52 protein-coding genes and 12 tRNA genes (2 of these 64 cut by a window edge) are annotated in these 57,241 nt (G+C 50.9%); 33 read left to right on the top strand and 31 right to left on the bottom strand.

Features of this window, described 5'->3' with window-relative positions:
- The 3 genes in view from M0220_RS02445 to M0220_RS02435 are tightly spaced (at most 3 nt apart) and all read right to left on the bottom strand, a layout consistent with a single transcriptional unit that may run on beyond the window.
- Positions 1-386 carry the 5' portion of a TRAP transporter large permease gene (locus tag M0220_RS02445; protein WP_264018581.1) on the bottom strand. The gene continues 940 nt to the left of window position 1, outside the view, so only the first 386 of its 1,326 coding nucleotides appear in the window; its start codon is at positions 384-386; the stop codon falls past the left edge of the window.
- A 3-nt stretch (positions 387-389) separates the two neighbouring features.
- A complete protein-coding gene (locus tag M0220_RS02440; RefSeq protein WP_030070193.1) occupies positions 390-899 on the bottom strand; it encodes a TRAP transporter small permease subunit in 510 nt (169 codons plus the stop codon).
- A 1-nt stretch (position 900) separates the two neighbouring features.
- A complete protein-coding gene (locus M0220_RS02435; protein WP_264018580.1) occupies positions 901-2,004 on the bottom strand; it encodes a TRAP transporter substrate-binding protein in 1,104 nt (367 codons plus the stop codon).
- Between the two features lie 364 nt (positions 2,005-2,368).
- On the opposite strand from M0220_RS02435, the gene M0220_RS02430 reads away from it, so the two are divergent.
- From M0220_RS02430 to M0220_RS02360, 15 genes are all read left to right on the top strand, one after another.
- Positions 2,369-2,444 (top strand) — tRNA-Glu (locus M0220_RS02430).
- A gap of 40 nt (positions 2,445-2,484) precedes the next feature.
- Positions 2,485-2,559: transfer RNA gene (locus M0220_RS02425), tRNA-Gly, on the top strand.
- A gap of 21 nt (positions 2,560-2,580) precedes the next feature.
- Positions 2,581-2,656 (top strand) — tRNA-Glu (locus M0220_RS02420).
- A gap of 27 nt (positions 2,657-2,683) precedes the next feature.
- Positions 2,684-2,758, top strand: a tRNA-Gly gene (locus M0220_RS02415).
- Positions 2,759-2,779: 21 nt separating this feature from the next.
- Positions 2,780-2,855: transfer RNA gene (locus tag M0220_RS02410), tRNA-Glu, on the top strand.
- A gap of 47 nt (positions 2,856-2,902) precedes the next feature.
- Positions 2,903-2,977, top strand: a tRNA-Gly gene (locus M0220_RS02405).
- Positions 2,978-3,148: 171 nt separating this feature from the next.
- Positions 3,149-4,111 carry an ABC transporter ATP-binding protein gene (locus tag M0220_RS02400; RefSeq protein WP_264018579.1) on the top strand — a complete coding sequence of 321 codons (963 nt, stop codon included), beginning with the start codon at positions 3,149-3,151 and terminating at the stop codon, positions 4,109-4,111.
- On the top strand, positions 4,108-4,881 hold the full coding sequence (locus tag M0220_RS02395) for an ABC transporter permease (RefSeq protein WP_264018578.1): 774 nt from the start codon (positions 4,108-4,110) through the stop codon (positions 4,879-4,881). The genes M0220_RS02400 and M0220_RS02395 overlap by 4 nt, the downstream gene beginning before the upstream one ends.
- Positions 4,882-4,945: 64 nt before the next feature.
- Positions 4,946-5,779 carry an NADPH-dependent 7-cyano-7-deazaguanine reductase QueF gene (gene queF / locus M0220_RS02390; protein WP_264018577.1) on the top strand — a complete coding sequence of 278 codons (834 nt, stop codon included), beginning with the start codon at positions 4,946-4,948 and terminating at the stop codon, positions 5,777-5,779.
- A 48-nt stretch (positions 5,780-5,827) separates the two neighbouring features.
- Positions 5,828-6,388, top strand: coding sequence for a nitroreductase family protein (locus M0220_RS02385; RefSeq protein WP_264018576.1), 561 nt, complete (start codon positions 5,828-5,830; stop codon positions 6,386-6,388).
- A gap of 13 nt (positions 6,389-6,401) precedes the next feature.
- Positions 6,402-6,920 (top strand): thioesterase domain-containing protein, encoded by a 519-nt coding sequence (locus M0220_RS02380; RefSeq protein ID WP_264018575.1) that lies wholly within the window; start codon positions 6,402-6,404, stop codon positions 6,918-6,920.
- A 112-nt stretch (positions 6,921-7,032) separates the two neighbouring features.
- Positions 7,033-7,120 (top strand) — tRNA-Ser (locus tag M0220_RS02375).
- Positions 7,121-8,038: 918 nt separating this feature from the next.
- A complete protein-coding gene (gene drt3a, locus M0220_RS02370) occupies positions 8,039-9,391 on the top strand; it encodes an antiviral reverse transcriptase Drt3a (protein ID WP_264018574.1) in 1,353 nt (450 codons plus the stop codon).
- On the top strand, positions 9,388-11,445 hold the full coding sequence (gene drt3b, locus M0220_RS02365; RefSeq protein WP_264018573.1) for an antiviral reverse transcriptase Drt3b: 2,058 nt from the start codon (positions 9,388-9,390) through the stop codon (positions 11,443-11,445). Before drt3a ends, drt3b begins: the two co-directional genes overlap by 4 nt.
- An 882-nt stretch (positions 11,446-12,327) precedes the next feature.
- A complete protein-coding gene (locus M0220_RS02360) occupies positions 12,328-12,900 on the top strand; it encodes a hypothetical protein (RefSeq protein WP_264018572.1) in 573 nt (190 codons plus the stop codon).
- A 471-nt stretch (positions 12,901-13,371) separates the two neighbouring features.
- Here M0220_RS02360 and M0220_RS02355 read toward each other — a convergent pair whose 3' ends face one another.
- The 3 genes from M0220_RS02355 to M0220_RS02345 form a co-directional block, all read right to left on the bottom strand.
- Complete coding sequence (locus M0220_RS02355; protein ID WP_264018571.1) at positions 13,372-14,055, bottom strand: DUF3047 domain-containing protein; 684 nt, start codon at positions 14,053-14,055, stop codon at positions 13,372-13,374.
- Positions 14,042-14,227 (bottom strand): zf-HC2 domain-containing protein, encoded by a 186-nt coding sequence (locus tag M0220_RS02350; protein WP_264019191.1) that lies wholly within the window; start codon positions 14,225-14,227, stop codon positions 14,042-14,044. Before M0220_RS02350 ends, M0220_RS02355 begins: the two co-directional genes overlap by 14 nt.
- 202 nt (positions 14,228-14,429) lie before the next feature.
- Positions 14,430-14,996: a sigma-70 family RNA polymerase sigma factor gene (locus M0220_RS02345; protein ID WP_264018570.1), complete on the bottom strand. Its 567-nt coding sequence runs from the start codon at positions 14,994-14,996 to the stop codon at positions 14,430-14,432.
- 232 nt (positions 14,997-15,228) lie between these two features.
- Between M0220_RS02345 and M0220_RS02340 the strand changes: the two genes are divergently transcribed.
- Together M0220_RS02340 and M0220_RS02335 are read left to right on the top strand one after the other, a co-directional pair.
- Positions 15,229-15,444, top strand: a complete 216-nt coding sequence (locus tag M0220_RS02340) for a hypothetical protein (RefSeq protein WP_264018569.1) — start codon at positions 15,229-15,231, stop codon at positions 15,442-15,444.
- Positions 15,445-15,763: 319 nt separating this feature from the next.
- Positions 15,764-16,561 (top strand): MipA/OmpV family protein, encoded by a 798-nt coding sequence (locus M0220_RS02335; RefSeq protein WP_198023688.1) that lies wholly within the window; start codon positions 15,764-15,766, stop codon positions 16,559-16,561.
- A gap of 79 nt (positions 16,562-16,640) precedes the next feature.
- Here the strand turns inward: M0220_RS02335 and M0220_RS02330 are convergent, their stop codons facing one another.
- Positions 16,641-17,327: a type 1 glutamine amidotransferase domain-containing protein gene (locus M0220_RS02330; RefSeq protein WP_264018568.1), complete on the bottom strand. Its 687-nt coding sequence runs from the start codon at positions 17,325-17,327 to the stop codon at positions 16,641-16,643.
- Between the two features lie 124 nt (positions 17,328-17,451).
- Positions 17,452-18,189, bottom strand: a complete 738-nt coding sequence (locus tag M0220_RS02325; RefSeq protein WP_264018567.1) for a glutaredoxin — start codon at positions 18,187-18,189, stop codon at positions 17,452-17,454.
- A gap of 169 nt (positions 18,190-18,358) precedes the next feature.
- Here M0220_RS02325 and M0220_RS02320 point away from each other — a divergent pair, with 169 nt between their 5' ends.
- A complete protein-coding gene (locus tag M0220_RS02320) occupies positions 18,359-19,144 on the top strand; it encodes a CLCA_X family protein (RefSeq protein ID WP_264018566.1) in 786 nt (261 codons plus the stop codon).
- Between the two features lie 430 nt (positions 19,145-19,574).
- On the opposite strand, the gene M0220_RS02315 is transcribed toward M0220_RS02320, so the two are convergent.
- Positions 19,575-20,876 carry a M20/M25/M40 family metallo-hydrolase gene (locus M0220_RS02315; RefSeq protein WP_030070207.1) on the bottom strand — a complete coding sequence of 434 codons (1,302 nt, stop codon included), beginning with the start codon at positions 20,874-20,876 and terminating at the stop codon, positions 19,575-19,577.
- 189 nt (positions 20,877-21,065) lie between these two features.
- Between M0220_RS02315 and M0220_RS02310 the strand changes: the two genes are divergently transcribed.
- Together M0220_RS02310 and M0220_RS02305 are read left to right on the top strand one after the other, a co-directional pair.
- Complete coding sequence (locus tag M0220_RS02310; RefSeq protein WP_030070208.1) at positions 21,066-22,289, top strand: YbfB/YjiJ family MFS transporter; 1,224 nt, start codon at positions 21,066-21,068, stop codon at positions 22,287-22,289.
- 85 nt (positions 22,290-22,374) lie between these two features.
- Positions 22,375-23,838, top strand: a complete 1,464-nt coding sequence (locus tag M0220_RS02305; RefSeq protein ID WP_264018565.1) for a sodium-dependent transporter — start codon at positions 22,375-22,377, stop codon at positions 23,836-23,838.
- On the opposite strand, the gene M0220_RS02300 is transcribed toward M0220_RS02305, so the two are convergent.
- Together M0220_RS02300 and M0220_RS02295 are read right to left on the bottom strand one after the other, a co-directional pair.
- Entirely contained in the window at positions 23,800-25,146 is a 1,347-nt protein-coding gene (locus M0220_RS02300; RefSeq protein WP_264018564.1) for a Y-family DNA polymerase, read from the bottom strand. The two genes, M0220_RS02305 and M0220_RS02300, sit on opposite strands and share 39 nt — an antisense overlap.
- A complete protein-coding gene (locus M0220_RS02295) occupies positions 25,143-25,601 on the bottom strand; it encodes a LexA family protein (RefSeq protein ID WP_030070211.1) in 459 nt (152 codons plus the stop codon). The genes M0220_RS02300 and M0220_RS02295 overlap by 4 nt, the downstream gene beginning before the upstream one ends.
- A 398-nt stretch (positions 25,602-25,999) precedes the next feature.
- Here M0220_RS02295 and M0220_RS02290 point away from each other — a divergent pair, with 398 nt between their 5' ends.
- Complete coding sequence (locus tag M0220_RS02290; RefSeq protein ID WP_030070212.1) at positions 26,000-26,878, top strand: alpha/beta fold hydrolase; 879 nt, start codon at positions 26,000-26,002, stop codon at positions 26,876-26,878.
- Between the two features lie 34 nt (positions 26,879-26,912).
- On the top strand, positions 26,913-27,953 hold the full coding sequence (locus tag M0220_RS02285; RefSeq protein WP_051690108.1) for a patatin-like phospholipase family protein: 1,041 nt from the start codon (positions 26,913-26,915) through the stop codon (positions 27,951-27,953).
- A gap of 18 nt (positions 27,954-27,971) precedes the next feature.
- Here the strand turns inward: M0220_RS02285 and M0220_RS02280 are convergent, their stop codons facing one another.
- Positions 27,972-28,535 (bottom strand): Smr/MutS family protein, encoded by a 564-nt coding sequence (locus tag M0220_RS02280; protein WP_030070214.1) that lies wholly within the window; start codon positions 28,533-28,535, stop codon positions 27,972-27,974.
- Positions 28,536-28,717: 182 nt separating this feature from the next.
- Here M0220_RS02280 and prmB point away from each other — a divergent pair, with 182 nt between their 5' ends.
- From prmB to phaC, 5 genes are all read left to right on the top strand, one after another.
- A complete protein-coding gene (gene prmB, locus M0220_RS02275) occupies positions 28,718-29,677 on the top strand; it encodes a 50S ribosomal protein L3 N(5)-glutamine methyltransferase (RefSeq protein ID WP_264018563.1) in 960 nt (319 codons plus the stop codon).
- Between the two features lie 13 nt (positions 29,678-29,690).
- Positions 29,691-30,782, top strand: a complete 1,092-nt coding sequence (gene aroC / locus M0220_RS02270; protein ID WP_030070216.1) for a chorismate synthase — start codon at positions 29,691-29,693, stop codon at positions 30,780-30,782.
- A 60-nt stretch (positions 30,783-30,842) separates the two neighbouring features.
- On the top strand, positions 30,843-31,250 hold the full coding sequence (locus M0220_RS02265) for a hypothetical protein (RefSeq protein ID WP_264018562.1): 408 nt from the start codon (positions 30,843-30,845) through the stop codon (positions 31,248-31,250).
- 154 nt (positions 31,251-31,404) lie between these two features.
- Entirely contained in the window at positions 31,405-31,815 is a 411-nt protein-coding gene (locus tag M0220_RS02260) for a phasin family protein (RefSeq protein ID WP_030070218.1), read from the top strand.
- A 93-nt stretch (positions 31,816-31,908) separates the two neighbouring features.
- Complete coding sequence (gene phaC, locus M0220_RS02255) at positions 31,909-33,762, top strand: class I poly(R)-hydroxyalkanoic acid synthase (protein ID WP_264018561.1); 1,854 nt, start codon at positions 31,909-31,911, stop codon at positions 33,760-33,762.
- 159 nt (positions 33,763-33,921) lie between these two features.
- Here phaC and M0220_RS02250 read toward each other — a convergent pair whose 3' ends face one another.
- The 4 genes from M0220_RS02250 to M0220_RS02235 are packed head-to-tail and all read right to left on the bottom strand — an operon-like array spanning position 33,922 to position 38,654.
- Complete coding sequence (locus M0220_RS02250; RefSeq protein ID WP_030070220.1) at positions 33,922-35,076, bottom strand: ABC transporter permease; 1,155 nt, start codon at positions 35,074-35,076, stop codon at positions 33,922-33,924.
- Positions 35,073-36,221 carry an ABC transporter permease gene (locus tag M0220_RS02245; protein ID WP_264018560.1) on the bottom strand — a complete coding sequence of 383 codons (1,149 nt, stop codon included), beginning with the start codon at positions 36,219-36,221 and terminating at the stop codon, positions 35,073-35,075. Before M0220_RS02245 ends, M0220_RS02250 begins: the two co-directional genes overlap by 4 nt.
- Positions 36,208-37,221 carry an HlyD family secretion protein gene (locus tag M0220_RS02240; RefSeq protein WP_030070222.1) on the bottom strand — a complete coding sequence of 338 codons (1,014 nt, stop codon included), beginning with the start codon at positions 37,219-37,221 and terminating at the stop codon, positions 36,208-36,210. Before M0220_RS02240 ends, M0220_RS02245 begins: the two co-directional genes overlap by 14 nt.
- Entirely contained in the window at positions 37,218-38,654 is a 1,437-nt protein-coding gene (locus M0220_RS02235) for a TolC family protein (protein ID WP_264018559.1), read from the bottom strand. The genes M0220_RS02240 and M0220_RS02235 overlap by 4 nt, the downstream gene beginning before the upstream one ends.
- 421 nt (positions 38,655-39,075) lie before the next feature.
- Here M0220_RS02235 and M0220_RS02230 point away from each other — a divergent pair, with 421 nt between their 5' ends.
- Positions 39,076-40,440 carry a metal-dependent hydrolase family protein gene (locus M0220_RS02230; protein WP_156963041.1) on the top strand — a complete coding sequence of 455 codons (1,365 nt, stop codon included), beginning with the start codon at positions 39,076-39,078 and terminating at the stop codon, positions 40,438-40,440.
- A 307-nt stretch (positions 40,441-40,747) separates the two neighbouring features.
- Here the strand turns inward: M0220_RS02230 and lnt are convergent, their stop codons facing one another.
- The 5 genes from lnt to miaB all read right to left on the bottom strand — a co-directional run bounded on the left by lnt (position 40,748) and on the right by miaB (position 46,288).
- The gene (lnt, locus tag M0220_RS02225) at positions 40,748-42,205 is read right to left on the bottom strand and encodes an apolipoprotein N-acyltransferase (RefSeq protein WP_030070225.1); all 1,458 of its coding nucleotides are present in this window, start codon (positions 42,203-42,205) and stop codon (positions 40,748-40,750) included.
- Positions 42,206-42,242: 37 nt separating this feature from the next.
- Positions 42,243-43,139 (bottom strand): HlyC/CorC family transporter, encoded by an 897-nt coding sequence (locus tag M0220_RS02220; protein ID WP_030070226.1) that lies wholly within the window; start codon positions 43,137-43,139, stop codon positions 42,243-42,245.
- A 181-nt stretch (positions 43,140-43,320) separates the two neighbouring features.
- Positions 43,321-43,782 (bottom strand): rRNA maturation RNase YbeY, encoded by a 462-nt coding sequence (gene ybeY / locus M0220_RS02215; RefSeq protein ID WP_030070227.1) that lies wholly within the window; start codon positions 43,780-43,782, stop codon positions 43,321-43,323.
- Positions 43,779-44,858, bottom strand: a complete 1,080-nt coding sequence (locus M0220_RS02210) for a PhoH family protein (RefSeq protein WP_030070228.1) — start codon at positions 44,856-44,858, stop codon at positions 43,779-43,781. The genes ybeY and M0220_RS02210 overlap by 4 nt, the downstream gene beginning before the upstream one ends.
- An 86-nt stretch (positions 44,859-44,944) precedes the next feature.
- Positions 44,945-46,288 (bottom strand): tRNA (N6-isopentenyl adenosine(37)-C2)-methylthiotransferase MiaB, encoded by a 1,344-nt coding sequence (gene miaB / locus M0220_RS02205; protein WP_030070229.1) that lies wholly within the window; start codon positions 46,286-46,288, stop codon positions 44,945-44,947.
- Positions 46,289-46,482: 194 nt separating this feature from the next.
- Between miaB and M0220_RS02200 the strand changes: the two genes are divergently transcribed.
- The 4 genes from M0220_RS02200 to M0220_RS02185 all read left to right on the top strand — a co-directional run bounded on the left by M0220_RS02200 (position 46,483) and on the right by M0220_RS02185 (position 47,430).
- Positions 46,483-46,558: transfer RNA gene (locus M0220_RS02200), tRNA-Asn, on the top strand.
- 68 nt (positions 46,559-46,626) lie between these two features.
- A tRNA-Asn gene (locus tag M0220_RS02195) sits at positions 46,627-46,702 on the top strand.
- 39 nt (positions 46,703-46,741) lie between these two features.
- Positions 46,742-46,817 (top strand) — tRNA-Asn (locus M0220_RS02190).
- Between the two features lie 250 nt (positions 46,818-47,067).
- Positions 47,068-47,430, top strand: a complete 363-nt coding sequence (locus tag M0220_RS02185; protein ID WP_030070230.1) for a metalloregulator ArsR/SmtB family transcription factor — start codon at positions 47,068-47,070, stop codon at positions 47,428-47,430.
- A 113-nt stretch (positions 47,431-47,543) separates the two neighbouring features.
- Here M0220_RS02185 and M0220_RS02180 read toward each other — a convergent pair whose 3' ends face one another.
- Positions 47,544-49,643: a carboxy terminal-processing peptidase gene (locus M0220_RS02180; RefSeq protein ID WP_030070231.1), complete on the bottom strand. Its 2,100-nt coding sequence runs from the start codon at positions 49,641-49,643 to the stop codon at positions 47,544-47,546.
- A gap of 138 nt (positions 49,644-49,781) precedes the next feature.
- On the opposite strand from M0220_RS02180, the gene M0220_RS02175 reads away from it, so the two are divergent.
- The gene (locus tag M0220_RS02175) at positions 49,782-51,086 is read left to right on the top strand and encodes a M18 family aminopeptidase (protein ID WP_264018558.1); all 1,305 of its coding nucleotides are present in this window, start codon (positions 49,782-49,784) and stop codon (positions 51,084-51,086) included.
- Positions 51,087-51,165: 79 nt separating this feature from the next.
- Here the strand turns inward: M0220_RS02175 and M0220_RS02170 are convergent.
- From M0220_RS02170 to M0220_RS02130, 9 genes are all read right to left on the bottom strand, one after another.
- Positions 51,166-51,242, bottom strand: a tRNA-Met gene (locus M0220_RS02170).
- 78 nt (positions 51,243-51,320) lie between these two features.
- Positions 51,321-52,412, bottom strand: a complete 1,092-nt coding sequence (gene ychF / locus M0220_RS02165) for a redox-regulated ATPase YchF (protein ID WP_030070233.1) — start codon at positions 52,410-52,412, stop codon at positions 51,321-51,323.
- A gap of 107 nt (positions 52,413-52,519) precedes the next feature.
- Complete coding sequence (gene pth / locus M0220_RS02160) at positions 52,520-53,101, bottom strand: aminoacyl-tRNA hydrolase (protein WP_264018557.1); 582 nt, start codon at positions 53,099-53,101, stop codon at positions 52,520-52,522.
- A 160-nt stretch (positions 53,102-53,261) separates the two neighbouring features.
- Positions 53,262-53,903, bottom strand: coding sequence for a 50S ribosomal protein L25/general stress protein Ctc (locus M0220_RS02155; protein ID WP_030070235.1), 642 nt, complete (start codon positions 53,901-53,903; stop codon positions 53,262-53,264).
- Between the two features lie 96 nt (positions 53,904-53,999).
- The gene (locus tag M0220_RS02150; RefSeq protein ID WP_009722639.1) at positions 54,000-54,941 is read right to left on the bottom strand and encodes a ribose-phosphate pyrophosphokinase; all 942 of its coding nucleotides are present in this window, start codon (positions 54,939-54,941) and stop codon (positions 54,000-54,002) included.
- A 58-nt stretch (positions 54,942-54,999) separates the two neighbouring features.
- Positions 55,000-55,074: transfer RNA gene (locus tag M0220_RS02145), tRNA-Gln, on the bottom strand.
- 31 nt (positions 55,075-55,105) lie between these two features.
- Positions 55,106-55,966 carry a 4-(cytidine 5'-diphospho)-2-C-methyl-D-erythritol kinase gene (gene ispE, locus M0220_RS02140; protein ID WP_030070236.1) on the bottom strand — a complete coding sequence of 287 codons (861 nt, stop codon included), beginning with the start codon at positions 55,964-55,966 and terminating at the stop codon, positions 55,106-55,108.
- A gap of 17 nt (positions 55,967-55,983) precedes the next feature.
- Positions 55,984-56,637, bottom strand: a complete 654-nt coding sequence (gene lolB, locus M0220_RS02135) for a lipoprotein insertase outer membrane protein LolB (protein WP_030070237.1) — start codon at positions 56,635-56,637, stop codon at positions 55,984-55,986.
- 53 nt (positions 56,638-56,690) lie between these two features.
- Positions 56,691-57,241, bottom strand: partial view of a tetratricopeptide repeat protein gene (locus tag M0220_RS02130; RefSeq protein WP_264018556.1) — the end only. 1,243 nt of this gene lie beyond the right edge of the window; the window shows 551 of its 1,794 coding nt (coding positions 1,244-1,794); its start codon lies off the right edge, out of view; its stop codon occupies positions 56,691-56,693.

Here is a 57,241-nt window from a genome sequence, read left to right as displayed (position 1 = left end):
AGCGTGAGCAGGCCAAGCGTTACAATGGTTGCTCCAACAATGCCGGTTGCGGCTCCCAGTAGTACGCCGACAAAAATAATCGCCACACCCATGCCGCCAGAAAGTCCTCCAAACAGATGGCCGATCACATCAATCAACTCTTCAGCAAGCTTCGACTTTTCAAGCATCACTCCCATAAACACAAACAGCGGTATCGCCATAAAGGTGTAGTTGGTTACCACGCCGTAGATTCGTGAAGGCAGTAGGTTAAACAGCATCGGGCCAAAGCCTATATAGCCAAATATAAAGGCGGTGACGGCAATGCTGATAGCGACGGGAATACCGATTAAGAGCAGTACAAAAAAGGCAGCGATCATGCCGATCGCAAGCCATTCGTTAGGAGACATGTATTATTCACCTCGGCTAGGAAGGGCAAACCCTTGTCGTAGCGCATGGGCTAGGCCTTGTAGCGCAAGCAAAAGAAAACCAAACGGGATAAGGGCTTTAAGCAGCCAGCGTAGTGGCAGGCCGCCAGGGTTGGGCGAGGCTTCGCCGCGTAAGAAAGATTGCTCTACCCAGGGCAGCGTTAACCAAGCAATATAAAGCCCCATCATGAGCAGCAACAGGCCGCCAATCACTTCAATGACTCGCTGCAAAATGATAGGGAAGCGCTCGTAAAAGACATCCACACGTACTTGTTCACCAACAAACAGCAGATATGACATACCAAACAGCGCAATGGGCGAAATTAAATGCCACTGAAGTTCTTGCAGCCATACTGCGCCAACGCTGAACAAATAGCGCATCACCACATCGCCAGCCACTAACGCAACCAGCACCACGCAGAGCCAGGCAGCGATCCCGCCAAATAGCCGGACCACCGCCTCGATCCCGTGGACAATACGTTCCACGGTTTGCATATCAGACTCCAATGATGTCGTTTAACCAAGCGCGCTCACTAGCACCTGCCCAGCGATCATGGTTCGCTTTGAATGCCATGTAGCTATCGTGCACTTTGCGCACCATTGGGTCGGCATTAGCCTCGCTAGCTAACGTATCCATGGTGGCTTCCCGCAGCGCGTTGACGACTGGCTCAGGCAGCATGCTGGCCGTTACCCCATGGTTATCAACCAAGTCGGTCATGGCTTCGCCGTTAACGGCTTCTGACCACGTCACGCTCTCTAAACACGCAGCCATGCAGGCGCTTTTTACAATTATCTTCAGGTCGTCTGGCAGGGTGTCCCAGTGCTGTTTGGAGATTAGCAACTCACCGGTAGTGGAAGGTTCGTGCCAGCCAGTGGTGTGGTAGAACTTGGCCGCATTTTGTAACCCCATGCGTCGGTCTTGGTAAGGGCCAACAAATTCAGCGGCATCGATAACTCCACGCTCTAACGCAGGGAAAATCTCGCCACCGGGTAGTACCCGTGCATCCACGCCAAGAGCCGAGTACACCTTGCCAGCTAGCCCCGGCACGCGCATGCGAAGACCGTTGAGCTGGCCAATATCTTCAATAGGTTCTCTAAACCAGCCGGTCATTTGCACACCGGTATTGTTTAGGGGAAGGGCGATCATGCCGTAAGGCTCGTAGACTTCTTCCCATAGCTCTAAGCCACCGCCGTGATACAGCCATGCCATATGGCCCATAAAGCTCATGCCAAATGGCACTGTAGTGAAGTATTGCGCAGCAAAGGTGGTGCCAGACCAGAAATAGCTGTTGGCAGCGTTCATCTGAATAGTGCCGCTCTGTACGGCTTCAAAGCCTTCCAGTGCGGGAATCAGCTCGCCCGCAGAGAAGTGCTGAATCGTTAAGCGTCCGCCGGACATGGCATTAATTTTGGCGATGACATCGGTGGGGCTGCCAGGGCCTTCCACATAAAACGGCGAGCCTGGGCTGTAAGCATTCGTCATACGCCAGTTAAAACGCTCTGCGGGCTGTGCCTTAGCGATAGCAGGCGCACCCAGCACCAAGCCAGCAGTGGAAGAGAGGGCGGCGGTGGTAAGAAACTTTCGACGGGTAAAGGACATATAACACCTCATAGCTAGGGGAAGAGACTAGGAGAAAGAAACCGTGAGATCAGTTATGAGGTAGCAAAGGGTATGCCAGAAAATCGATTTTATAGTAAATAAAAGATTTTTAGACGGTTTGTCGGTCTCCGTAATGGCAGAACAACTACTCACACCGCATTAGTAAGCCGTGAAGTATGTATTTATATGCACCTAAAAGAGGCGTATTGCACAAACGAAGCACTCTCTTTGAGCGTTTTTTGAGCGTGCAAAGGGTGTTAAGAAAGTGCTGTTGATGGCAGGTAAAAACGTTTCGATTTCAGAGTGCTTGACAGCACATTAAGGGCTGAGTAATATACGCGCCACCTCGACGAGGCAATGAAACGTCCCATTCGTCTAGTGGTCTAGGACACCGCCCTTTCACGGCGGTAACAGGGGTTCGAACCCCCTATGGGACGCCATTTGTTTTTTTAGATAGAAAGTCGTTAAGGTATCGGAATTGCGGGAATAGCTCAGTGGTAGAGCATCGCCTTGCCAAGGCGAGGGTCGAGAGTTCGAATCTCTTTTCCCGCTCCAAGCATTCAATATGCTTACAGCGTCCCATTCGTCTAGTGGTCTAGGACACCGCCCTTTCACGGCGGTAACAGGGGTTCGAACCCCCTATGGGACGCCAATCCGATTTGCGAGTAACACAGGTTAAGCGGGAATAGCTCAGTGGTAGAGCATCGCCTTGCCAAGGCGAGGGTCGAGAGTTCGAATCTCTTTTCCCGCTCCAAGCATTCAATATGCTTACAGCGTCCCATTCGTCTAGTGGTCTAGGACACCGCCCTTTCACGGCGGTAACAGGGGTTCGAACCCCCTATGGGACGCCATCTCGCATTTTTGTAGTATGGTTCGTTAATAGTACTGTTTGTTATAAGCGGGAATAGCTCAGTGGTAGAGCATCGCCTTGCCAAGGCGAGGGTCGAGAGTTCGAATCTCTTTTCCCGCTCCAAACAAACATCTTGCTCATCCCTCCCTTACTGTTTAAACACCGCATCGCACCTTAAGTGGCGGTATTTCTGCGTGTCTGTCGTTCAAGCGGCTTGAAAAAATATACGATTGCCCCGATATCTTCCTATCTAGCTCGTTTCTCATGCTTCCCATTTGCTGACAGGACATATTCATGGCCGAACCGGCACTGTCTATCCGTGGCCTTACAAAAGTGTATGGCAACGGCTTTCAAGCGTTAAAAGGTATTGATTTAGACGTCCAGCAGGGCGATTTTTTTGCCTTGTTAGGACCCAACGGTGCGGGTAAGTCGACCACCCTGGGGGTGGTCTGCTCGCTAGTGCAGAAGTCGGCGGGTAAGGTGTCGATTTTTGGCATCGATATTGATAAAGACTTCGCCAAAGCCAAGTACCAGCTTGGCGTGGTGCCCCAGGAGTTCAATTTCAATCAGTTTGAAAAGGTCATTGATATCATTCTGGCCCAGGCGGGCTACTACGGAATGACCCGCAAAGAAGCCTTGCCCCGTGCTAAACAACTGCTCACTGACCTTGGGTTATGGGACAAGCGCAACGGCAGTGCGCGTATGCTTTCTGGCGGTATGAAGCGTCGTTTGATGATCGCCCGCGCGCTAATGCACCGCCCAAAACTACTGATTCTTGATGAGCCCACGGCAGGCGTGGATATCGAACTGCGCCGCAGTATGTGGGAATACATGCGGCGTATTAATCGCGATGAAGGCACCACCATTATTCTCACGACGCACTACCTCGAAGAAGCTGAGAGCCTGTGCCGCAATATTGCCATCATTAATCACGGCGAAATTGTGCGCAACACCAGCGTGCGCAAGCTGCTGGCAGAGCTAAATACTGAAACCTTCTTGCTCGACCTTGCCGCGCCGGTTGCGCAAGCTCCCGTTATTGAAGGGTTTGAAATTCAGCAGATCGAGCCTTCCCAGCTGGCGTTAGTGATTCATCGTGGTCAGCAGCTTAATGATGTGTTCAGTGCCTTAAGTGAGCAGGGACTAACCGTGGTTTCCATGCGCAACCGCGCCAACCGCTTAGAGGAGATGTTTGTTTCCATGGTGGAAAGCAGTCAGCAAGCCATTGACCAGCGCGAGCGGCAGGAGGCGCGGGCATGAATGCAACGCAAACCCTCATCGCGCTGTGGACCCTAGTACTTAAAGAGATTAAGCGCTTTACGCGGATTTGGCCGCAAACCTTGCTACCGCCGTCAATCACCATGGCGATGTATTTCATCATCTTCGGTAACTTAATTGGTTCGCGCATTGGCGATATGGACGGCTTCAGCTACATGGACTTCATCGTGCCAGGGCTGATTATGATGTCTGTGATCACCAACAGCTATTCCAACGTGGCGTCGAGCTTCTTTTCGAACAAGTTTCAGCGCTCTATTGAAGAGATGATGGTCTCACCCATGCCCAACTGGGTAATCTTATCCGGCTTTATTTTGGGTGGTATGGCCCGAGGCTTGGGCGTGGGGTTAATTGTCACGCTGGTATCGCTGTTCTTTACCCGTTTAACAGTTGAACATCCGCTACTCACGGTGTTGGTGGTAGTGCTTACTTCGGCGCTGTTTTCCATTGGCGGTTTTATTAATGCGTTATTTGCTAATAAATTCGATGATATTTCCATTGTGCCAACGTTTATTCTGACGCCACTAACGTATTTAGGCGGGGTGTTTTACTCGATTTCAATGCTGCCCGATTTCTGGCAGGGCGTCTCTATGCTTAACCCGATACTGTATATGGTGAACGTTTTCCGCTACGGCTTTTTGGGCGTTTCCGATATTCCAGTAGGCTGGGCACTGGCCGCCATTGTTGCCTTTATTACTGCTTTGTTTATGGTGGCGCTCGCTATGCTAGAGCGCGGCAAAGGCATACGCAGCTAATGATATAACGGCGCCTATTAAAAGGGCGCTGAGTAGACGCTATTAATCAAGAGAGCAACACGTCATGGCACATCGCCCCGATACCTTAGAACACGCGCCCCTGGGGCGCGATTCCGCTTACCCAGAGCAGTATGACGCCGGGCTGTTGTATCCTATTCCCCGTGCGGCGAACCGTGCACCATTGGGCATTGAGGACAATAATCTGCCGTTTGTAGGGGAAGATGAGTGGCACGCGTTTGAGGTTTCTTGGCTGAACAGCCGTGGTAAACCCATTGTGGCGGTTGCCCGCTTTCGCCTGCCTGCTGATTCACCCAATCTGATTGAGTCCAAATCCTGGAAGCTGTATCTCAACAGCCTTAACCAAACGCGCTTTGAAAGCCAAGAAGAGGTGCAAAGCACGCTTGTTCGCGACTTAGCTGCCGCAGCGGGTGCCGCGGTGAGCGTAGAACTATTGGCAGTCGATGACGCCGAACTTGCCCCCCAACGCCTACCGGGCGAATGTCTGGATGACTTGGATATCGACATCAGCGACTACACCCCCAGCGCCGCGCATTTGGTGGTAGGCGAAGAGATCGTCGAAGAGACGCTGTATTCCCATCTGCTTAAATCTAACTGCCCGGTGACCGGCCAGCCCGACTGGGGCAGTGTTCTCGTTCGCTATAAAGGCCCTAAAATCGACCGTGAAGGGCTACTGCGCTATCTCATCGGTTATCGTCAGCACCAAGACTTTCACGAGCACTGCGTCGAGCATATTTTTACCGACCTGATGCAGCTGGCCAAGCCTGAAGAGCTGCTGGTGCTAGCCCGCTATGTGCGCCGTGGAGGGCTGGATATCAGCCCATGGCGAGCAACGCCTGGGTTAACGCCGCCCAGCCCCTTGCGCCTAGCAAGGCAGTAAACCACTGCGCTACAGTAGTGCCCAACGATCAATAAAAGGGGAGTCATCATGGACGCACTAACGCTGCTTCACGAACGCAGTTCCATGGGCAAGCTCGCCGAGCCTGCACCCAGTGCCGAACAGCTCAGCGCTATCTACCAAGCCGCGCTGCGAGCGCCAGACCATAAAGAGCTGCGCCCCTGGCGGTTTATTGAATTTGTCGGTGAAGGGCGCGAGCGCCTGGGTGAGCTGTTCGCGGAAGCGGAGTTCCAAGAAGACCCCAGCGCCAGTGACAATACGCTAAATGCCGCGCGTAAAAAGCCGCTGCGTGCACCGATGATCGTTGCTGTGATTGCCAAAGTAACGCCGGATGTTCCCAGCGTGCCGAAAATGGAGCAGGTGATTTCCGCCGGATGCGCCGCCCACGGCATTCTGCTGGCCGCCCACGCGCTAGGGTTAGGTGCCATGTGGCGCAGCGGTAAGTACGCCTTTGACCCCGTGGTGCGTAAAGGCCTATCGCTAAATGAAGATGACGAAGTGGTCGCGTTTATCTATCTGGGTAGCCTGGCAGGCCGCCACAAGCCACTAGCACAGCATAATCAAGCTGACTTTGTAGAGCGTTGGGATTAACGAGGAGCAGGTGATGAGCCAGCCACGCCAACCGGGAGTGCCTTATCCCCGTTTGCCACTCCCTGAGACCCAGGAAGACCTTGTCGCCTTTCAGCAGTGGCTAGGGGAGGCGATTCCCATGGTGGGCGCACTGGGTATTCAGAGTATGTTCCAAAGTACCGCCCAAGAGGGCGGGGCACTGACGTGGCAACTGGCGCTTAGCCCGAACCTAAACGACAAGGGCACAGGCTTTGGCGGTGCGCTAACGGCACAAACCACGCTGCAGGGCTGGTGTTGGGTAACGCTATGGTTGCGTGCCCAGGGGCGGGCACAAGATGTGGTGGTAGCCGAAGCCAGCCAGCGCTTCCTTGCGCCAGTCACTAGTGACTACCGCATCATTTGCACCCCCAGTGACCCCCAAGGCCCAGAACAGCTAGCAGAAAAGTTGCACGCGCGGGGGAAGGGCAGCATTGCACTCACTCAGCAGCTCTACTGTGGCGACACGCTCTGCTTGGAAGCCAGCGGGCGCTACGCCGTGCTACCTGTTGCTTAAATCTTTACCTGGTTCTTAAATCTTTAAAAGGCTTGCTATTTTAGGCCTTAGACCATAGAATATGCGCCGTTCTGTTGGGAAAGGCAACGCCTTCACAACCGAGCAAAAAAGTGGAGAGGTGTCCGAGTGGTCGAAGGAGCACGCCTGGAAAGTGTGTAAGTCGAAAGGCTTCGAGGGTTCGAATCCCTCCCTCTCCGCCACAGAATATAGAAAAAGCCCGCTGAGCAATCAGCGGGCTTTTTTGTGTCTGCATGTTTCTGCCCCACATTCTAACCCGCACTTGTGTTTTGGCGCTCACTGAGCGTGATTAAACCTTTCTGGACGCTGAGTCTCTTCCCTGTCTTCTGAGCACATTTCATTAAAAGATTTAAGTGTGCACGCCCGTGAGAAGTGACAGCCACTCTTCATTCAGATACTGTAATCTTAAGAATTATGAGTATTAGCTATTGGCTGGTAGCGACCCAAAGCGGACTTTAGAGTCAGCGAAATACCTTACACGTTACAGAAATTCTCGCGCCCCAGCGTGCCGTCTGGGTACACCCTCAGCGTCACCAAAGGCAGCATTTCCTATGCTGCGCTGAGGCGCTAGACTAGTGCTTGATGTTGGATTTTGTTACTGGGCAAGCTATAGTGAATAAATAAAATTAGGGATACGCTGAGATGACTCGCTCTATGTGTGAAGTCTTTGATGATCAAATTAGCTATAGGGGTTACCCTTTACTGGTCATCCATTAGTGTTTGGATTGCTTTAAATATAATACGCGAAGTCAATGTTGGTAAAAGCGAAATATGATTAAGATCCCTTCAGCGAGGCACGAGCTATCGTTGTAAAGCAGCTTCTAGGCTTAATTTTACCCCTGTATCAGGAAAGCCTCTTTTGCCGCCAAGGCTTTTGATAATGATTCTTTATATATTTAAGCAATGCGATTATAGAGCCCTAAGCCAGAAAAGTAAGCTGAAGAAAGCGGCTTCCAACGACGATTATCGAACGTAGTCTTTTAATGGCTTTAAATTCGTCAAAGTATGCTCTCGCCATGCCTAAATTACTTGAATAAAACGAAAATGGTACACGTTGGAACCGACTTTCAAAGCATGGATAAATAATTTAAAGGAGTATTATGTTTGACCAATCATTTTCACACCAAAATTTTTTCAAAATCTACTCTTACGAAAATAAGAGAGGAAATAACCTTGCTAGCCGCTTCTTTACTGACGTAAGCGAAGAGTACGCGAAAATCAAACGAGCGAGAAAGCTGATCAGAAAAATTTACTCTCGTCGACGCTACTATTCTAAGGAAAACTTTGACAAAAGAGTGCTTGTTTTATATAAATTACTCCGAGAAATAAAAAATAGAAAAAATGAATTGGTAAGGAACCACTTAAAGGGCGTCTCTAATAATGTTTCGGAAAGAAAATTTAAATTCACCTTAACTAAGTCAGAAAAAAAAGTTAAAGGGAAAGATGTCTTTCAGACTGGTCGCTCCGTCGAATCGTTTTTCGCCGAGAAACAAATACAGAAAAACATAAAGTATACCTATGGGGTAAAGCAAGCAGATCGAGACTTGATTGTGCCCCAACTTCGTTCAGTTTTGGATAATAAATTCCCTAAGGTTATCTTAAAAACTGATATCAAGTCTTTCTATGAGACGATCAACAGACGGCTTCTGCTCGAAAAGCTAAACGAGAGCCCCATTTTAAGTCTTACTACTAGAAAATTAATTGCGCGAATACTCAAATCATATGAGGAAGAGTCCGGTGAAGCTCTTGGCATACCTAGAGGGGTTGGTGTCAGTGCATACTTATCAGAGCTATACATGCAAGATTTTGATTCCGAAATAGAGAGCTTACCAAATATGATTTATTATGCTCGGTATGTTGATGATATCATTATTGTTCTTTCACCTGAGCCTGGGAAAAGTTCACAAGACTATCTCAGCCTTATCGAGAATATTTTGGAGAAAGAGAAGTTAAGCTTGAATTTTCTCGACCAAAAGACCAAAAATTTTGATTTTAGCTCAGCAGACATTAACTTTGAGTTTGATTACCTTGGTTATAAGTTCAAGTGTTATGGTGGGGCCGTAAGCCTGGAGCTAGCCAATAAGAAAAAGTCAAATTACAACAGAAGGATAGCTGACGTTATTAATGCTTATAAGAAAAACTCTATAAAACAACCTAGTAAGGCAAGAAAAGAGCTTCTCTTGCGGCTTAAGTTCCTCACTTACAACACAAAGCTATCAAATAACAAAGGAAATGCTGTGGTTGGAATCTACAACTCTAACAAATGGATTACGAACTCAAATTGTCTACAAAGTCTTGATGATCGGCTAAATGGTTTAGCAGGATCTATAAATAACCAAAGTTTAAGGGATCGAATTTCTAAGTTCTCTTTTAAAAAAGGTTTTGATAAGAGATTATTTGCAAACTTCAGCGCCCAGGATTTTTCTTCAATAACCAGAGCGTGGTCAAAGTGAAAAAATTATTAAGAATAAAGTTAAAAAAGGAAAGAGTTATTCTTTCTGACACCTTGCCATATGAAACTCCAATAACTTTTTCTAATAGATTCTTCTATGAATTTATCATCGAGAATTCACTTAGCGTTGGAAATGGAAAAATCACGTGGAATAGCATAAGCGAAGCAAATGATACAGTGATTAGTTTGCTCTTTGGTGTGGATAGAAATGATATCGAAAAAGATGGCAGTCATAGAACAGTTCAAGAGAAACTAGGAACATTTATAACCGTACCTTTTCAATATGGTGTAAGCCACAAAGAAGACAGCTACCGAAGACTCTCTATACCACATCCAAGGAATCAACTTCAAATAACCAACTTTTACGATAAGTATAAAGAATTGATACTTTATTACTCGCAGAGATCAAGCTTTAGTCTTCGATATCCACATAGAATAGCCGACACAAGATTTTTTGATGATGAACGAAAAAGTGCATCGGTTGTGATTGCGAATCAGTTTGAAAATAAATCTTCTTATCGAGATAAACATGTAAAGTCTTTTTTTGGATATCAAAAAATAAGAAATATACATGAATTTTTTGAGTCTAAGGAATACCATCAATGTGAAAAAAAATACAATACAATGGCACAGCTTGATATATCAAAGTGTTTTGATTCAATCTATACACATTCAATCGCTTGGGCAGTGCTGGGCAAGGGTGCAGTGAAAAATGAACTGGCAAGAAATGGGAACAAAACTTTACTTGGCTGTTTTGCAGATGAATTTGACTCTTTAATGCAGAAGCAAAATTACAATGAGACTAACGGAATATTGATAGGGCCAGAGTTATCTCGTATATTTTCTGAACTTATCCTTCAGAAAGTTGATTGTAATCTTGAGTCGGAACTACGAAAGTTATCGATTTACAGTGATGTGCATTACTCAATTTTTAGGTATGTTGATGATTATTTTGTATTTTTCAATGATGAAATAATTTACAAGAATATTGTAGATACCCTTCTAGACTGCCTATCTGTCTACAAGTTAGGCCTTAATACAGCAAAAGAACTTATTTATAAAAAGCCTATTATTACCGAGATAACAATTGCTAAGAGGAAGATATCTGAATTACTTAGTGAGAAGATAAAAATCGATATAAAAAATGACGAAGAAAAGGTGAGCGAAAATGATTTACCACTCAAGCATGGCCAAATTTATATTCATGCCAAGACATTAATTACTTCATTTAAGTCTATTCTTTCCGAGAGTGGTGTCGAATATAAAAGTGTCATCAATTACACGTTGACCATACTGGAATCGAAGTTAAAGACCATCTTTAAAAAATATTTGGAAATACAGTATGACTACAAGACTCACCGTGATCTACTTTCTTCTATAGACGCTTGTATCGAATTTTCATTTTTCATTTATAACGTTGCGCCTAGAGCGAATACAACTATAAAGCTAAGTAGGGTTCTCAAAGATATCATAGAATTCTGTAAGAAAAAACCAATTGAAATTGATGAGATGCATCATGTCTTTAAAAGTATTTCAGACAACGTCTCTTTCGTTATAGAAAAATATGAAACAAAAAATTACACTCAAGTTGAGACCCTGTATTTGTTGACCGTTATATCAGAGCTTGGAAAAGATTATTGGTTACCAGAGTCCTCTCTTGTTAAGTATTTTGGTGGTGTTTACAAAAGTGAGCGTACTATTATGTTCGACACCACTCTTAATTATTTTTCAATTACAGTTATTCTATTCTATATGAAAGACAAAAAGCGATACACCAGAGCAAAAAAGGCTGTTAAGAAGGTAATTAAAGAGAAGCTTAAGGAGCCAGATGTATCACTTAAAAAGGATACAGAGCTGTTCTTGCTTTTAATCGACTGTACTAGCTGTCCGTTCCTTGAGGTCAACTTTAAACGCGAGCTTCTAAAACACTTTGGTATTAGTAAAAAGAAGCTCCAGGACGAACTGATTAATTTACGAGAGAATTGGTTCACGAAGTGGGTCGACTTCAGCTTTTCTGATGAGCTTGACTCCAAACAAAGTGACGAAGTATATTAATTGCACTTCGCATCGCACCACCGCTAATGACTGTAGGCAGTCCCACACACCCGCGAAGCGCAGTACTCGGTCCTATGCATGGACGGTATTGTTAAAGCAGTCCGGTGTCGAGCTGCTTCCCTTTCTTCTTACAAGGCAACAAACGCACGAGATGTAGTGGTCAAGTGATTTTGACTACATGATCGTAAATACGCCACGAACCACATCATCTCAACCTGAGTTTTGACGATCACACTAAGGCTTCCCCTCTGTCAGCCTAGTCGTCTAGTTGGCCATATCGCCTAAATATCATCCAGAGGGAGCGGCCATGATCCGGCCCATCTCCGTTGCCGCGAACCGGTGGATATTGGCAAGCAAATTTTGCTGGTGAGCATTCTTGGTTGTGGAGCCTTATCATACTCAATGGAGACTACGGTAAGACGGCTTTGGGTACGCTCAATATTATCCAGTTTTCTTTTCAACTTATAGCAGCGTCATTGGTTGTGGCTGCGCTTAATATTTCCGAAAAAGATTGATAGCTACAACAAAGTATTGCACCAGACAAGCTGGTGAATGCGTCTTTATACTAGCAAGACCTAAAAGACCGCTTTTGGCCGATAACTGAACGAAGATGATTCGGTCGTTTTCTATCCATATATAGAAAAATTTACGCGATATCTTTACGCTCGCCAACTACCTCTTAAGGGCCTCCTGAGGGAGTGGTTGATGAGCTTAAAGAAAACGACCGTATGTTTAGCTCTTTGCAGCTGACCTAATCGATGGAATAGCTCATAGTATCTAAATTCTATCGATAGAATTTATTTTCTAACGATAGAATTTGCTTGATTAATACACAATGATGGCTATTCTATCGCTAAAGATACGCAAACATACGGAGTTTCTATGTCGGATCAGAACGTGGTACTCACCTTTACCGGACAAGGGCTAACGACCATGGCGCGTCATAGTGGTTCAGGCCATTGGACGGCAGACCGACACCGGCTACAAAAAGCGTCATACCTTGTGTGTGTACGAAACCGGCGCCGCGACTATGAAGACTGGGCAGCCAAAGACTTATCGCATGGCGCTGCCTTCCTTATCGCCAAGGTCACAGGGGTAAAAGAATCCCCCCGCGAGCCAGACCAAAAGCCCCGTTACATTGTCACCTTCGAAGAATATGTCGAAATTGAAGTGCCTGGGGCTTGGAAGATGTGCACCGACGGTCAGCGCTTTCCTGTCGCTTACATGAGCCGTGACAAGGCTGAGACGGTTCTTGGCATCGACTTCAACAGCACTGACCTTGATTGGAAACGGCTATCCGATATACGCCCTCAGAAAGCTACTCCGACCGACGCAATATCGGACATCGATTCCTCATCATCTGCACGGTCCCTTACCATCGATGAGGCCAAGCGTGGTCTGTCTGTTCATCTAGGCGTTAGTCCTGAGCAGATCGATATCAACGTGAGATACTGAGTGAGGGTGTAGTGGTCAAGCAACACTGGCCACCGCTTTATAGTTAGCCCAGTACTTTTCCTCTGCCTGTTTCGGACTCATGCCCCCGTTATGCTGGTAAGGCCTAACCTGGCTGTAATACCTGATTAAATAGTTCACGATATGGCCCCTGCAGGAATGAGCGATAGCCATACGTTGGCGACGCTTAACTGCTACAAATAGCTTCACACACCCACCGCGCGCTCTCAATCACCCCTTACTCGGCGATGAGGTGGCTGGTGTCAGTTCCCTTTAAAAGGGGAATATGCCGCTGAAACCTATCCCAGCGACGGCGACGATCACAACAATGATAACGACAATGGTAGTAGTCGATGGCATTGTTCTCTTCCTTTGAGAAATGAGTGTTATTGAAGCGTGGCTGTCATTGACGTGTTTCGCACATCGGGCATTTTACGAACGGGCTTTTACCGAATGTTAGGCTCATCACTACCGTTACTGCGGGCAGGAGGGGGCTTCGTTAGTGCTTGAGAAGCCTAAATGGGTAAACCAGGCGGTTGCATTCATGCCTGCATTATCGCCATCGCTCATTAACGCAAGGCCATCAATATGACGAGGGGCGCTGCCGAACAGGGCAGTAAAGTCTGCCCGTACATCGCGCACCTCTGCGACCCAGTCTCCCACACGCTCTTTACCACTTTGTAGCGCCATCAGCTGTGCCCGCTGTGTAAAGGCATTTGGCCATGTGGCACCTTTGGGTTGGGTAGAGGCCCATACATAGTTCACAGACTCTACTTGCCAAGGCAGCAGCCCAGTTTTATGGGCGACATACACGCGAGCGGGGTAGTCATCGCCTGACTTGGTGGTTTCGTTAAGACCAGGATAGGTGTTGCTTACTTGCCAGCACCAGTGCAGGTAGGGGGTTTCAGTCAGGTCAATTTCACGTTCCAGGTAGCGCGCTGATGCTTGTCCTTGAGATTCCGCTTCTAGCACCCGACGCCCGGACTTTTCAACAACCGCATAGCGGGTGTCGCCTTCAAAGCTGCGAGTCGCCCAGGTCATGATTTGATTGGGGGTGAAATGTATTTCCTGACCCAATGCTGTGCCCACTAATAGTGGCGCGCTGCATAGACTAATGACGATCGCTGATACCGCCTTGAAACGGTTAATGCGAACCATGATGGTCACCCTTTTCAGTCGCGTCGTTTGGTAAGGAGGGGTGGTGACTAGCAATTTTGTGTAAAAGGTCGAATTGGCGCATGCAGGCGCGACAGGCACCGCACATTGAAAGATGAAACCGTAGGGCGGTGTTTTCACGAAAGGTGAGCGTTCTATCTTGCTTGAGTGACATTAAGCGTGTTGCTTCGCGGCACATAATCATAGGGTGGCCCTTTCACAGCGATGGATAGGCGTTCAGTCTATTGATGGGTGAAATATCCATAGAGGCTATATCGCCTTAATCATTGGTGCTGTTTACCTTCATTTCCTTACAAACGGCGTGAAGACGATGTGCGATATCGATGGTTGGCTAACCATAGTGCGTGGTTGGTTCACTACGTCAGCCAGCCTTTTTCAATACAGGCACGAAGTCGCAAGCGCGCGCGGTGTAAGATTACCCAGCAGTTGGCTTCGCTAAGGGTAAGCGCTTCGCAAATTTCTTGGGTGTTTAGCCCCATAAATTCACGCATTGTGAAGACCCGTGCAATGTTATCGGGTAGCACGAGTAAACAGGTGTCGAGCACACGCCAAAACGCGGCATTTTCGAGTATTTGGCCGGGGTCGCCCCAGTGTGCCGGTTTACTCGCCGCTTGCCATCGGCCGTTCTCTTGAAACAGTTTTTCAAACGAATCTTCATCGCTTAACTCATCTTCCTGCCAAGAGAAGTAGCGCCGCTCATGGCGGAATCGCTCAAGTATTTTATTTTTTAAAATGCCAAACACCCACGTTTCAAACGCCGAGCGCCCCGAGAAGGTTGGGTGCTTCTCTAGGGCGATGACCAGCGTATCTTGCACCGTGTCTTCAGCGGCAGCGCTATCACGCAATTGTAAGCGCGCGAAGGCGATAAGCTTGGGCCGCAGTGAAGCGATATGCTGTTCAGTTGAATGCGTAGCGTCCGTCACGGCAGCGTCCTTATGGGCAACATTAAGTAGCCATCATATCCATTCATTGGTGTTAAACGAACAACGCAGGCTTCAAGTGGCGCATATCCTGCGTGGTTTTACGCTAAGCCTGATAATAAATGGCAGACTGGCTATTTGCTGTTTATACTTTTTAACGCATCGTCACGGATGCAGATCTACACGGACGTTACCACGACTGAACCCATTAACTCCCTTGTGGTAGGAGGTCAGCGTGCGACATATCATGATCAGCCCGACAGTGCGTGGTGTGGATATTATCTGCCGACATTGTGGTAATGCAGAGTCCTCGACAACACCCTACTTAAAACGGTTTCGCCTGGAAGGCACTGGAAAAGATAGCGCTATGCTGCGTTGCTTGACTTGTCAAACGGCGGTATCTACCCCGATGAGCAAGCTCAGCGCACTGTTTTATCATCACGCTTGTTAGAAAGACGTGGCAGTTGTCCATAAAAAAACCCCGTCCATCTCTGGTCGGGGTTTTATCAGGTCCTCCTTAATCCTACTTCACGAACATCCTGTTCATGCGTCCTTGTGCACCACAAGCACTCCTTGCCTGCACTTCCTTGTAACGCTTTCCCTGCGCTATGTGCACACAGTGCGCCCTATAGCCGCTGAGTTATCTAACCTGGGATATGAAACAGAAAAAAGTTTCGTGCAATGGGGCACAGTGGCTCCTTATTCGCTTGCAGTGGCTTGATTCAAAAACATACAATCACGCACGTTTGCTATATAAAAGGATGCCTTCTGTGACAATACTCCCTGCTCGTGCTACTTCACGTTTTTCTACCCGCAAGCGCCTTACCCCATTGTTGGGGGCTGCTTTCTGCATCGTATTAACCACACCAGCCTTGGCAGACAGTTGGGAAGGTAGCATAGGTGCAGGCGTCACCTACTCGCCTGATTACTTAGGCAGCGACGACTACGATACACAAGCGTGGCCGGTTGTTAACTTGACCTACGGCGACCAGCTCTCGATCAACGTCCGCAACGGTATTGAGTGGCACGCTATCCGCAATGGTAATTGGACCGCTTCTCCATTTATTGGTTATACCTTTGGGCGAGATAATGAAGGTGATATCAGCCAATTTGAAAAAGTAGATGGTGGGGCAACGTTAGGTCTGCGGGTTAGCTATCAGCAAGGCTTCTGGCGTTACAGCGTCGCAGGTAGCACGCCGGTGAGCGGCGATGTAGAAGGCGCAAAATTTTCGGCTAACGCTGCCTTGCGCATGCCGATTAGCGAACGCACGCTCTTCACGCTAACGCCCAGTGTTACCTATTCAAATGAAAAGTGGACCGAATCGCTGTTTGGTGTTTCAGTGCAGGACAGTGCGCAAAGTGGTGTGGCTGCCTACACACCCGATGGTGGTTATTGGCGAATGGGGGTGAATGCCAGCCTTAGTTACTCCTTAACGCCTGAATGGACAGCCACCGGTTTCGTGGGCACAACGCACCTAACGGGCAGTGCTGCCGATAGCCCAATTGTTGATGAGCTAGGTAGCGACTGGCAAACGCTCACAGGCGTTTCGCTAAGCTATCGTTTTTGATTAAAAAAACGGCGGGCAATATGCCCGCCGCGTTGATTTTTTAAGTCAAATGATGCCTTAAATTATAAAAACGTTCTGCTTAACGCGCCAGCCACGTCATCAGCGCTTCAGCGGTGGCCGCTGAGGAGGGTGGGTTTTGGCCGGTAATTAACTGACCATCCTCACGCACGTACGGCGTAAAGTCGTCTGCTTTGCTATAAATACCACCACACTGTTGCAGTGCATCTTCTACTAAATGCGGCACAATACCTGTCAGCCCAACTGCGTCTTCTTCACCATTGGTAAAACCTGTCACTTGACGCCCTTTTACCAGTGGTTCACCACTGCTGTTTTTTGCGTTAATCAACACGATCGGCGCATGGCACACTGACGCTACTGGCTTACCTTGGGCAATAAAGTTTTCAATCAGTTGGATAGAGTCTTTATCGTCGACTAAGTCCCATAGTGGGCCATGGCCACCGGGATAGAACACCGCATCGAAATCATCAGCACTCATATCGCTAAGGCGATGTGTTGCTGCTAGCGCTGCATTCGCTTCATCGTCTTGCTTAAAGCGCCGCGTTTCGTCGGTTTGGCTGTCGTCTGCGTCACTTTTTGGGTCAAGCGGTGGCTGGCCACCGTTTGGCGAGGCAAGCGTGACCTCAGCACCCGCATCTTTAAAAACATAATACGGCGCGGCTAGCTCTTCTAACCAAAAACCGGTTTTTTCGCCGGTATCTCCTAGCTGATCGTGTGATGTCAGCACAACCAAAATACGCTTGCTCATCTTCTTACTCCTAATCGTGAAGAGTGCGATAGCTTCTTGCGTTACTTACTTTACCTTGGGGCGTGCTTTTCGGGTTACAAGGCGCGCTTGTATTTCTATCTGTCTGCATTGATATCCTTTCGCGTTATAGCAAACTCTTCAGCGGCATCCATAGCCCCATGGCGACCATTACAAGGTTTTCTGTCAGCGAGATAAAGCCCAGTGGCACATTGCTATTACCACCTGCACAGGCGCATTTAAGTTCGCGCTTATCGATATAAACCGCTTTAATCACCGATACGGCCCCTACCGTACCAATGAACAGCGCCAGCGGTGCTGCTAGCCAAATCAACGCACCTGCCAGCATCAAGATCCCTGCCAGGGTTTCCGCATAGGGGTAAACATACCCATACGGTACATAGCGTTTAGCCAGTAGGTCGTAGTTGAGAAACATGGTGCTGAAGCTCTCTACGTCTTGAAGCTTCTGCAACCCAAGCAACACCATGGCGGTTGCCACTGCATATTCAGGCAAGCGTGTGGCGAATAATGTGCCATGAGCTAGCCAACTAACTGCTAAGCCTATTAATAACGCGGTGATAAAAATGGCAATAACCGGCCGATAAGACGTTTCTTTAGCGCTAGGCACGCTTAAGCCTAAATGTTCGCGTACCTCTTCATAGCCACCGATACGCTCATCGTCAATATAGGTTTGCGGCGTTGTATCAACCTGTTCTTTCGCTTTAAAGGCATCGGTTTCTTCGCGGGACGTTAACGGGTGATCGTGTACTTCGTAGCCCTTACGCTGCAGCAATGAAACGGTTTTCAACCCAAAGGGACACTGGTGTGCCTCCGTTTTCATACGATAAACATGTGCCGTCGCCATATTTCCTCCCTGTTGTGTAACCGGTGTGCAATAAAGTACAACTGAACTTTTACTGCTTATGTATCAGGGTAGACACCTTAGACAAACTTGCCGAATAGCCTTTGGCGCTTGTTCTTCGCCTTCGATAAAATAGTGCGGTGAACTTCATTTTTAGGTTAGCGAGCACGCCGTGAGCATTGACGCACGAGAGTTTTACCGCCAAGGGCCAATGCATCGCCGCGAGGGTGCGAGCAGCTTTGCACTGATTCGCCGCCAGTTCGATTTTCGTTCAATTGAAATAGGCCGCTGGGTGACCCGCTCCGAACGCGACCGTGCCGCAGAGCTTTTTCACGATGCGCTGTGCGATTTAATGCTGATATTGCACGGCAATGAAGCGTTGATTTCGCTGCGTGGCTCGTTAGCACTACAGTACGGCAGCGGCGGCAGGCCTGGCGTTTCTGCGCATTACGATCCCAGTCAGCGCAGCTTTTCGCTCGCCAAGAATGCCGGGCCCGGTAGTATTGCTCATGAATGGTTTCACGCGTTTGATCACTATATTGCCCAGAAGTGTTTTAACAATGTGTCTGCTAGTACCTTTGCCTCGGTGGCATGGCTAGCGAATGCAGCGCCGCTTAATCACCCACTTAATCAACGTCTACTCGCCTGTGTCCACGCTATTCTGCTACATCCCGACGGTCAGCAGCCTAGCGCGCTTTTCAATGATTCAGCAGCCATGGATAAAGCGCATGGCCAGCTTTATTACAGCAAGCCAGAAGAGCTATGCGCTCGGGCGTTTGAAGCCTTCGTGCAAGACGCCAGCATAAAAAACCATTTTCTAGTCAAAGGCACCAAAGCCTCACCGGAGGCAGCACGCGGTCTGTATCCGCAAGGCGAACAGCGCGAACGCATTAATGCGCGATTCAGTGACTATTTTGCCAGTTTAGGGAAAGCGCTCAGTAAAGAGGGCCCATTATAAATGTTGGATGTGCGAAATACGCCAATGACGACTACGCTTTAACGACACTCAATTCTCAAAGGAAGAGAAAATGCCATCGACTACTACTATTGTTGTTATCGTTGTTGTGATTGTTGCCGTCGCAGGAATAGGCTTCAGTGGCGTATTCCCTTTTTAATTATCGTGTTTACTAAACGATTAGTTTCTCTGTACTGGCGAGTAAAAAATTAACAAAATATGGCTTTTTTATCCTAGGTTAATGATTCTGTCATATATAAAGTTCATGGTAAGCGATAACACAAGGAAAGGTGTAAGGAGCAGGAGTAAGCAAGGAAGGCTTTTAATACCAGGGATGCACAAACAAGGAGGTTTGTGGAGAAGGATTACGGAGGAAATACTGCTACCCCGGCCATTATTGGCCGGGGTTTTTTTTATATTACTTTTCTTGAACCTACTTCTTCTTGGTCTTTTTTGACTTCGCGTGTTTTTTGTCTTCGCTGCTTTCAGGCTTGTCGCTTTCAGGCTTGTCACTGCCTTGGTGGCTAAGCGGGTTAGCTTGGTCAAGCCGTGGGTGGTTGTCCAGGAATTCGCGCTCCAGATCAGGTAGGGCATCCAGCGCTTTGAGCGTGTGGGTCAAAGCATGGATCGCAGCGAGCACATCCTGGGTGTTGCCGGTTTCGGAAATGGTATGCATGTTGCGAATCGGAAAGCCAATCGAGGTCGCTGCGCTATCAATAGAGGCCAGCACGCCCGCCATGCCGTCAGTGCCGGTATCAACGCCGACGATATCCCGCTGTAGGGGAATATCCTGCTCTTTGGCGGCACTGGCAATAATGCGATTGAGCTGTTCGCTGGCAATAGAGCCGACCGCCATGGTGAAGCCTTTGCCCATTTCCAACGGCTGCATACGCTTGTCGCCAATGCCTGGGGCGGCCACGTAGTCGTGGTTAACGTCTACGCCAATCAGTGCGTCTGGCTTGAGTTCGCCTGCTAATACGCGGCTGCCGAAACGGCCAATCTCTTCGTAGCTAGCAATGGCAAAGAGCACGCGTACTTTTTTGGTGCCGCCCATTTCTGCGATTAACTTCGCCACTTCTGCGGTGACAAAACAGCCTAAGCCATTATCCAGGTAAGCGCCGTAGAACGTGTTGGGGCTAAAGCCAGGGCGAATAGGGCGGTCGAAAATAATCGAATCGCCGGGGCGAACGCCAAGGTTTAATACCTGCTGCTTTTTATTTTCGCCATGAATCTGCAAGTCTAAGTAGATCTGCTCTTTTTTGATGCCTTTACTGCCATCGCGCTGGGCGGGGTCAGAAAAGTGAATAGCGCCCAGGGCTTCTACCGTGCCGCCCTGGATACAGCGGTAGCTGCCGGGGGCGTTGGGGTCTTCGCTAAACAGCTTCACTTCATGGCCGATAAGTACAGTAGGCAAGAAGGAGTCGGTGTTGATCCAGATCTTGCCGTCGTCGCCAATCGAGCGAACTTGCATGCGGATTTTATCTGCATGGCCGATGATCATGACTTTGAACATGTCATCGCGGCCAGGATGTGTGTCCAGCACCACGCCAGCATTGCCTTTAAATTGATGAAGATGCCAGTCACTTGGCGCGAAGCTTTCAAAGTAAGGCTTTAGAACGCCGTAAGTCATTGCGCCTTCCAGGCCTACTGGGCTAGGAGCGGCAAGAATGTCACGCATAATATTGAACTGCGCGTCGGGCATTGGCTGCGTCCAGGGTTTGGCGCTGTTACTCATGTTAAGCACTCTCCGTTGGGTGGTGTTTACCGCTTACTAGTCTGCCAGATTCTTGAAGCAGATGCGCTGCTTGGGCATGCCACGTTTGGGCGATGGTGCCATGGACGTTTCGGCGTATGATTGATTCATTAAAAATGAATATAACAACGACGACGATAAAAACGAAAGTACCTTGACGGGGGAGTGTTCATGAGTACCGCTAGCCTTAAATCGCAGCGCTTTAAAGTGCTGTTGGCGGGCATTTTTAGCCAAATTTTATGTATTGGTATTGCGCGCTTTGCCTATACCCCACTACTGCCGGTAATGCAGCAGCAGAGCTGGATTAACGACGCCGACGGTGGTTGGCTGGCTGCGCTTAATTATGCGGGCTACATGTTAGGCGCGGTGCTGGCAGCATCAATTCGCTCGGTGTATCTCAAAGACACGCTGTTTCGAATTGGTCTGGTGCTTGCGGTGTTAACCACTGCCGGTATGGCGCTGACCGATCACTTCTGGCTATGGGCGGGGCTTCGCTTTCTTGCGGGGCTATCGAGTAGCGGTTCTATGCTGCTGGCTTCGGGATTGATTTTGCACTGGCTGATTCAGCACCGACAGCGGGGTGAATTAGGCATTCATTTTGCTGGGGTGGGTATTGGTATTGTGGTGGCGGCGCTGGCGGTTGAGCTAATGCTCGCACTGTCGCTTAACTGGCAGGCCCAGTGGTGGGGGTTTAGTGGTTTAGCCGCAGTGCTGTTAGTGCCTGCTTGGCGATGGCTGCCACGGCCTGTTAAGCCGGTACTTGGTAGCGCGGCTCATCATGATGCACCGGCCAAGCCACCCAGTCGTACCTTTATGCGGCTTATGTTACCGGCCTATTTCTGTGCTGGTTATGGCTATGTGATTAGTGCGACGTTTATTGTGACGATTGTCGAGCGTGAACCGCTACTGGCTGGCGCAGGAAACTGGACATTTGCCCTGGTAGGGTTGGCCGCGGCTCCTGCGGTGATGCTATGGGACCTAGTGGCGCGACGTATTGGTTATTTAGGCGCACTCATTGTGGCCATGCTGGTTCAGGTGGTGGGCATTGTATTGCCTGCGATGACATCAAGCTTAATAGGTGTGCTGTTAAGTGCAGTGCTTTATGGAGGTACCTTCTTGGGCTGTGTCAGTTTGGTGCTCACCATGGCGGGTAGGCTATACCCATCAAGCCCTGCCCGATTAATGGGGCAGATGACACTGGCTTATGGTGCCGCCCAAATTGTTGCCCCTGCGCTGACCGGCATGTTGGCGGAGTCTTTTGGCAATTACTACTTGGGCTTATGGCTGGCGGGCGGCTTTGTCACGTTAGGGGCGCTGCTTTTAGTTTGGCTACGTCAGGTAGACCAAACCGCCCAGCGGCTAGATGCCCAGGCCAAAGCGCTATCGGTGGCGTAATAGTTGGTTGATGGCTGCAAGAGTTTTGGGCTTTGTCGACAAAATCCTCTAGGATAGGCGCTTTTTTCTGACAAGGTGGAAGGTCATGGCGTCTTCTGGGCAACCTCGCATTCAGTGGCTGGGCCGCTGGGGCTTTATGCTGGCAGCCACCGGTTCGGCGGTGGGGCTGGGCAATATTTGGAAATTTCCCTATATCACCGGGGAGTATGGCGGCGGAGCTTTTGTGCTGGTGTATCTGGCGTGCATTCTAGCCGTCGGCGTACCGGTGATGATGACCGAGATTGCCTTTGGTCGCCGTGGGCGCGGCAGCCCTATCGATGCGATACGGCGTGTCGTCAATGAGTCTGGTCGCTCTTCTGTTTGGTCGCTGATTGGTTGGATGGCGATGCTTTGCGGCTTTATGATTCTGTCGTTTTATGTCGTGGTCGCAGGTTGGTCGTTCTCCTATTTATGGAAAATGCTCACCGGCGGACTGGCTGGCAGCAGCGTTGACGATATGGCCGCCGTATTTAGCGCGAATAACGCCAACCCGTTCATCCTGGGTGGTTGGAGTACCCTGGTGGCAGTATTGACCATGGTAATTGTGGGCAAAGGCGTTCAGGAAGGTATCGAGAAAAGTGTCAGCTGGATGATGCCCGGGCTAGTGCTCATGCTCGTTCTACTGATTATCTTCGGGGTGTTTTCTGGTGGGTTTGGCGAGGCCGTGAGCTTCTTGTTCTCGTTTAACGCAGGAAGTCTCTCGAGTGAAGGGATGCTCGCGGCGTTGGGCCATGCCTTTTTCACACTGTCGTTGGCATCCGGTGCGATTCTTACCTACGGTAGCTACTTGCCCAAAGGTGCTTCGATTGGGCGTACCACGGTAAGCGTGGCCATTGCTGACACCGTGGTTGCACTCATGGCGGGGTTGGCAATCTTCCCGGTCATTTTTGCTAACGGTATGAATCCTGGTGAAGGGCCTGGGCTTATTTTTATGAGCTTGCCGCTGGCTTTCCAGGCGATGCCAATGGGCACGCTATTTGGCATTCTGTTTTTCTTAATGCTCTCAATGGCAGCGCTGACCTCGTCTATTTCGATGGTGGAAGCTACGGTGTCGTGGTTATGCGATAACAAAGGCATGACCCGTAAGTCGGCCTCTTGGGCGACGGGCATCGTGCTATGGCTGATCAGCACGCTGGCGATGCTGTCGTTTAACCTGGGCGCTGATTGGACGCTCGCGGGTAAACACTTCTTTGACTGGCTGGATTATTTGACCTCGCGCTGGATGATGCCGCTGGGAGGTTTGGGCATGGTGCTGCTGGCGGGGTTTGTGCTGAAAAGTGAAACCTTCCGCGACGAGCTGGGCCTTGCGCCGTTGCCTTATGCACTGTGGCTAGCCATGGTGCGTTACGTGAGTCCGCTGGGTATCTTGGTCATTTTTGTCGATGCGCTGGGCCTTTACCCAGTGTCGTTTGCTGTTCACTGGCCGATACTGCTGGCGATCTTAGTGATATTTGCGCTGATCGGAGAGGCATTAAGCCCGCGGCTGCGCCAAGCGCTGCGCTCGCGCTAGCTGCTGTTGTTCACGCTTCACCCTGGCGGCCGCAATGGCGCCAGGGTGAGTGCCTGCCTCCATGAGTTCGTCCCAGCAGGTGGTGTAACGGTTGGAGCGGTGCGCACAGCGCAACTGCCACGGTGCTTCCGCCTCTGTCATTCCAAAACGAATGGTGCCTTGCCCCATACGCTGATTAATGGCGTCAACGGTGTTCATCAAGTGCGGGTGCGCCTTGGGTGAGGGCTGTAACAGTGAAAGTTGATACTGCTGCGCATCCACTAAGTCCAATAACATGACGCCGGCTTTCATAAACTGAAAACCTGGCCGGTACATCTGTTCAAGCCCTTCGCGTACGGCTTCTAAAATGACGCGGGTATCGTCGCTTGGTGACGTTAGGGGAATCATCGCGCTAGGCGAAAGTTGAGGCTGGTCTTTACGATGGCGGTTGGTGTTCAGAAACAGCAGCACGGCGCGGGTAAGGCTTTTCTGCTGGCGCAGTTTTTCGGCACTACGCTGGGCATGGCGGCGCAGTGCTGCGTGTAATTCCGCTTTTACGCCGGTTGCTTGACCAAAAGAGCGCGACGTCATAATACGCTGACGCGGCTGCTCGACTGCGTTCATTTCCAAGCAGGAGATACCACGTAGCTCTAGTGCTGTACGCGCAAGCACCACTGAAAATCGTTTGCGAAGTTGCTTTGGATCGCACTCCCGCAGTTGCCACGCCGTGCGAATACCACCCACCGCAAGCCGTTCTGCTAGGCGTCTACCGATGCCCCATACGTCATTCACCGGCAGCTGTTTAAGCAGCGCAGCCGTGGTTGGGCTATTGGCGGTGAGCAGGCAGATGCCCTGGTAGTGAGGCTGCTTTTTGGCAACGTGATTAGCGAGCTTGGCTAGCGTATGGGTAGGTGCTAGCCCTACACAGACAGGCAGCCCTAAATAGCGGCGAATGCGGCGGCGTAAGACTTCCCCGAGCGTTTGGCATTGAGCGTCGCTGAAACCATCCAGGTAAATAAACATTTCATCAATAGAGTAAGGCGCGACGTCGGGGCAGGCATCCCGCAGTAGCTGGGCGAGTCGTGCGGACATGTCGCCATACAGCTCGTAGTTAGAGGACAGCAGGTGAATTACGCCCCGCCGGCGCAAACCTTCTAGTTGGAAAGAGGGTGTGCCCATGGGGATGTTCAGCGCTTTCATTTCGGCCGAACGGGCAATCACACAGCCATCGTTATTCGACATCACGCCAACGGGCTTGCCTTCAAGCGCAGGATTAAACACCCGCTCGCATGACACGTAGAAGTTGTTGGCATCAACAAGGCCAATCATGGCAAATACTCATGCACCACAGCGCGTACCACGCCCCATAGCTGGCAGTCCGTCTCTGCTAGGGGGAGTGGTGGGTAGTGAGGATGTGCCGAACAAAGATGTGGCGTGCCTTGATAGAGCGCATAACGCTTTATCAGTACTTCCTCTTCAAACATGGCGACCAGGATATGCCCTAAACGGGGCGGTATGCTGCGATCTACCACCAGCAAATCACCTTCGAATATCCCCCAGCCTTCCATGCTGTCGCCTGTGGCGGTGAGGTAGAACGTGTGGTTGGGGTGTTTAATCAACCGCTCATTGAGATCTAGTGTGCGTGGCTCGTAATCCTGGGCAGGTGAAGGGAAGCCGCTAAACCCAGCGCGGCCGTAGAGCATTGGAAAGGGCAGCGGTTGAGAGGTTAACGGCAGGGCTGTCGCAACCATGGTTGTTGCACAATAAGTGGGTTGAGACGGCATCGACGGCATCCTCATGAATAAATAGTGTTTTTATATACAGTATATAGGCAGTATTTATTCATGGGGAAAAAATTGCAAGCGACGCTCAGCGCAGGGTACCAGGGGAATATTGGTTTGCGGGTGCTATTGGCTTAGCGAGCGAGCCACATGCCAACCACCAGTGCACTTATCACGGTAATTAAGAACACAAGATTGCGAGCACGGGTATCACGACGTGGTTTCATAGCCATTTTCCTGTTGGTCATCGTTATTCAACACATTACGAAGTAGTAGCAAGCAGCGAACTCCCCATAAAAGCGGCAGATGCGCTGCGCTTAGCATGGTAACGTTTACGCCTTAGAGCGTCATCTGACGAATATGACATTGCTTGGTTATCCGGCTTTAAAGAGATCCTGTTTATGAATGAATCGACTCATGTCGGTACCGCTGCGCAGCCGCTTTCCCTGGCGAATGGGCGGCTGGCAGCACTTAGCTGGGGGCGTAGCACTGCGCCTACTTGGGTGGCACTGCACGGTTGGTTAGACAACGCTGCAAGCTTTACACGGTTAGCGCCGCTGTTAGTAAAAGCATTGGATATTCGTATTGTTGCGATCGACTTTCGTGGTCACGGGCATTCGGCCCATGCACCTGTAGGAAGCGACTATGCACTATGGGACTACACTCACGATGTGCTGGATACCTTGGAAGCATTAGCGCTCGAAAAGACAACGCTACTTGCTCACTCGATGGGGGCAGCCGTGGCTTGCCTCATATCCGCAGCGTTCCCCGAGCGGGTGAATAAGCTTATTTTGCTAGATGGTTTAGGTGCGTTAAACACACCGGCTGAAGAGACAGCCAGCCAACTGCGTAAAGGGTTGATAGCCTATCGGCGGCCGCTTTCCCGGCCCCCTCGTTATCCGGATATTGAGAGCGCAGTCGCTGCGCGGGTAGCCGGAGGCGTCACGCCGCTGGACAGCATCACCGCTACGCCACTTGTCGAACGTAACACGCAAGCTACCGCCGATGGGCATGTGCAAATGCGCACTGATAGCCGTTTGTTAAAGCCTTCTTTGGTGCGCTTTACACCCCAGCAGGTGTTGGCACTACTGGCGGAGATTCAAGCCTCGGTGCTATTGATAGAAGGGGAGCGGGGTATTTTAGGCGAGCGGGACTGGGCGGAAAAAGCACGCCAAGCGGTGCCCCAGTTAACGCGCCATGTACTAGCGGGTGGCCATCATCTGCACCTTGAACCCCAGGCGGTTGAGCACGTGGCTGAGATAATCCGGCAACAAGTGTAACGGTTATCTGTTGTTCAGCATTAGGAAGATGACAATGAAAAAAGTGACGCAAACTGCTGATACACCTTTGGGAAACCTTCCTTTAAATAATGGCAATAAGGTTGCGTTGGTATTGGGGAGTGGAGGAGCTAGGGGCTACGCCCATATCGGTGTTATCGAAGCATTAGAAGCACGTGGCTTCGAGATTATCTCGATTGCGGGTTGTTCCATGGGCGCGCTTATTGGCGGTATCTATGCGGCTGGAAAACTGCCTGAGTACCGCGAGTGGGTGTGTACGCTGGATTATTTAGACGTGCTAAAGCTGGTCGATGTGACCTGGAGTCCGATGGGGGCCATGCGGGCTAATAAGGTCATGAACAAGTTAGAAGAGCTGGTTGGCGAAAGATTGATTGAAGAGCTGCCTATTCCGGTAACGACCGTCGCGACGGATCTGGTTCGTCAGCGTGAAGTGTGGTTTCAAAACGGCTCCTTGCTTCAGGCAATTCGAGCCTCTATTGCCGTGCCTGGCGTTATTACCCCAGTGCATGTGGGGGACCAGGTGCTCGTTGATGGCGGCTTACTGAACCCACTGCCGATGATGCCGATATTAGCCGCCCATGAAGCGGACTTTGTTGTAGCGGTTAACGTGACGGCGCACAGTCCGCAACCCATCACGTTAGAGGAGCTGTTACCCCACGAAGATAAGAGCGATAGCCGCACCGCGTTAGAACGCGATCGCGATGCTAATATTGGCGGTTGGATGGATGACGTTCGTGCCACCACACGGCGGCTGTGGGACGGGCTGGGGGGTAGCAATGGTGAAGAGAGTGACGTTGATGAAACCGTTGACCTGCGTGGTAAGCGTGAATGGGGCAAGCTCGATATGATTTTAGAGTCGTTTGATATCACCCAGGCGGCGCTCGCGAAGTATAAAATCGCAGGCTATCCGCCAGATGTATTGATTGAAATTCCCAAAACTGTTTGCAGCACTTATGAGTTTCACCGAGCCAACGAATTAATTCGGCTGGGTCGGCATCTTGCCGATGAAGCACTGGAGCGACGGATGCCTGGTATTGCCTCTGATGCCACCGAGTAAGCGTAGTGAAATAGCTGCTTACTGCCCGCGCTTGCGCAGCAGAATATACACCGCCCCTGTGCCGCCATCGATATCGATGGCGGAGCAGAACGCCAAGACGCCGGGCCACTCTCTTAACCATGCGTTGGTATGGCTTTTAAGTACCGGAAAGTCCGATGTGGTACCCCAGGCCTTACCGTGAACTACCAGAACGCAGCGCATGCCTTGTGCAGCAGCGTCGCGTAAAAAACTTTCAAGCTCAATCCGAGCTTCTTCTAGGGTATAGCCGTGTAAATCCAGCCCAGCCTGCCAAGCGGTTTGGCCGCGCTTTAGCTGGCTAAAGGTGCGCCAGGGCAGGTCCGGAACGCTAAATTCCAGATACTCTGAAGGGCGTACTGCCTCTACTCGGCCGTCAGATGTGCGACCGCTGGTTTGTAGCGTGTTGCTTTCTACCGCAGCTCGCCGGCGTGCCTGTTGGGCATCATCGTTACGTTTGGGCTTGCCTGGGTTGGCTTGGTTGCTGGCAATACGGCGTACGCCTGCTGCCTGCAGCGCTTGGCGAAAGGCACTGATATCGTCGTCGTTGGGCAGGTGTCGCGTCATGATTAGCTCAAATCGAGAAGTTAAATGTTAAGAAAAGTGTCAATAAACAAGCATAATTGAGAAACACACAGGATAGCGAGCTGAATGTTGTTGTGAAATGCACGCTTGTGAACCGCGTGCTGTGAACCAGACGGCGTCAAAGGTACAATCTTTTCATCAATCTTTATACGCCAGGAGCCGCTGTGACCACGCACCTTAATGATGAGACCTCCCACTCAATGCTTTCGCTGCCGGAGTCGGCAGTGGTGAGCGAGCTTTTTACATTACGCGATTATTTACGCTGGGTGTCCAGTGAGTTTTATCTGGCGGGGTTGCATTATGGGCATGGCACCGAATCGCCTTGGGACGAAGCCGTTGCGCTGTGTTTAGGCGCACTGCACCTTCCGTGGAACGTCGATCCTGCTGTGCTAGACGCACGCCTGTTGCCAATAGAGCGCGAGCGCATTATTCGTTTAGCGCGAGAGCGGGTAACTACTCGCCGCCCGCTGCCTTATTTACTGGGTGAAGCTTTTTTTGCCGGGTTCCCGTTCAGCGTTGACGAACGCGTATTAATTCCGCGCTCGCCTATTGCCGAGCTGATTGAAGATGGTTTTGCAGCATGGTTCCCAGAAGAACCGCCTGCCCGAGTATTGGACTTATGTACCGGTTCTGGCTGTATCGGCATTGCCACCGCGTTGGTGCTGCCGACCAGTGAGGTCGCCCTGGCGGATATTAGCCAGGATGCCTTAGCGGTTGCGCGTCAAAATATCACGCGTCACGACGTTGGTGATCGCGTGCGGGCCGTCGAGTCCGACGTGTTTGATGGTTTGAAAGGCCAGCGCTTTGATCTGATCGTATCAAACCCGCCTTATGTCGATGCACGTGATCTGGCCACCATGCCCGCCGAGTTTCGCCACGAGCCTGCCTTGGCGCTGGGGGCTGGTAACGATGGGTTAGATATTGTGCGGCGCATTCTGCGTGAGGCGCGCCAGCACTTAACCGACGAGGGATGGCTGATTGTTGAAGTTGGCAATTCCGACCGCCATGTAGAGGCTGCTTTTCCTGAAGTGCCTTTTATCTGGCTTGAATTCGAGCGTGGCGGCCAGGGTGTTTTTGCCTTGAGCGCCGCTGAACTCGACGCCCATGCGGCGTCTTTTGCGTGAGGAACTAACGCCCATGTCTGGCAATACCTTTGGTAAGCTATTTACCGTTACTACATTTGGTGAGAGCCACGGCCCTGCTTTAGGCGCGATTGTTGACGGCTGCCCGCCTGGCATACCGATCAGTGAAGAGGACCTTCAGCACGATTTAGATCGCCGCCGCCCAGGCAGTTCTCGGCATACCACCCAGCGTAAAGAGCCGGATCAGGTGCGGATTCTTTCTGGTGTGTTTGAAGGTAAAACCACTGGTTCGTCCATTGGTCTGCTAATTGAGAACACCGACCAGCGCTCCAAAGACTACTCTAAAATCAAAGATCAATTCCGGCCTGCCCACGCAGACTACACCTACCATCACAAGTATGGTCATCGCGATTATCGGGGCGGCGGTCGTTCTAGCGCACGGGAAACCGCGATGCGCGTTGCCGCTGGCGCGATCGCTAAGAAGGTGCTGGCCGCAAAAGGGATACAAGTTCGTGGTTATATGAGCCAGTTGGGGCCAATTAAAATCGACTTCAAAACCTGGGATGCAGTGAGCGAAAATGCCTTTTTCTGCCCCGATCCGGACAAAGTGGCTGAGCTTGAAGCCTATATGGATCAGCTGCGTCGTGACCAAGACTCGGTGGGCGCGGAAGTTACCGTGATTGCCGACGGTGTGCCGGTTGGGCTGGGTGAGCCGGTTTTTGACCGCTTAGATGCTGATCTGGCGCATGGCTTAATGAGCATCAATGCGGTAAAAGGGATAGAGATAGGTGCAGGGTTTGGCTGCATTGCCCAGCGGGGTAGTGAACACCGTGACGAGATGACCCCAGAGGGCTTCTTGTCAAACCATGCTGGTGGCGTGTTAGGCGGAATTTCCAGTGGGCAGCCGATCGTTGCCCGCCTAGCGTTGAAACCAACGTCAAGTATTACTACGCCCGGGCGTTCAATTGATGTACATGGCCAACCAGTTGAGGTAATAACAAAGGGTCGCCATGACCCCTGTGTCGGTATTCGCGCGACGCCTATCGCTGAAGCGATGATGGCAATCACGCTGCTAGACCATTGGCTACGTCATCGTGGACAGAATGGCGATGTTAGCGTTGATACACCGCGTTTAGAACAACAATAACAGCACGGTGCGCTTAGCGTAACGCTGCTACACTCTAGGAAGATGGTTAAGGAGTCGCCTATGAAAATTAACGTTGAATTTGACCTGACACCGGATGAGTTTCGCCAATCATTAGGGCTGCCGGATGTTGAGGCGTTTCAGCAAAGCCTGCTGGAAAATATTCAGCGGCAAATGGAATCTGGGGTGGATGGCTATGACCCTATGAGTCTAATGCGTCCTTTCCTGCAGCAGCCGATGATGCAACAAGGACTTTCTCAGGGGCTAGCTAATTTCGGTACGTATCAGCAGATGATGTTGGATATGTTGCGTAAAGCAGGAACCTCAGGTGGCAGTGCCGACCAGGCTGGCGACGCGAATCAGGATGACTCCCAAGAGGCTGCCAATGCAGCGTCAGGTAAAAGCGCATCAAGTGCGAGAAGTTCCAAAGCGAAAGCAACAGCTTCTTCGCGCTCTCGCGCTAAAGGGTAGAACTGTCATGTGAAATGTGTAGCGTTGTTGAGCGTGCTGCTAAGAATGTTGCAAAGCAGCAATGCAGCGTTTACTCTTTTTGCAGTGCAGCAATTTGCCGTGTGATGAGCCACTCCAGGCTCATGCCAAGGAATGAGAGATAGGAGCAGACACTATGCAAGATAAAATGATGGACGCCTTTAGTACCCAAACGCGCCAAATGTTCGAGCCAATGCGCAAGATGAACTCGCTGATGCTCAACAATATGGAAAAAATGACCCAGTATCAGCTGGAAGCAATGAAACGCTACAGCCAGATGGGCACCGAGCGCATTCGCAGTGCGACGGAAATTAACGATGCTGAAAGCCTGCGTGATTTTGGTACGAAACAAGCCGAAATGATGAATGAGCTTTCTCAGCAGATGCAGGAAGATGCCCGCGTCATGGGCGAGATGAGCATGCAGTTCAAATCCGAAATGGAAAAGCTGTTCAGCGAAGCTGGGCAGAAAATGAGCGAGCAAGCCACCTCTGCTGCGAAAAGTGAACAGCCTGCGAAATCGACTAGCCAATCTTCACGTAAAAGCTAAACGTAACGATGTTCGCGGCGCCTTGAAGGCGCCGCGTTCTTTTGGATGATGTGCCTGGGCAGACAATGCCAAGCAGGTGAGGGGAGAGTGAGTATGCTGTCAGGGTGGAAAATGCCGTCTCAAGGTGTTTCTCAAGAAGAGCTTGAAGCATGGAAAGTGCAGCTAAGCGATGTTGGTGAACAGTACAAAGGCCTGCTTGAGGATTTACTGTCACGGATAGCACCCAGCGAAGCTGCTGACTCCGTTTACAGTGATATGCGTGAAAGCTTTGAAGCCGCCGCACAGTCGCTCATGAGTAACCCTAACCTGCTGTGGCAAACTCAGTCCCGCCTACTGCAAGATCAGTGGCTACTTTGGCAGCAGGGTGTGCGGGCGATGTCTGGTGAGCAAGTGACGCCATTGATAACGCCTGCAAAAGGCGACCGCCGCTTTAAAGATGAAGCATGGACACAAGAGCCTTACTACTTAGCGATTATGCAGCAATATTTACTGTTTTCGCAGATGGTAGAGGAGCTTATTGAAAATCTGGATGGCTTAGACCCGACACAGAAACGCAATCTAGCGTTTTATGCTCGGCAATTAGTAAGCGCCATGTCGCCTACTAATTTTGTATCGACTAACCCCGAAGTCATGCGTCGTACAATTGAGACGCGTGGACAAAACCTAGTAGATGGCCTGACGCGCCTGCGAGAAGACCTGGCGAATTCCGCCGAGGGTATTAACGTACGCATGACCGATCGAAGTGCCTTTGGTGTTGGCGATAACATTGCTGTCACCCCAGGTGCCGTGGTGTATGAAAATGAGCTGATTCAGTTAATTCAATACACCCCCACCACGGAAAAAACCTTTAAAACGCCACTGTTGATCGTGCCCCCATGGATCAATAAGTACTACATTCTCGACCTGCGAGAAGATAATTCGCTGGTTAAGTGGATGGTGGACCAAGGGCACACGGTATTTCTGATTTCTTGGCGTAACCCTGGCCCAGAACAGCGCGATATTACCTGGGCTGATTACATGCAAATGGGCCCCGTCAGCGCGATGGAGGCCATTGAGCAAGCCTGTGGTGAGAAGTCAGTCAATCTGTTGAGTTACTGTGTGGGCGGCACACTAACTGCTTCTACGGTGGCCTATCTGACAAGCACTCGGCGTGGTCGAAAAGTGAAGTCAGTGACCTATATGGCGACGCTGCAGGACTTTCGTGATCCTGGTGATATTGGCGTATTCCTTAACGAACGGGTGGTTGAGGGAATTGAAAATACGCTGGAAATGAAAGGATATTTAGACGGCCGCTCGATGGCCTACACCTTTAATTTATTGCGTGAGAATGATCTTTTCTGGTCGTTCTACATCAATAATTATCTGAAAGGCGAAACGCCCGCCGCGTTTGACCTGCTGTACTGGAATACGGATGGGACTAACCTGCCTGCTGGTACCCATGCCTGGTATCTGCGCCATATGTACTTGGAAAACCGTTTAGTAGAACCAGGTGGTATCGAGCTGGACGAGGTGAAGATTGACCTTCGTAAAATCTCGACGCCGTGCTACTTCGTTTCGACGAAAGAAGATCATATCGCTAAGTGGAACAGTACGTATTATGGCGCGCTGTTACCCAAAGGGCCGGTGACGTTTGTATTGGGTGGTTCTGGCCATATCGCGGGCATTGTGAACCCTCCCCACAAGAATAAATACGGCTACTGGACCAACGATGCGCTGCCCGACACCCATGAAGCATGGCAAGAAGGCTCCACCTTTAACGAAGGCTCCTGGTGGCCACACTGGCAGGCATGGGTAACGGAGAACGGCTATGCTGATCCTGACCCGGAAAAAATGGTGCCCGCGCGTCAGCCTGGAGAAGGTGAACTAAGCGTGATTGAAAGCGCGCCCGGGCGCTATGTGAAAATGACGATTCCTGAGGTGTTGGGCGAAATTCCCGCCGCAGAATGATTTGCCACCATGGCATGATAGGCTAACGAACAAACGTTGCGTTTGTCGTTAACAGTTAGAGCAGTAGAAAATAGCGGTGATGTCCTATTTGGAGTGATCTAATAAGGCATCACCGCCATTTGCGTTATTACCTTTCAAGCTACCTTTCAAACCACCCTTTCAGCAATGTGACTGCTTGCGTTGGTGCCAAGCGAGCCAGCAAAGCCATCCGCCATACAGAATACATAATCCAATCAGTACGCTAATTTCGCGCCCAATGCTGAGAAGCGGGGCACCCATTTGATTCATCGCTAAAAAACCTTGTATGCCAGGTTTAACTGGAATCAGTAGGGTTAGGATATCTAGCCATTTGGGTAGACTTTCGGCAGGCCAGGCAAAACCAGCGGTAAAGACAATCGGTAGTGACGAAAGAAGAACCAGCACAGTGGGCAGTTCTGGTCGCGGAAGCAGATAACCAAGCCAAATGGCGAATAACGTGGCGCTTATGAAAAATAGCACGCTGAAGGCGAGTAATTCACTAGGCGCAGCCGCATGGGGAACACCATAAAGCTGGAAGAAAAAGCCAAAGTAGAGCATGGCAAATAATAGGTAGATAAGCAGAAAGGTGAAGAGGCGAAGCGGCAGCGCTAATGCGAGCGATGGCGCGGTTTGCCCCAGACGCCTGCGCGCGCGATCTTTGATGGTTACGCTACCTGCGGCAATGAGTAGCGTTTGGTGCAGAATTAATACAAAGACAGCGGGCACAATGTAATTAATGTAGCCCGACGTGGGGTTAAACGCGGGCTTAGTGATGAGCCGCATCGGCATAATTTGTCCAGGGATCTGTGCAGGACTTTCTCCCTTCATTAAGCTACCAACGAGTTGGGTTTGCACACTGAGTGTCGTCGCGGCTGTCAGCAAGCCCTCAACCACATTGCCGTAAATTAGAAAATAGCTGGCGTCCCCAGCAAAAGAGAGGCTGGTTGGGCGTCCTAAATAAATATCACGCTCGAAACCGGAAGGAATAATTAATAGCCCATGAACAGCATCGCTGGCCAGTAAGGCTTCTGCTTCTGCCATGCTGGACGGCTGGGCGGCGACTCGAATTTGAGGGGCTGCATCTGCCATGCGGATAAGTTGCCGGGCCAGATGAGTGTGATCATGATTCACCACCGCCACTGCTTGTTCTCCCGGCACGCTCTTATGATAGGGAAGAGGGTAAAGAACGGCATAAAATAGTAAGCCGCCGACAATTACGAGCAGCACGGCCCGATCAGCAAATATATTCGCAATCTCTACCTGCCACGCTTGCCAACACCGTTGCCAGGCATTCATGAGGACACCTGTTCAGCAGGGTTGATGTTTAATTGTTTTGGCAAGGCATGAATGGCGAAGGGTAAAGGCAGCAGGAACAGCAGCAATATTAATAAGGGCGGTAGCAGAGTAGCCAGCGGTGCCCCATGGTCAGCCACCGCTACCTGGAGTTCAATATAGTGGGTTGAGGGCATTAAGTTGCCCCAGGTTCGCGCCAGTATATTCATATCGCCTCTTGGGAAAGTAATTCCCATAAAGGCAAAGGCTGGTGCTAGATAAGCAGCACATAAGCTTAGCGCGCGGATTTTGTTAGCAACGGTAGCTAGAATCAACGTCGCCATACTTTGAACGGCAAGTACCATTAGCGCCATACCAACCATTAGCCAAGCCACGCTGCCCTCTGGTGACCAGCCAAGAAAATAGTAAAACATGCCAAGCAGGATGACGCCTTGCAGCCATAGCAGCAGCGAAATGGGTGTTAGTAGTTGCCAGAGTGAAACACTTCTGGCGGAGAAAGTGGTGGGTAGCGGCGCTTTTTCGAGCCGCCAGCAAAGCGTCAGCAGCGTTGCAACGACGATTACAATTTGCCATAGGGCGGGTGTGATTGTTGTCACCAAGAAACGCGCATAGCTCATTCCCGCGTTATAAAGGGAGGTGATTTGTGGCCGCACAGGGGCCGCCGCTGCTACTGCTTGTGGTAATGTATAGCCTTGACCAAGCCGTAATACAACGCCCGCTTCGGCGGCAAAACTCATGCTTGATTGGGTTAGTGCGGAGGAAATGAATTTTCCGGCTAGCAGGTATTGGCTATTGTAAAAAGCCACGGCCTCAGGGCTGAGAGAAAGACGCAAGTCGCGGCCAAAGTTACGTGGGATGATCAATAGTGCTAAGACTTCACCACGTTGTAGCGCTTCGGCCCCTTCGCTTGCCGAAGGGTAAGGGTGAAGCATATCTAATGCTGGGCTGGCATCTAAATAACGCTGCAGTGAACGAGACTCAGAGGTATGGTCTAAATCGACAACGCCTACGGGAAGTGATCGTGGAGTGCCTGTTTCAAACACGGCAATAAATAGCAGAGCCAGCAGAGGGGGCAGCCATCCTACCAGAGCGAGCAGCCACGGCTGGCTGCGTAGCGCCTGCCAGCCATTCAGTCTAGTCGGTTCCATGCTGGCTACCTGTCGGCGCTTCCTCAGAAGGTAAATCAAGCAATACGCTCATGCCTGCCCTTAGGCCAGGTACTGGCTCAATGGGGTGCATTTCCACTTCAAACGTGCGCATATCAAAGCCACGACCGGGCACCGTGGCACGCCAAGTGGCAAAGTCGCCAAGCGCTGCGATGTGGCTGACTTTAAAGCGTGCCTGATGACCAAGAGAGGGAATATCGAGGTCGATCTCTGTACCTGGCGAAAAGTGCCGTAGCAGGTCTTCACGAACATTAAACAGAGCCCATGCTTCGTCTAGGTCGGTGATCATCACCACTGGGAAACCTTGGGGGACGAGCTCACCTGGGTTTAGTAATACATTACTGACAATGCCCTTATGAGGTGCAATTGCTAGCGAGTCCTCAAGTAGTTCAGTGATTTCATCACGTAGACTAGTCGTTATATCTTCGCCAGCGCGGCTGGCGGTACGTGCTTCTTCACGAGGGCCTGCCTCTGCTAATCTAAGCACCTCTGCGGCGGTTACCCGCGTCTGCTCCGCTACCCGTAGCAGTGTAAAAGCCTCATCAAGCCGTTGACGGGCCACAACGCCTTGTTCGGCTAATACGCGGGTACGTTCATAGGTGGTTCTTGCCATGGTCTCAGCCGCCTGAGCTTTCTGAAATTCGCTGCGTGCTGCGGCTATTTTCTCCTCACGGGTGCCGCCTTCAACCGCCTGCGCCAGTGAGCGGCTAATCGTATCGAGTGCATCGACTTGCGTCAGTTTAGCTTCAAGTTCAGGACTATCGATTCGAAATACGACATCTCCGGCATTGACACTATCACCGCGGCGAAACTCAATTTCGGCAAGCCGTCCTGGGACTTTTGAAGACACCATATATTGTCGGGCTTCTATCTGGCCCTGTAGGCGAAGAGGAGGCGTGCTATAGGTGCGCCAGAAAACAACAGATACTGCGATGGCGACCCCTGCCAATATGGCCAGGATGAGAAATCTGCGCGTGGTCACGGGATGGGGTCCCCTTCGCTAAGATAAGCAAATAGTGATTCTTGCTGACCTGTAATACTGAGTAATTGGGCAAACGACATGACGAACCGGAAAGCGGCAGCATCACGGCGCGTATGGGTCGTGGATAGAAAGGTTTGGGCATCAATCACATCAAGCGCTCGCCCAATTCCTTCTGAGAAAGCCAGCGTTTGCAGGCGTAGGCTCTCTTCTGCCAGCGCCACTGTACTTGCGAGGTCGCTATACTCTTCAAGCGCTTGATTGGCATCGCGATACTGCTGGTCAAGCAACAGCTCTAGCTTGCGGGAAGCGGCCAGCTGGCGATACCGTAATTCCGATACTGTGCTCACCGCTGCCTGTACCTTGCCACTCCGTCCGCTGCGATCTACCAGTGGCATACTGACACCAACGCCAACCAACCAGTCGGGTGTGAGATCGCTAGCTAACGAGTCATCTTCATAGAGGTTGTAACTGCCAAACATGAAGACATTCGGATGGTAAAGCCCACGGCTTGCATCAACGACGCTTTCCGCCTGAGCCTGTTTATTTGCTAATAATCTAAGGACAGGGTGGTCGGCTAGCCCTGGTTGAAAATGCCCAATCGGTGGCAGCGATGCGAGCGTAAACAGGGGAGATGTAGGCGTAGGGCCTGATGAATGACCGCCAGACCCTGGCGCATTGGAAGGCGTATAGTGAACCAAAGAGGCTAATGCTTGTTGGGCGCTATCACGCTGCTCGCGGATGGCGCGCGTAGTGATACGTGAACGGTCATAGGCTGCTTCAGCGGCTAAGCGCTCCACCCGCGCAATTTGATATTGGTCTTCAAGCGCTTGGGCAGAGTGGTAATGGTGGGCAAGGGTGTTTTCAGCTTGTTGTTGAGTAGTAAGCGCTCGCTCAGCCATTACTAGCCCGTAATAAGCGGTTACTAAATCCATAAAACGGGCTCGGTAAACGTCTTCAAGCAGTAGCGATGCTGCCCTCTCTTCTAATGTTAATAGTTCCCGTGCAGAGCTGATTTTTCCACCTGTATAGAGCGGCCAAAACATCGCTAACGAGCTTCGGGCAACGTTGCGGTTAGTGACCGGTGTACGAAAGGCATTAGGGCCGCCAATAAGATCGACTAATCGCTGGCCTGGCAGGGAGTCAGCGACGCTACTAAGCGGGTTGAGAGCAAGTGCATCCACTTCAATTGGGTTATCTAGGTGGGTATAAGAGCCAATTAGATCTATTTGAGGGAGTAGTAAATTATTGCGGGTAGAAAGAAGCGCAACCGCTCGCTGCTGGGCAGCTTGGCCTGCTGCAACGTCATCGTCTTGGCTGCGGAGTTGTTGCCAAGCATCTTCCAGAGCTAGTGGCTGCGCGTGAACGTGCTGGCTAGGTAACGCTATGGCTACCATAAGTAATGATGCCCATAAAAACATGCTTGAGCTTTTCACAACTCACCACCTCTTTTTATTTATTATAAGGGTTAAACCATAGTTTAGGTGTTAAGTGCAATAAGCCAAAAATGGTTTGTAGATAATTTATTGGGTGGGTGGTTCGTTGTGCCGGCTTTGGAATAATCGTTTTTATATTAGCGAGCTAAATTTTATTGCGGTTTTTCAATAAAGAGACTGTTATGTAATTGCTCGTTAATCAGTTTGGTATATATTAATCACTGCTAACTGATGGTGAGTCGACTTAGAGTAATAAAGTTGCTTGTCCTTTTACTGTTAATTACTGTTAACCGAGGCTCTAGCCATGCCACCTAACGCTCGTTCTTTATTTTCGCCGATGCTGACAGAGCCTCATACGCATCATAGTCATGGTGCTTGTTGCTGTGGGTCTCCGATTTTACAACGCTTCCATGAACGCGTTATGGCAGAAATAACCCGTCGACAAATGATTGGAGGAACGGCGGCGGTGATGGCGCTATTTGCAGGACTGCATGTGCCCTTTGCTGTTGGGCAGCAGCCGAAAGCGCATGATGGGCCGTTACTATTAACGAATTTAAGGCTATTCGATGGGAGCGGTGGCCCACTGCGTGATGGTGTATCAATCAGAGTAGAAAGTGGCCGTATCGACGCTATTCTTGATGGCAGTGGCGAGATAGAAGGTGTTGATGTCATTGATTGTGGCGGTCGTGTGCTGATGCCTGGTTTGATTGATGCCCATTGGCACACCACCTTAGCGGCTATCTCCCAAATGGAAGCCATGACCGCTGATATTGGCTACGTGCATTTGGTGGCAGCACGGGAAGCAGAGCGAACCTTAATGCGTGGTGTTACCTCAGTTAGGGACGTGGGTGGGCCATCGTTTGCGTTAAAGCGTGCTATTGATGAAGGCATTGTTAACGGCCCTAGAGTGTTTCCCGCAGGCGCAATGATTTCCCAGACGTCGGGACATGGCGACTTCAGAATGCGTCACGACATTCCACGGGGCAGCACAACACCGCTAAGTGAAGCAGAGCGTCAGGGGGTTGCAGTGATTGCGGATGGTGAAGCTGAAGTGCTCAGACGCACACGTGAGCAGCTAATGCTAGGTGCTTCACAGATCAAACTGATGGCGGGTGGAGGCGTAGCGTCGCTTTATGACCCTTTAGATAGCACCCAATTTACGGAGCGAGAATTACGCGCCGCGGTCGAGGCTGCTGATGATTGGGGCACTTATGTGATGGTGCATGTCTATACGCCGCGAGGTATACAGCGCGCTTTGCGGGCTGGTGTTAAGTCTATTGAGCATGGCCAATTGGCTGATGAAGAATCGGTAAGAATGATGGCTGGGGAGGGCGCGTGGTGGAGCCTACAGCCTTTCCTGCAAGATGAAGATGCCAACGTTTATCCTGATGCGGCACGTCGAGAATCTCAGCGCCAAGTGGCTGAAGGTACTGTTCGCGCCTACGAAATGGCACAGCGGTTTAATGTGAAAACTGCCTGGGGCACTGACATACTCTTTAGCCCTAAAAACACCCCGAACCAACTTCGGCATTTGGCAAAGTTAACGCGCTTTTATGATCCGCTAACAGTGCTGGCAATGGCAACGGGACATAACGGTGATTTATTGTCACTTTCAGGACCGCGTAATCCCTATCCTGGTGTTCTTGGGCGCATTGAGCCAGGAGCCCTAGCTGACCTCCTAGTCGTAGATGGTGATCCAAGCAGTGACCTTGACTTTCTGAATGATCCAGAGAGCAACTTGCGTATGATTATGAAAGGTGGTCGTGTTTATAAGGATCAGCTATAAAAACACCATAGATAATACTTAAAACTTCTGCTTTATGTTGAAGCGATGCTTTATTTCTGGTGGTAAGTGCCCAAAAAATCAAGCGGGCACTGGTTGTAGGTAATTAAAAATTAGAGGTAAGGGCAGGTTATAGGTAAAGACAGGTTATAGGTAATCGCTGGTTTGATGTGACTTGAATGCTCGTAAACTTATGCATACGTATTTAGTCGCTGAGGTGATGGAGGAGGAAACTTTAGCTCGCGATAATTTTACTGATGAGTAAGGGCGGCTATGTCGACATCGCTTGCTAAAAGCTGCCTCCTTGTCTTTAACGCCTGCGTATCAAGCCCGGTAACAGGAGTAGGCCAGCGAATAGCCACGCAGGCCAGCTGCCAGTGCGGTTAAACGGTGTTAGCCCTTCCATGGCGTAAAATTCGCCAATGAGGTAGGTGGTTTCAAATTGCGCTGCGCTATCTACTAGCTCGCCACGAGGATTAATAATCGCGGTAATGCCGTTACTGGTAGCGCGCACAACATAGCGACCATTCTCTAGCGCGCGCAGACGGGCCATTTGCAAGTGTTGATGAGGGCCAATGGACGCGCCAAACCAAGTGTCATTAGATACCGTCACAATCACGTCGCTGTCTGCTGCGCGGCGTGCCACCAACTGTGGGTAGATAATCTCATAACAAATAGCGTTGCCAATCGTGACGCCAGCTGCCTGCATTGGCGTTTGTTCGGAGGCGCCTTTAGAAAAACTCGACATCGGTAGATCGAAGAAGTCGATAGCGCCACGCAACACGCTTTCAAGCGGCAGGTATTCACCAAACGGCACTAGGTGCTCTTTTTGGTAGCTGCCCTCGACGTTGCCAACACCAATTACGCTATTGAAATAACGGTCGTCTTCATCAAGTTGGACAATGCCGGTTAATAGCGCGGTGCTGGGCGGTAAGCTGGCTTGTACGCGTTCCAACACCGGGCGAGCTTGGTTATCTATCATTGGCAGAGCGGTTTCGGGCCATAAAATAAGATCTGCCTCATCAGCGACGCGGCGGGTTAAATCGCTGTATGTATTTGCTGCTACGCGCTGGCCTTCAGGGGTCCACTTTAATAGCTGGGGCAAATTACCTTGAAGTAGCGCAACGCGGGTAGGCTCGCTCGCTGGCGTTGTCCAAAGTGTTGGCAGTGCCAAAGGGAGCAGCCAAATGACGGCTAATGGTAGTGCTGCCCACCATTGGCGTCGTAGCAGTTCAGCGCCTAAGGTGCCAGTGAGCACGACCAGTAGAGAAAGCAGGTAAACGCCGCCTACTGGTGCCCAGTTGGCGAGTGGCGAGTCAACATAGCTGGAACCGACCAGCAGCCAAGGAAAGCCGGTAAACAGGTAAGTGCGCAGCACTTCGCCCAGCACCCAAGCACCCACGAAGGTGAGAAAGGCCAAGCGCGGGCTACAAAAACGTCGATAAAGCCAAAAAGTGCCAGCGAAAAAGAGCGCCAATACCGTGACAAACAGAGCGGTGAGGAAGACAGCGAGAGGAACACCAGTGTAGCCATAATCATGGATGGATACATATACCCAAGATGTGCCGCTGGCGAATAGCGCTATGCCGTATAGCCAGCCTTTTAGCGCCGCTTGCGAAGGAGTTAATGAATGCAAACCAGCATAAAGAAGCCCGATGGCGACTGGGCCTAGCCACCATAATTCAAATGGTGAAGCGGTAAGCGTGGTAAAACCGCCGGCTACGAGTGCAGCCAGCAGTTGAAGTGCAAAGGTGGGCGTCAACCCCATGGTGATATCCTATCAGCAGGTTGAAGTAGTCAGTTGGCTAGCTGTCGTCGTTATCATCGCCATCGGTGGCCTTATTGCTCTCATCGTCGCGATAAGCTTCCAACAATCGAATACGCCGATTATCAGCATTAAGGATGATGAAGCGCCAGCCACCTAAACTCGTATGTTCACCACGTCCGGGTAAGTGACCAAACTGTTGCATCACAAGGCCGCCCACAGTATCGAATTCATCATCAGAAAATTCGGTACCGAAGCGCTCGTTGAAGTCCTCAATCGGGGTAAGAGCACGAATCGCAAAGTGGCCGTTTTCCAGCGTGCGAATATCGTCCTCTTCATCGGTATCATGTTCATCTTCGATATCCCCAACAATCTGTTCCAGAATATCTTCAATGGTAATAATACCGGCTGTGCCGCCGTACTCATCTACCACAATTGCCATGTGGTTATGGGTATCACGGAACTCCTTCAGCAAGCTGTTTAAGCGTTTGGACTCTGGAATAAACATTGCTGGACGCAGTACGTCTTCTAGCTTAAAGGCATCGCGGCTTTCTTGCGTTTGCGAGAGCAGGGGGAGCAGGTCTTTAACAAGTAGGATGCCTTTTACATCGTCAAGGTTTTCGCCAATGACCGGGTAGCGGGAGTGCCCTGTTTCCTGAATTAATGGCAGGTAGCCATCGCTGGTTTGATCAAGGGTAATGGCTGAGACTTGTGAACGTGGGATCAATATTTCACGCACCTGTTGGTCACTGATTTCAAGCGCACCTTCGATAATCATAATGGCGTCTTGATCGAGCTTCAGTTTCCCTGCGGTGTGGCGTAAAAATGTCATCAGCTCATCGCGCGAGCTAGGTTCGTCACTGTCTCCGGAAAGGGCGCCAAAGAGTTTCTCGAGCCAGGATTTTTGATTTGAGTTGCTCGATCGGTCTTCGCTCATTGCGTCTAATCTCTCTATTACGTGCGAACAGTTATATGCAAATCGTTGTGTGCAAACAGTACGTCAATGCAGCACTTAAAAATAGCTATGTGAAGATGGCAGCGACTAAACAGTCTGTCGTTTTATCACTGAGTGAAGGGTTACACCACCCTAAAAGCAATTTATCGGCCAGGGTAACAGCTTACTCATGATAAGGATCAGGAATATCGAGAGTAGCTAGAAGCTCACGCTCTAATTGCTCCATTTCTTCTGCTTCCTGCTCTTCAATATGGTCATAGCCCATTAAGTGCAGCGTGCCGTGTACCACCATGTGCGCGTAATGATGTTCAATAGGCTTCTGCTGCTCGCTGGCCTCATGGGCAACAACGGCATGGCAAATAATCAAGTCGCCCAGTAATGGTAAAGAGACACCGGGTGGGTTCTCAAAAGGAAATGAGAGCACGTTGGTTGATTTATCTTTACCACGGTAATCTCGGTTGAGAGCTTGGCTTTCTGCTTCATCCACAAAGCGAATTGTCAGTTCTAGACGCTCGTCATCAGGATGTCGTGAAAAGACACAGCCCACCCAGTGGGTGAGCTGTTCTAAGGAAGGAAGTAGCGGTTCGTTGATGGCCGCCTGGCGATCAATCACGATGTCACTCATCGTGGTGCCTCTCCTGCGCGTTCAAGCGCTTGCATGCGGGCCTCACGCTCCTGCTGGCGCGCTTCACGCCGAGCGCGTTCCTGCACTTCCTGCTCCGATTCAAACTCATCATAGGCTTCGATGATGCGCTGAACCAGCGGGTGACGCACGACGTCTTTTGCAGCAAAGTGAGTGACGCCGATGCCAGGGGTTTCTTTAAGAACATCCAGCACCTGCGAAAGACCAGAGCGCTGTCCGCGTGGAAGGTCCACTTGAGTAATATCGCCGGTGATCACCGCCGTTGAGCCAAAGCCAATTCGCGTCAGGAACATCTTCATCTGCTCCGGCGTGGTGTTTTGGCTTTCATCCAAAATGATGTAAGAGTTATTCAGCGTACGCCCACGCATATAGGCGAGCGGGGCAATCTCGATTACTTGGCGCTCAATGAGTTTGGCGACCTGCTCAAAACCGATCATCTCGTACAGTGCGTCGTAAAGCGGGCGCAGGTAAGGGTCAATTTTTTGGGCAAGGTCGCCGGGTAAGAAGCCAAGCTTTTCACCGGCTTCTACCGCTGGGCGTACCAACAGAATACGTCGCACTTCCTGTTGATTTAGCGCTTCTACCGCCGCGGCAACCGCCAAGTACGTTTTGCCCGTACCCGCAGGCCCAATACCGAAATTGATATCGTGTTCGCGAATGCTTTGTACGTAGCGCTGCTGATTAAGACCACGGGGCTTAATCATTGTGCGCGGAGTACGCATGATCACGTCGTCGCTGCTGCCTTCGCTATCATCATCTTCTTCTAGCGCTTCTAAGCCAGATTCCTGAAGGAATAAGTGAACCGTGTCTGCGTCAAGCTCTTCTGCCGCTGTTTCACGGTAAAGATGCTCAAGCACATTGGCGGCAGCTTTGATGCGGTTAGCGGCCCCGGCCAGCTGAAACACATTGCCGCGATTGCGCAAGGTCACGTCCAGGCGGCTTTCAATCAGCTTTAGGTGCTCGTCCTGCTGGCCGCACAGGCTAGCTAGTCGCTGCGGGTCATTGGGTTCAAGGCTTAGTGTGATAATGCGATTGGCCTGAGGTGATGGCTGGCTCAAGAGTAAAAAACCCGTTAGTTGATGTGTGTGAGACTCAGCTTACTGCCCCGGCCTCGCCGGGGCAATTACCTAGGATAAGCGAGCAGTTAATAACGCTCGGGAGAAGCGAGTTCGCCACGCAACGAGTTGGGCAGCGCTTCGGTGATCTCCACGTCAACAAAGTAGCCGATCAGCTCTGTAGGGTTGGCTGCACGGAAGTTAACCACACGGTTATTTTCGGTGCGCCCTGAAAGTTGGCCGGGGTCTCTCGGTGAGAAACCGGATACCAAAACGCGCTGAGTAGTGCCTACCATGCGTCGGCTGATCTGCGCTGCTTGTTGAAGAATTCGCTCCTGCAAAATGGCAAGCCGCTGTTTTTTGACACTTTCTGGCGTTTCGTCCGGTAGGCCAGACGCTGGCGTGCCTGGGCGTGCCGAGTAAACAAAGCTGAACGAGTGATCAAAGCCAATGCGATGAATCAGGTCCATCGTTGCTTCGAAATCCTCTTCCGTCTCGCCAGGGAAGCCGATGATAAAGTCAGAAGAGAAGCTAATGTCCGGGCGATTGGCACGAATACGCTCCATCTTCTCGATATACTCTTCAGCGGTATGGCCACGCTTCATGGCACTTAAAATACGATCAGAGCCAGATTGTACCGGTAGATGTAAATGGCTCACCAACTCCGGGATATCGGCAAAGGCGTCTACGAGACTATCGGTGAACTCGACCGGATGAGAGGTCGTAAACCTGACGCGATCAATGCCATCCACTGCGGCAACGCAGGCGATCAGCTCTGCGAGGTCGATCTCATCGCCATCGTCGTTTTCACCACGGTAAGCGTTCACGTTTTGACCAAGTAGGTTAATTTCTCGCACCCCTTGATCGGCCAAGTGAATCACTTCATCAATAACTGATTCAAAGGGGCGGGAGACTTCTTCACCGCGGGTATAAGGCACGACACAGAATGTGCAGTATTTCGAGCAGCCTTCCATGACAGAAACGAAGGCGGTTGCGCCATCAGATTTTGGCTGCGGCAGGTGATCGAACTTTTCGATTTCTGGAAAAGTGACATCGACCGCAGCAATCTGATTGTTATTGCGTGCGTCCAACATTTTTGGCACGCGGTGAAGCGTTTGTGGGCCAAAAATCATATCGACAAAAGGCGCGCGCTTACGTAGCGCTTCACCTTCTTGGCTTGCTACACAGCCGCCAACACCAATCACGAGGTCTGGATTGGCGTCTTTGAGCTTTTTCCAGCGACCCAATTGATGAAATACCTTGTCCTGCGCTTTTTCGCGAATAGAACAAGTATTTAACAAGATAACGTCAGCTTCTTTTTCGTTATCAGTCAATTCCAGCTGGTGAGATTCGCCGAGCAGATCTGCCATACGCGAGGAGTCGTACTCGTTCATTTGGCAGCCGTGCGTTTTGATAAAGAGCTTCTTCGCCATCGGTACCTGTCATCTATGAGTCGTCGGGGGACGAGGGATGAATGAAAACATGGGTGCAGCTTAGCGCAGTGTAACGCGTCGCCGTTGAATGACCGCATTATACGGATACAAGAAACCTGGGGCTAGCGTTCACCTATAATCGATACTTGACCCGAGCGTTTCTATCAGTATACTACGCACCGTGTTTGAGCAGTTCCTCGATAGCTCAGTTGGTAGAGCAAATGACTGTTAATCATTGGGTCGCAGGTTCGAGTCCTGCTCGAGGAGCCAACATACTGAAGCAGGTTTTATTCTGATTTCAGTGGCTCCGCTCTAAACACAGCAGCAAATTATAATGTTCCTCGATAGCTCAGTTGGTAGAGCAAATGACTGTTAATCATTGGGTCGCAGGTTCGAGTCCTGCTCGAGGAGCCAAATTGCTGTTCTGCTGTCACTGCCGTTTGCGGTAAACGTTCCCCGATAGCTCAGTTGGTAGAGCAAATGACTGTTAATCATTGGGTCGCAGGTTCGAGTCCTGCTCGGGGAGCCATTTAGTTTTTCTATTCTCTTTATTCCCTCTATTTATCTTCCGTATGCTTCGCTTATTGCATAAGATTTCTCGCGAAATTTATAGTTGAAGTCTTACAGCTGAAGTCGACAGCCTCATCTTTTTGTTATCCGTTGATAATACCTTGTAGGTGATAATACTCAGTGTGCCATGGCATTTTGGGTGATTTTTTGTGCCTAACGGTTAGAGGCATATAGACTGTGTCGGATACTTACTATTTGGGAAGGTGCCCGTGGGAAAAGCTGCCAGTTTGCATGCGCTACAGGTCTTTAAGTGTCTAAGCGACGAAACGCGTTTAATGCTGGTGCTCTTGGTTGCGAAAGAGCAATCGCTGTGTGTGTGCGAAATGACCTATGCGCTGGAAGAGTCGCAGCCTAAAGTATCGCGTCATTTAGCCCAGCTTCGCCAATGTGGGTTGCTTGTCGATCAGCGGGAAGGGCAGTGGGTTTACTATCGTTTGTCGCCTAGGCTGCCTGGGTGGGCGCAGGCTATTATTGACGCTGGTGCTGAAGGCAGTGCTACGCGCCTTCAGGCGTTAGTTCTGCGGCTAGCTAAAATGGGCGACCGACCGGCGCGGCGAGCTGCATTGTGCTAATTGTTAGCCAATAAAAAAACGCCGACCCAAAAGTCGGCGTTTTTAGTAATGACAGCTTAGCGCTTAGTCATTCGCTTAGTGCTTAGTCATTTGCTTAGCGCTTAGTCGTTCGATTAACGTTTAGCCATCCGCTGTGTGCCTTGAAGATGGGCATAGTCGAGTAAGATTTCAGCAGCTTCTAGCACATGGGCGCGATCAGCTGGCATATCTTCCTCTTTATCATCTTCGTTAGCCTCGTCTGCTTCGCTACCCTCGGACTGAGAGTTATCGCCGCGGGCATCCATCCACTCTTCTAGCTCAGGTAAGTTTAAAGCGCGGCGGCGTTGGTTTTCGAGAGAAAGCTGCTCTGCTTCTTGAGCTTCCAGCTCTCGTTGACGCTGATCGCGGTTCAAGCTAACGCTGGTGTGCTGTTCGCGTAGCTGTCGGGCTAAGGCAGACTGGCGCTCTAGGTAGCGAAAGTTAGGGTTCTCCTTGGCGCGCTCTTCGTGTTGGGAGGAGAGTGCGGCTAGCGCGTTCTCAGGAGAGCCATAGCGGCGGTACTGAACGTTCTGCACGGTGTCCCAAGCAAGAGCGTTATCGAGGCTACTTTCGCCGATGCGTTCAGGGTCGATCAGGCTAGGGAAAATAATATCTGGCTCAACGCCGCGGTTTTGGGTGCTGTCACCCGAAATACGGTAGAACTTAGCGCGGGTCAGTTTGATTTGACCATGGCTAAGATCGTTCAGCGTTTGCACGGTGCCTTTGCCAAAGGTAGGGGTGCCAACCACAATGCCGCGGCCATAGTCTTGAATAGCGCCTGCAAAGATTTCTGATGCTGAGGCAGAGAGGCGGTTGACCAGTACGGTCAGTGGCCCATCATAAACTGTGCCTGCTTCAGTGTCGCCATAGAGCTGGATGCGCCCTTGGGCGTCGCGAACCTGGACGGTGGGGCCGCGATCAATAAATAGGCCGATGAGTGAATTGGCTTCTTGCAGTGCGCCACCACCATTGTTGCGTAGATCCAGAACGATACCTTCCACGCCTTCTTTCTTGAGATTTTCAATTTCTCTAGCAACATCTCGGGTGGTGCTGCGGTACTCATCTTCGCCTGCCTGCCAGGCATCGAAGTCAACGTAAAACGTTGGAATATCAATCACCCCGATACGATGAGGTTTTCCGTCTCGCTCAATATTAATCACCTCGCTGCTGGCTGCCTGATCTTCTAGACTAACCGTATCGCGGGTTATCTCGACGATTTGTGAGCGAGTCATGTCTACAGCTTGAGCCGGCACCACATCTAGGCGAACAACAGAGCCTTTTGGGCCGCGAATCAGGTCAACGACGTTGTCTAGGCGCATTCCTACTACGTTGACCATTTCACCGTCTTCTTGGCCTACAGCGATAATGCGATCGGCAGGTTCAAGCACGCCGGCACGGTCAGCTGGCCCGCCGGGAACTAAGCTAGAAACTTTGACGTACTCACTGTCGGCTTGAAGCAGTGCGCCGATACCCTCAAGTGAAAGGCTCATTTGAATATCAAATGATTCACTTTGGCGAGGGGAGAGGTAGCCAGTGTGAGGGTCGATAGTGCTGGAGACGGCTGCCATAATTAGTCCGAACACGTCTTCAGACTCTGATTGGCGCAGACGGGAAAGTTGACCTTCGTAGCGCTGGCGCAGATTGTCTTCGATCTGCTCGTCATCTTGGTCAGTCAGGGCAAGTGTTAGCGCATCGTTTTTAAGCCGTTTGCGCCACAGTTCGTCCAATTCACTTTCCCGAGTTGCCCATGGGGCCTCTTCGCGATCGACCTCTAAGCGTTCGTCGCTATCGAACTCGAATGAAAGTCCTTCATCAAGACGTTCTAGTAACCACTCAAGGCGTGCGGTATGGCGTTCGCTTAGGCGATTATAAAGTGCAAACGCATCGTCAAGGTCGCCATCGAACAGCGCTTGCGCCATATCGCGCTCTAAATGGCGATAAGGCTCTATATCGCGGTGCAATAGGTAGGAGCGCTGGCCGTCCAGAATATCTAGATAGCGTTGGAAAGCTTCCGCTGACCACTGCTCGTCGAAGTTAATATCGGCATAATGCCCGTAGCGAAGTGAATCAGCTATTTCCACTGCCGCTTGGCGTTGTTCGTCGGTCGGCTCAAGTTGCGCCAGCGCTGCTGGGCTGGCAACTACCAGCATCACAGCAAAGGCGACCGAGCGCGAAAGCGTTGCAAACAAGCTCATCAGTCAAGCTCTCCCGGATTTGTGTACACTCATTCTTCCCTAGACCCGCAGATAGCCTATGAGTTGCGTAGGCCGAGGGAGCATTGTAGCAGGTCATTTACCCTGTGATACTCAATCATTACTGTTATGAGGATTTCTATGTCCGAAGCTTTCAACGCGGATCGTGTAACGCGGCTATGTGATTTTCTGCACCAGTCGCCCACGCCATGGCATGCGACACGCTGCATGGCGGAGCGTTTGGAGCAGGCGGGCTTTATGCGCCTTGAAGAGACGGCAAGCTGGCAGCTTGAGCCAGGTAAGCGCTATTACGTGACACGCAATGATTCGTCACTCATTGCCTTTCAACTGCCGGCTAAAACGTTAACCAGCCTGCGTATGTTAGGTGCTCATACGGATAGCCCGGGGCTACGATTAAAGCCCAATGCTACTCAATACGCAGCAGGCTGGTTACAGTTTGGGGTGCAGGTGTATGGGGGGGTGCTATTGGCCCCTTGGTTTGATCGTGACCTGGGATTGGCAGGCCGCGTGCATGTGCGCCATGCCGATGGTCGTTTAGAAAGCGTGCTACTAAACGTCAATCGGCCGATTGCTATAGTGCCTAGTCTGGCGATTCATCTAGACCGTGACGTGAATACTGGTCGGGAGATTAACCCGCAAACGCAAATGTCGCCCGTCGTGATGCAGAGCGACAGTGCACAGCTAAGCGACGTGTTGGCTGAGTGGTTAGAAGAGCAGCACGGCTTGCGCGCTGTGGAAGTGGTCGACTTTGAGCTGGGATTTTACGATGTGCAACCGCCATCGTTGGTAGGTCTACGTCAGGAGTTGGTTGCTAGTGCGCGGCTAGACAATCTGTTGTCATGCTTTGTCGGCCTTGAAGCACTGCTAGCCTGCGATGCGAGCCAAGGTGCCTTGCTAGTCGCCAATGATCATGAGGAAGTAGGTAGTGCCAGCGCCTGTGGTGCGCAGGGGCCATTTTTGGGCGATGTGCTGAAACGTTTGAATGTTCAGGTGGGTGGCGCTACTGAAGAGTCGCTGATTCAGTTGATTCAATCGTCGCTTATGATTTCCTGTGATAATGCTCACGCGTTACACCCTAATTTCCAGGATAAACACGATGAGCGTCATGGACCTACGATTAATGGTGGCCCGGTTATTAAGGTGAATGCCAATCAGCGCTATGCCACTAATAGTGTGACGGGGGCGCTGTTTCGAGATGTATGCCGCGAGGCAGAGGTTCCCGTGCAGTCGTTTGTTACTCGTGCAGACATGGGCTGTGGTAGCACTATTGGGCCGATTACTGCTACTGAGGTGGGCGTGCCGACAATTGATGTGGGCCTCCCTCAGTGGGCAATGCATTCTGTGCGTGAAACAGCAGGTTCCCGAGACGTGGATTATTTGACTCGGGCTTTGACGGTGTTTTTGAACCGTGCTGAGTTGCGCTGAGCATGGCTGCTTACTAACAAAAAAGGCCCGTTAACGAAAAAGGCCCGCTGACTGTGTCAGCGGGCCTTTAATATTCGTGTGGTGGCTACGCCCTGATTTGAACAGGGGACCCCATCATTATGAGTGATGTGCTCTAACCAGCTGAGCTACGTAGCCATTCAACGGGGGCGAATATTACTCAGTGACTCGCCACCCGTCAAGTTTTTCTTTCGTTTGTGTCAAACGATTGCTTAATCAGACGTTAAAACGGAAGTGGATAACATCGCCATCTTTCACGATGTAATCCTTGCCTTCTAAGCGCCATTTGCCTGCGTCTTTAGCCCCTTGTTCGCCATTGAGTGAGACAAAGTCTTCGTAAGCAATCACCTCGGCGCGGATAAAACCTTTCTGGAAATCGGTGTGAATTACGCCTGCCGCTTCTGGTGCGCTGGCGCCTTCTTTTACTGTCCAAGCGCGGACTTCTTTAACACCCGCGGTGAAATATGTCTGTAGACCAAGCAGGGCATAGCCTGCGCGAATGACGCGATCAAGCCCTGGCTCTTCCATACCCATTTCAGCGAGGAACATGCTGCGTTCTTCGTCATCCAGCTCGGCAATTTCAGCTTCTAGCTGGTTACATACCGGCACGACGGCGGCACCTTCTTCTGCCGCAATCTCGTTTACGATGTCCAGGTAAGGGTTGTTTTCAAAGCCGTCTTCATTAACGTTGGCAATGTACATGGTGGGCTTGAGCGTTAAGAAGCCGAAGCTCTTGATCTGGCGCTTCTCGTCTTCATCAAGACCAAAGCTGCGCAGCGGCATCCCTTCAGCGAGGTGTGGCTGGATACGGTCAAGAATTGCCTTGGTAGCAGTGGCGTCTTTGTCGCCGCCTTTCACTGAGCGAACAAGACGTTGGCTGGCCTTTTCGACAGTATCCAGGTCGGCAAGCGCCAATTCCAGGTTGATCGTTTCAATATCCGCCCGTGGGTCTACCTGGTTGGCAACGTGGATTACGTTGTCGTTATCAAAGCAGCGCACCACATGGGCGATCGCCTGGGTTTCGCGAATATTGGCCAAGAATTTGTTGCCCAAACCTTCGCCTTTGGAGGCGCCTGCAACCAAGCCTGCGATATCGACAAATTCCATTGTTGTCGGCAGCACTTTTTGCGGCTTAACAATTTCTGCAAGTTTATCAAGACGCGGGTCAGGCATCGGTACAATGCCTACATTCGGCTCAATGGTGCAGAACGGGAAGTTTTCTGCATCAATACCAGATTTTGTTAGCGCATTAAAAAGTGTGGATTTGCCTACATTAGGTAGGCCGACGATACCGCAGTTAAAACCCATAAATTACTTCCTGGCCGCTAGGGCAGCGCAACAAGGGAAGCGCCTGCCAATATTGAAAAAGGGCGTGCTAGAACGCCTGATTTTAAGGTTGCTTATAAAGTGTGCTGCTATTTTACGCTATGAAGGCGGTTCATGGCTTTAGCCCAGTCGCCAGAGAGTACAAGTGGCAACGTGGCCTGGCACTCATCCAAAGCGCTTTCAATGGCTTCCCGTTCAGCTTTGCCGGGTCGGCCAAGCACATAGTTAACGACCTGATGTGCTTCACCAGGGTGGCCAATGCCAATTCTTGCCCGATGAAACTGTTTCTGGTTGCCTAACGCGCTAATAATGTCTCGCAGGCCGTTATGGCCGCCATGGCCACCGCCGGTCTTGTAGCGTGCCTGTCCTGGCGGAAGGTCTAGCTCATCATGAGCGACCAGTAAATTGTCAGGCGTTAGTTTAAAAAACTGTGTGAGCGCTGCGACGGCAGCGCCGCTGCGATTCATAAACGTAGTGGGGTTGAGAAGGTGCAGTTCATGGTCGCCAACCCGCGCTTTGGCGTATAGGCCCAAAAACTTCTTTTCCGGACGAAGCTCTGTATTTGCGCTGCGTGCAATGGCATCTACCAGCCAGAAGCCTGCATTATGGCGAGTTGCATCGTATTCTGCACCGGGGTTGCCCAGGCCAATAATGGCCGTTACCTGGCTCATTGTCCCACCTCATAAAAAATTTCTAGACGAAATTTTCGACGTATGTCTGACTGCAAAAAAAAATCAAGCGCCGAAGCGCTTGATTTTATCATCCCTGGGCCATGCAGGCATGGCCCAGACGGTGCTGAAAAGCATCAGCTAGCAACACCGTGACTAACGCTTACTCAGCGCTTGGCTCTTCTTCGCCTTCGCCTTCGCTATCTTCGTCATCACCACCACGTACTTTCACTTTGGTGATGCTCAGAACAGCGTTGTCATGCTCTTCACCATGAGACAGGTCAACAGACGTAACGCCTGCTGGCAAGGTCAGGTCAGATAGGTGAAGGGTAGTGCCTAGCTCGACGTTGCTGATGTCAACTTCCAGGTAGTCCGGAAGATCTTTCGGCAAGCAGCTGATCGCGACTTCGTTGGCCAGGGTATGCAGTTCGCCACCTTGATCTTTGATACCAACACACTTTTCTTCACCAATGACGTGCAGCGGCACGTTGATGGTGATTTCGTGAGTGGCGTCAACACGCAAGAAGTCAGCGTGAGTTAGCAACGGCTTGAAGGGGTGGCGCTGTAGGTCACGAACAACCACTTGCTCTTCAGTACCGTCGATGACCAGTTTGATCACCGAAGAGAAGAAGGACTCGTCTTCAATCGCTTTGTAGAAAGCAGTTTTTTCTACAGAGATAGACTGAGCGCCTTTCTCACCGCCATAAACAACGGCCGGTACTTGTTGGTTCGCACGACGCAGGCGGCGGCTCGCACCTTTCCCCAGGTCGTTACGAACGCTGGCTTTCAGGATAAAATCAGACATTTAATTTGCCTCTTGGTTTAAGTAAGGAAACGCCGCCGTCCGCGACCAGACGACGACGTCTCCAGGGCCCCAGTAGGGGGCTATGACGTTAGGCGATTAATGGAACATCGCGCTAACGGATTCTTCGTTGCTGACCCGGCGAATAGCTTCCGCAATGAGTCCAGCAACGCTCAGCTGGCGAATTTTTCCGCTACGACGGGCAGTGTCGGAAAGCGGAATGGTGTCGGTCACGACAACCTCGTCCAGCACCGAGTTGGTAATATTGTCGACTGCAGGGCCAGACAATATCGGGTGTGTGGCATAAGCGACAACGCGTGCTGCGCCGTGATCTTTCAGCGCTTCGCCAGCTTTGCAGAGCGTGCCAGCGGTATCAATCATGTCATCAACAACCACACAGGTGCGGCCTTCGATTTCACCGATGATGTGCATCACCTGGGCCTGATTGGCCTGGGGGCGACGCTTATCAATAATGGCAAGATCAGCGTTGAGTTGTTTGGCGATAGCTCGGGCGCGCACAACGCCGCCTACATCAGGGGAAACGACAACAAGGTCGTCATAGTTCTGACGCTCAATGTCATCCAGCAAGATGGGCGAGCCGTAAACGTTATCAACCGGTACGTCGAAGAAACCTTGAATTTGGTCAGCGTGTAGGTCCATCGTCATGACGCGATCAACGCCTGCCTTTACCATCATATCAGCGACTACTTTTGCTGAGATGGGAACGCGAGCAGAGCGGACACGACGATCCTGGCGTGCATAGCCAAAATAGGGAACGACTGCCGTAATACGGGCAGCTGAGGCGCGACGCAGGGCGTCCACCATCAGAATCAGTTCCATCAGGTTATCGTTCGTGGGGGCACAGGTGGATTGCAGGATAAATACATCCTTACCACGCACGTTCTCATTGATCTCGACCGCGATTTCGCCGTCGCTAAATTGACCGACCGTAGCATTACCCATACGGCTGTCTAAGCTCTCGGCAATCTTTTGAGCGAGTTCGGGATTGGCATTCCCGGTGAAAACCATCAATTTTGACACGCGCAGCCACCTTTGCAGTGTTGGGGATCAGGGGAGAAAACGCAGATCATAATTAGGTTGGCTGGGGTACCAGGATTCGAACCTGGGAATGCCGATACCAAAAACCGGTGCCTTACCACTTGGCGATACCCCAGCAATAAACCTAATGCGATGACCGGGCGCTTTCAGCGGCCCAGAGCATCTTGTAGGGGAGAGGTGTTGAGTCCGCGCGCTACCCATGAATGCCAATGTTGACTTGCCATATGTGCGACGGTTTGCGCGGCTTGTTGTGAATCAAAAGCCGCAAACAAACAGGCGCCGGTACCGGTCAACCGACTAGGTGCATGCTGCGTGAGCCAGTCTAGTGCTTCCGCAATTGGCGGATAGCGTTTTCTGACGATAGCTTCGCAGTCGTTACGCCACTCCGGCGCTCCCCCCTGCAGTGCGCGCGCCATAGTAATGGGGAGGCTGTCGCGTGTCAATTCTGGGTCTTGGAAGATTGCAGGTGTTGAGACGCTAACAGCTGGATGGATTACTACAAACCAGGGCATATCTAGTGTGACAGGAGTAAGCTTTTCGCCAACCCCTTCCGCCCAAGCGCTATGGCCGTGAATAAACACCGGGACGTCGGCACCTAGCGTCAACCCCAGCTCCGCAAGTGTTTCTTTACTTAGCCCGAGCTGCCACAGATGATTTAAACCGACTAAGGTAGTCGCTGCGTTGGAGCTTCCACCACCAAGGCCGCCTCCCATCGGTAGCTTTTTTTCAATGGCAACAGAGACTCCTTGCTGAACGCCACTTGCCTGTTGCAGTAATTGTGCTGCTCGTACAATTAAATTATCGTCATGGGCAACGCCACTAAGCGCATTTGAAAGCGTAATCACGCTGTCAGCGCGTGGCGTGAAGGTAAGGTAATCGCATAAATCGATAAACTGAAAAAGCGTTTGCAGCTCGTGGTAGCCGTCTTGGCGACGGCCCACGATATGTAGCATACGGTTTAGCTTAGCGGGCGCAGGCAGGGTCAGCGACGAGATTTTTGCAGGCATGTGATCTCTCTGCTGGCCTAGTTATCCTGGTCAGTGGACTGCCACTGATTTACGACTAACGTAATCCGTAGGTCGCCGTAGTTCATTACTAGTCGACGAGGTAGCCATATGCCCTCTACTTGCTCCCAGTCACGGTAATCAATCTCCCAGCCGTCTTGCTGCAAGTGGTTAGGGAAGCCGAGTTCGTCTGTTTCCAACTGATAGCTGGCGTGCTTGCCTGGCAGGCCGCGTACCCAATCAGGCATAGCGCGAACTGGCAGTGCCCAGCCGAGTTGCTCTTCCATTAATGCTTCCGGCGTTTCTGCTTCAAAGCGGCCATCACTAGTGGTTAGCGAAAAACGTCCTTCGCGTCCTTCGAGTACACTGCGTCCGCCGCCGAAGGGGCCACTGATCAGCATGCGGAAATAGTGAGGATGTTGATTCCAATCGAGGTTAGCACTGGTGTTTTCCTGGGGGGTGCGGAGCCCTGCTTTGCCCACCAGTGTCCAGGTGTCGAAGGCTTCAACGTCTGGCTGTTGGCGTTCCCATTGCCCAGCCTGGCGTCCGCCATCATCTACAGGCGCTTGAGTGGCGCAGCCTGCAAGCGCAAACAGAGCAATACTGGCCATTAGCAAACGGGTTGAGCGACGGTATATGGCTAAGCGGCTCGCGGGCAGAGAATTGATCAACATAAACTGGCTCCATGTCAGTACTGCGTAAACTGTCTTTATATAAGAATGTCGTATTAGGGCGTGCTTAACGGCGTTAGTTCAGGATGACGCTTAAGTAAGTCATCGATTTGCGGGTGATAGCTTGCCTGCTGAAGAAATCGTTCAATGAGTTGGCGCGCTTCTTCACTGCGCCCTAGTGCGTGAAGTACTTCCGCTAAATGAGCAGCAATTTCTTGGTCTGGCATTTGCGCATAGGCGCTTTCTAGCCAGGCAAGTGCATCGTTTGGCTTACCAAGCCGAAAATAAACCCAGCCCATACTATCGAGAACTGCTGGGTTGTTAGGGTCTGCTTCATAAGCGCGCTCTATTAACTCACGGGCTTCTTCAAGACGCCCTTGGAGGTTAAGGTCGGCTAGCGTATAGCCCAACGCATTTAATGCTTCGGCGTTATCAGGCTCAGTACGCAATATTTGACGTAGATCGTTCTCCATGGCCTGTACATCGCCCCTTTCCCATGCATGCATTGCCCTTAAATAAAGCAGGCTAGTGTCGTCTGGTGTACGGGTAATTTCTCTATCGAGCAATGCCGTTGCTTCTTCTTGCAGATTAAGTTCATCGAGTAGCT

Source organism: Halomonas qinghailakensis, assembly GCF_025820815.1.
GTDB classification, from domain to species: domain Bacteria; phylum Pseudomonadota; class Gammaproteobacteria; order Pseudomonadales; family Halomonadaceae; genus Vreelandella; species Vreelandella qaidamensis.
The sequence above is the reverse complement of the archived record's forward strand: the minus strand, read 5'-3'. Positions and strand labels throughout refer to the sequence as shown.

What these genes read in the sequence shown, in the direction of transcription:
- M0220_RS02440 (WP_030070193.1), bottom strand. Translation starts at nt 899, where the DNA reads ATGCAAACCGTGGAACGTATTGTCCACGGGATCGAGGCGGTGGTCCGG.
- M0220_RS02435 (WP_264018580.1), bottom strand. Translation starts at nt 2,004, where the DNA reads ATGTCCTTTACCCGTCGAAAGTTTCTTACCACCGCCGCCCTCTCTTCC.
- M0220_RS02400 (WP_264018579.1), top strand. Translation starts at nt 3,149, where the DNA reads ATGGCCGAACCGGCACTGTCTATCCGTGGCCTTACAAAAGTGTATGGC.
- M0220_RS02395 (WP_264018578.1), top strand. Translation starts at nt 4,108, where the DNA reads ATGAATGCAACGCAAACCCTCATCGCGCTGTGGACCCTAGTACTTAAA.
- queF (WP_264018577.1), top strand. Translation starts at nt 4,946, where the DNA reads ATGGCACATCGCCCCGATACCTTAGAACACGCGCCCCTGGGGCGCGAT.
- M0220_RS02385 (WP_264018576.1), top strand. Translation starts at nt 5,828, where the DNA reads ATGGACGCACTAACGCTGCTTCACGAACGCAGTTCCATGGGCAAGCTC.
- M0220_RS02380 (WP_264018575.1), top strand. Translation starts at nt 6,402, where the DNA reads ATGAGCCAGCCACGCCAACCGGGAGTGCCTTATCCCCGTTTGCCACTC.
- drt3a (WP_264018574.1), top strand. Translation starts at nt 8,039, where the DNA reads ATGTTTGACCAATCATTTTCACACCAAAATTTTTTCAAAATCTACTCT.
- M0220_RS02360 (WP_264018572.1), top strand. Translation starts at nt 12,328, where the DNA reads ATGTCGGATCAGAACGTGGTACTCACCTTTACCGGACAAGGGCTAACG.
- M0220_RS02355 (WP_264018571.1), bottom strand. Translation starts at nt 14,055, where the DNA reads ATGGTTCGCATTAACCGTTTCAAGGCGGTATCAGCGATCGTCATTAGT.
- M0220_RS02350 (WP_264019191.1), bottom strand. Translation starts at nt 14,227, where the DNA reads ATGTCACTCAAGCAAGATAGAACGCTCACCTTTCGTGAAAACACCGCC.
- M0220_RS02330 (WP_264018568.1), bottom strand. Translation starts at nt 17,327, where the DNA reads ATGAGCAAGCGTATTTTGGTTGTGCTGACATCACACGATCAGCTAGGA.
- M0220_RS02325 (WP_264018567.1), bottom strand. Translation starts at nt 18,189, where the DNA reads ATGGCGACGGCACATGTTTATCGTATGAAAACGGAGGCACACCAGTGT.
- M0220_RS02315 (WP_030070207.1), bottom strand. Translation starts at nt 20,876, where the DNA reads ATGAGTAACAGCGCCAAACCCTGGACGCAGCCAATGCCCGACGCGCAG.
- M0220_RS02310 (WP_030070208.1), top strand. Translation starts at nt 21,066, where the DNA reads ATGAGTACCGCTAGCCTTAAATCGCAGCGCTTTAAAGTGCTGTTGGCG.
- M0220_RS02305 (WP_264018565.1), top strand. Translation starts at nt 22,375, where the DNA reads ATGGCGTCTTCTGGGCAACCTCGCATTCAGTGGCTGGGCCGCTGGGGC.
- M0220_RS02300 (WP_264018564.1), bottom strand. Translation starts at nt 25,146, where the DNA reads ATGATTGGCCTTGTTGATGCCAACAACTTCTACGTGTCATGCGAGCGG.
- M0220_RS02295 (WP_030070211.1), bottom strand. Translation starts at nt 25,601, where the DNA reads ATGCCGTCTCAACCCACTTATTGTGCAACAACCATGGTTGCGACAGCC.
- M0220_RS02290 (WP_030070212.1), top strand. Translation starts at nt 26,000, where the DNA reads ATGAATGAATCGACTCATGTCGGTACCGCTGCGCAGCCGCTTTCCCTG.
- M0220_RS02285 (WP_051690108.1), top strand. Translation starts at nt 26,913, where the DNA reads ATGAAAAAAGTGACGCAAACTGCTGATACACCTTTGGGAAACCTTCCT.
- M0220_RS02280 (WP_030070214.1), bottom strand. Translation starts at nt 28,535, where the DNA reads ATGACGCGACACCTGCCCAACGACGACGATATCAGTGCCTTTCGCCAA.
- aroC (WP_030070216.1), top strand. Translation starts at nt 29,691, where the DNA reads ATGTCTGGCAATACCTTTGGTAAGCTATTTACCGTTACTACATTTGGT.
- M0220_RS02265 (WP_264018562.1), top strand. Translation starts at nt 30,843, where the DNA reads ATGAAAATTAACGTTGAATTTGACCTGACACCGGATGAGTTTCGCCAA.
- M0220_RS02260 (WP_030070218.1), top strand. Translation starts at nt 31,405, where the DNA reads ATGCAAGATAAAATGATGGACGCCTTTAGTACCCAAACGCGCCAAATG.
- phaC (WP_264018561.1), top strand. Translation starts at nt 31,909, where the DNA reads ATGCTGTCAGGGTGGAAAATGCCGTCTCAAGGTGTTTCTCAAGAAGAG.
- M0220_RS02250 (WP_030070220.1), bottom strand. Translation starts at nt 35,076, where the DNA reads ATGAATGCCTGGCAACGGTGTTGGCAAGCGTGGCAGGTAGAGATTGCG.
- M0220_RS02245 (WP_264018560.1), bottom strand. Translation starts at nt 36,221, where the DNA reads ATGGAACCGACTAGACTGAATGGCTGGCAGGCGCTACGCAGCCAGCCG.
- M0220_RS02230 (WP_156963041.1), top strand. Translation starts at nt 39,076, where the DNA reads ATGGCAGAAATAACCCGTCGACAAATGATTGGAGGAACGGCGGCGGTG.
- lnt (WP_030070225.1), bottom strand. Translation starts at nt 42,205, where the DNA reads ATGGGGTTGACGCCCACCTTTGCACTTCAACTGCTGGCTGCACTCGTA.
- M0220_RS02220 (WP_030070226.1), bottom strand. Translation starts at nt 43,139, where the DNA reads ATGAGCGAAGACCGATCGAGCAACTCAAATCAAAAATCCTGGCTCGAG.
- ybeY (WP_030070227.1), bottom strand. Translation starts at nt 43,782, where the DNA reads ATGAGTGACATCGTGATTGATCGCCAGGCGGCCATCAACGAACCGCTA.
- miaB (WP_030070229.1), bottom strand. Translation starts at nt 46,288, where the DNA reads ATGGCGAAGAAGCTCTTTATCAAAACGCACGGCTGCCAAATGAACGAG.
- M0220_RS02180 (WP_030070231.1), bottom strand. Translation starts at nt 49,643, where the DNA reads ATGAGCTTGTTTGCAACGCTTTCGCGCTCGGTCGCCTTTGCTGTGATG.
- M0220_RS02175 (WP_264018558.1), top strand. Translation starts at nt 49,782, where the DNA reads ATGTCCGAAGCTTTCAACGCGGATCGTGTAACGCGGCTATGTGATTTT.
- ychF (WP_030070233.1), bottom strand. Translation starts at nt 52,412, where the DNA reads ATGGGTTTTAACTGCGGTATCGTCGGCCTACCTAATGTAGGCAAATCC.
- pth (WP_264018557.1), bottom strand. Translation starts at nt 53,101, where the DNA reads ATGAGCCAGGTAACGGCCATTATTGGCCTGGGCAACCCCGGTGCAGAA.
- M0220_RS02155 (WP_030070235.1), bottom strand. Translation starts at nt 53,903, where the DNA reads ATGTCTGATTTTATCCTGAAAGCCAGCGTTCGTAACGACCTGGGGAAA.
- ispE (WP_030070236.1), bottom strand. Translation starts at nt 55,966, where the DNA reads ATGCCTGCAAAAATCTCGTCGCTGACCCTGCCTGCGCCCGCTAAGCTA.
- lolB (WP_030070237.1), bottom strand. Translation starts at nt 56,637, where the DNA reads ATGTTGATCAATTCTCTGCCCGCGAGCCGCTTAGCCATATACCGTCGC.